The organism is Microbacterium sp. NPDC056057 (genome assembly GCF_042266945.1).
Lineage (GTDB): Bacteria > Actinomycetota > Actinomycetes > Actinomycetales > Microbacteriaceae > Microbacterium > Microbacterium trichothecenolyticum_C.
On the sequence record NZ_JBHJWS010000001.1, the window covers coordinates 1,694,034 to 1,750,178 of the forward strand.

Sequence of the window (56,145 nt, forward strand, 5' to 3'; positions counted from 1 at the left end):
GAACTGATTCCGGATGCCGAGATCGACCGCGTGGTGCGGGAGGACTGGGACCGGCTGCTCGGCGCGGACCTGCCGAGCTCGGGACGCAACCCGGCGCCCAGCAACCGCCCCCACGTCACGCTCGCGGTGCGGGAGCATCTCGAGCCGTCGGCTTTCGCCGGCATCGCCGAGATGCTTCCCGTTCCCCTCGAGCTCGGAGGAGTGCTGCTCCTCGGCCACCGGGATCGGTACGTGCTCACGCGCCAGGTCGTCGCGACCTCCGCCCTGCTGGAGGTCCACCGCGTCGTGGCGGAACTCGCCGGCAGACCCGAGCCCCGCTATTCGACGACGCGCATCGACCACTGGACGCCGCACATCACCCTCGCGCGCGGGCTGACCGCGGTACGGCTGGCGACGGCGATGCGCACGATCAGGGCCCCGCACATCAGCGGGGAGGCCGTCGGCGCGCGGGTGTGGGATGCCGAGAACCGGCGCGTCATCACGATCCGGTGAGTGAGGTGCCCGCTGCGCGAGCGGTCAGTCCGCGAGGGCGAGCGCGCGGAACGGCTCGCGCGGCGTAGCGGGCGGCTGCGGGATCCGTGCCGGCTGCTGCCGTGCGCGCATGGTGCGCAGGTAGAGCTCGTCGATGAGGGAGGTCGCGAGGCGCACGAGCTTCGCGATCTCGGCGTCGTCGCGGTCGACCCACGCGCACCGAGGCTCGTCGTCGACGGGTACGAAGCCGTCGTGCTGCTCCCACGCGACCAGCGTGCGCTCCGCGCCCAGCACGTGCTGCTGCCACCACACCTGGCGGAGGTAGCCCCGCGGGATGCTGCGCCACGCCTTGTTCGTCGTCTTGATCTCGGCGAGCGTGATGCGACCCGCGCTGTCGACACCGATGCCGTCGGGGGTCGCGAGGTGGCGCTTCTCGACGACGGCGTGGAAGAGCGCGGACGACGGCTGGATGCCGTGCGTCGCCGCGACCCATGCCGCGATCTCGGGCTCGCGGGCGCGTCCGTGCGCGGTGTAGGCGTTCCCCGAGAAGCCCGAGCCGAGGAGCTTCGCATCGGCCGCGCGGGCGATCGCCCTGTCGGAGGTGAGGGTGGCGACGTCCGTCGCGGTGATGCCCCGGGACCGCGCGCGCACCCAGGCCACCCGGTCGCGGGAGTCCGCGACGATGCGGGCGGCGACCTCCGGTGCCTGCGCCGCGAGCCCCGACGGGTGCGCGACGGAGGGAACGGGATTCACCCTTCGAGGCTACGCCGCCGATGAGACATCCGCCGCCTGCGACGCACCGCGGTCGACGGGCCTGCGGCGCGCAAGGGGGTTGCGGTCGGCGGCCACGGTGGCATCCTCAGGGCATGGACACCATCACTTCAGGCGAGTTCCGCGCGTTCCCCGGTGTCGAGGACTGGCATCCGCGCGTGACCGGGGCGTTCGCGCTGTTCCGCACCGGCACGTTCGCCGCCGGGGCGCAGTTCTTCGGCGCGATCGCCGAACTGGCCGAGGCGGCCGACCACCATCCCGACGTCGACGTGCGGTACACGTCCGTGCGCGTGCGGCTCATGACGCACTCGGCCGGCGGGCTGACGGAGAAGGATGCCGCGCTGGCCGCGCAGATCTCGCAGGCCGCGCGCGAGCTCGACATCCCGGTCGACACCGGGCGCATGCTCGACGTGATGCTCGCTGTCGCCACACCCGACCCGAGCGCGGTCGTGCCGTTCTGGAAGGCGGCGACCGGCTTCTCGGAGGTGCGCGACGGCGTCCTGTTCGACAAGGACGGCCGCGGCCCGCTCATCTGGTTCCAGCCGGTCGACAAGCCGCTGCGGGGTCGATCGCACCTCGACGTCAACGGACCACGCGACATCATCGAGAAGCGGCTCGACGCCGCGCTCGCCGCGGGCGGCGTCATCGTCGACGACTCGCACGCGCCCGAATGGTGGACGCTCGCCGACGCCGACGGTCACAAGGTCGACCTCTGCCCCTGGCGCACCTGACGTCGCCGCCGCCTGGCGGCCGAGGTGTCAGAACGCCGCGGCGCCGGCCTCCGCGACGGTCTGGTCCTGCTCGCCCGAGCCTCCGCTGACGCCCACCGCACCGACGACCTTGCCGTCGCGGCTGAGCGGCACGCCGCCGGCGAAGATCGCGACGCCGCGGCCGTGCGCGTTGGTGGTGTGGATGCCGAAGAACTGCTGCGTCGGCTGCGAGTTGTCGCCGAGGTCCTTCGTCGAGATGTCGAACGCCTTCGACGTCCAGGCCTTGCTCATCGAGATCTCGATGCTGCCGATCCAGGCGCCGTCCTGGCGCACGTGCGCGACGAGGTTGCCGCCCGCATCGACGACGGCGATGTTCATGGGCTGGCCGATCTCGTCGGCGCGCTTCTCAGCGGCTTCGATCACACGACGGGCGTCTGCGAGGGTCACGGACATGGGGAGTTCCTTTCATAGCGGGACGGATGCCTCGGGCCGAGGCGCGGTCAAGCGGTCTGGATGTAGCCGTTGGGGTTGAGCACGTACTTCTTCGCGGCACCCTGGTCGAAGTCGGCATAGCCCTGCGGGGCGTCTTCGAGGCCGATCGGGGTCGCACCGACGGCATCGGCGATGTGGACCTTGTCGTGCAGGATCGCCATCATGAGCTGGCGGTTGTACTTCATGACCGGGCACTGGCCGGTGGTGAACGACAGCGACTTGGCCCAGCCGAGGCCGAGGCGCAGCGACAGCGAGCCGACCTTGGCGGCTTCGTCGATGCCGCCCGGGTCGCCGGTGACATAGAGCCCGGGGATGCCGAGCGCGCCGCCGGCCGCAGTCAGGTCCATGAGCGAGTTGAGCACCGTCGCGGGCGCCTCGTGCGAGGCATCCGTCCCGTGTCCACGGGCTTCGAAGCCGACCGCGTCGACGCCCGAGTCGACCTCGGGGACGCCGAGGATCTGCTCGATCTGCTCCTTGGGGTCGCCCTTCGACACGTCGACCGTCTCGCAGCCGAACGAGCGGGCACGGGCCAGGCGGTCGGCGTTGAGGTCGCCCACGATGACGACGGCAGCCCCCAGCAGCTGCGCCCCGACGGCGGCAGCCAGCCCGACCGGTCCGGCGCCGGCGATGTAGACCGTCGAACCCGGCCGGACGCCGGCGGTGTAGGCGCCGTGGAAGCCGGTGGGGAAGATGTCGGAGAGCATCGTGAGGTCGAGGATCTTCTCGAGCGCCTGGTCGCGGTCGGGGAAGACCAGGAGGTTCCAGTCGGCGTAGGGGACGAGGACGTACTCGGCCTGGCCGCCCACCCAGCCGCCCATGTCGACGTAGCCGTAGGCGGAGCCGGGGCGGTCGGGGTTGACGTTGAGGCAGATGCCGGTCTTGCCTTCCTTGCAGTTGCGGCAGCGGCCGCAGGCGATGTTGAAGGGGACGGAGACGATGTCGCCGACCTTGATGAACTCGACGTCGGGTCCGACTTCGACGACCTCGCCGGTGATCTCGTGACCGAGCACGAGCCCCGCGGGTGCGGTCGTGCGGCCGCGGACCATGTGCTGATCCGAGCCGCAGATGTTCGTCGACACGGTCTTGAGGATCGCGCCGTGAGGCACCTTCCTGCCGACGTTCGCGGGGTTGACGCCCGGTCCGTCCTTCAGTTCGAACTCGGGGTAGTCGGTGTCGATCACCTCGACCTCGCCTGGCCCCTTGTAGGCCACCGCTCGGTTGGCAGACATCGTCGTCCTCTCCGTCGCTCGACAGGCATGGTCGTGCGACTCTGTCGTGCTGGGCTCGCGTCCGAGCATCGTCCTCCCGCGAGGTCCGCGCAATGGGGTCCGATGAGGCGGCGCAGACGAAGACGGGGGTGCCCGCACCGGCACCCCCGTCCCGCTCAGCTCATCGATCAGCCGACATCGCCGTGAGCGTGGTCGTGGTCCGGAGCGAGGCCGCCGCCACCAGGAAGGTTGACGGTGCCCTGCGGACCGGCGGGAGCCGGGAACACGAAGTTCCCGGGGACCTTCTTGCCGGGCACGCCGTTGACCGTCTCGGTGGAGTAGGCGTAGGTCATCACGGCCGCGGCGATGGCATCGGAGTTGACATCCAGCGCGTCCAGCGCGAGGTTGTCGATGTCGTCGCATGCGAGGTGGTAGCACGGGTCGTACTGCTGGCCCGCCACGCCGCCCCAGATCTCAGCCTGCTGCGCGGTCTTCGGCACCTCGGCGCCGGTGAACAGGCCGCCGGCCGGGACACCGTTCTGGATGAACGCCTGGTAGTCGCTCCGCCCGCTGAACTGCGCGTCGTCGTAAGGCACGCCCGCCCACGTGTAGTAGCTCTCGAAGAGATCCTCGATCTGGATGGAGCCCTCCGGGATCGGCACGCCGGCAGGTGCGTCCCAACCCGACTCGTCGCCGTCGTACACCATGAAGATGTAGTTCGGCGACGCCACCATATCGAAGTTCAGGTAAAGCGCGACGTCACCGAGCGTGTCCTCCGCGACCTGCTGGTCGACCCAGGCGCGCGAACCGAGCAGCCCGCTCTCCTCGGCGCCCCACCAGGCGAAACGGACGGTGTTCTGAGGCTTGAGCTTGGAGATCTGCTGGGCGATTTCGAGCAGCGCCGATGAGCCGCTGCCGTTGTCGTTGATGCCAGGACCGGCCAGCACCGAGTCGAGGTGGGCGCCGGCCATCACGACGTTGGCGTCGTTCGCGCCAGGCAGCTCCGCGATCACGTTGACCTGCGGACGCGACTCGGGCTGGTCGACGACGATGTGCGCGGTCGAACCCGCCTGGGCCAGTGCGGCGCCGTCGGCGAAGCTCGCACCCACGACCGGGATGTTCAGCGGCGTCTGGTTGATGCCGAACAGGGTGCCCGTCACCAGGCCGGACCGCAGATCGGTGTTCCCCTGGTTGAAGATGATCACCGCCTCGGCACCCGCAGTCTGCGCGTTGACCGCCTTGACGCCGAACTCGCACGTGCCGCGCTGGATGAGGGCGATGTCGTTCGGCCCCGAGAAGTCGAGGCCGACGAAGTCCGCCGCGTCGCACCCGCTCGTCACCGGGTCTCGCGGCGGGGTGAGGACGATGTCGACCGGGATCACGTTGCCTGTGACTTCGCCGTAGCCCGTTCCGGTGAAGTTGCCCGACGCGTACTCGGCGGCGACCGGCGTCAGCTGCTCGAGGAGAGGGGGTGGCACGAAGGTGAATGGGAATTCGTCGAGCTCGACGTTCCAGCCCGCGGCCTCGAGAGTGTCGACCACGTACTCGACGCTCGCGGTGTAGCCCGCAGTGCCCGCCGCACGAGTCCCGCCGTTCGCACTCGCGATAGCCTGCAGTGCTTGTTCGTGTTCGAGGACCCCGTCGACGGTCACGCACGAGAGGAGTTTCTCGTACGTGTTGTTCGTGCGCGTCTCGCATGCCTGGGTAGGTGCTGCGACGGCGCCGCCTGCGGGAACCAGCGCCATGGCAGCGACCGCCGTCGTCGCGATCACCGCCACCTTGGCGCGCTTGGAAAGTGCTCTAGATGGGTACATCGTCTTCCCCTCCAATGCGGGCGTCACCTTTGACACCCGTCGCGAGGGAGCATATGCAAAGCCCTCGCGAGGGGGAAGTGAAGAAAGTGTGAGAATCCGGACGAAGGTCTGAGCACAACGCTCGCGGACGCCTCCCGGTCTCGATTTGGCGGCGGGCGCGGCATCCCTTACCCTGGATGAAGCCGAAGACCGCCGGTCATCGACGTGCGTGCGAACGCATCGAGATCGAAGCACTGCTTACGCAGAGGCCCGCGCAGGTGTCACGAACGATTCTCCTGGATCAGGAATCCCGCTCCGTGCGCTTGCGCCGGAGCTTTTTTGTTGCCGTGACGAGAAGATGAGCGGATGCCTCCGGCCGGCGCCCCGCCACCGCGGAGCGTCTCACACACACAAGGAGTGACCATGGCGCAGAAGGACGCATCGGTTGCCGAGCTCACGAAGAACTTCGAGGACTCGAACGCCGTTCTGCTGACCGAGTACCGCGGTCTGACGGTTGCCCAGCTCAAGCAGCTGCGCAACAGCATCCGTCAGGACGCGGAATACGCCGTGGTGAAGAACACGCTGACCAAGATCGCCGCGAACAACGCGGGGATCACGTCGCTGGACGAGGACCTCAAGGGTCCGTCGGCCATCGCGTTCGTGCACGGCGACTTCGTCGCCACCGCGAAGGCTCTGCGTGACTTCGCCAAGGCCAACCCGCTTCTCGTGATCAAGGGCGGCGTTTTCGAGGGCAACTCCCTCAGCGCCGACGAGGTCAACAAGTACGCCTCGCTCGAGAGCCGTGAGGTTCTGCTGGCGAAGGCTGCGGGCATGATGAAGGCGACGATGGGCAAGGCTGCCGCGACCATCGACGCGCTTCGCGAAAAGCTGGAGACCGCCGAGTCCGCGTGAGCGACCGGCGATCTTTTCTCACAACCCCATCTATCTAGGAGATACATCATGGCGAAGCTCACCACTGAGGAACTGCTTCAGCAGTTCGCCGACCTCACCCTCGTCGAGCTCAGCGAGTTCGTGAAGGCGTTCGAGGAGAAGTTCGACGTCACCGCTGCTGCTCCCGTCGCCGTTGCCGGCGCTGCGGGCGCGGGTGGCGCGGCCGAAGAGGTCGAGGAGAAGGACTCGTTCGACGTCATTCTCGAGGCTGCCGGCGACAAGAAGATCCAGGTCATCAAGACGGTCCGCGAGCTCACCTCGCTGGGCCTCGGCGAGGCCAAGGCCGTCGTCGACGGTGCTCCGAAGGCTGTCCTCGAGGGCGCCAACAAGGAGACCGCCGACAAGGCGAAGGCCGCTCTCGAAGAGGCCGGCGCGACGGTTACCCTCAAGTAATCCCGCGCTGCTTCTGCAGCGATTCCACGAAGGCCCCGGATGCTCGGCATCCGGGGCCTTCGTCGTGTCGCCGGCGTGTCCTCGCTCCTGAGACTGCGCATTCTGTGAAACCCCTTTCTCGAGGTTATGGCGCAACATCCGGTTGATTTCACGGAAGCTCTTGCGCTTCCGCATCCGTTCTGACAAGAATGAGAAAGCGCATTCCAGAATGCGCATTCTCACCCTCGAAGACGAGACCGGAGGATACGGTGACGACGACGCACCGCCCTAGAACGCTGCCGCCGGGCCGCGCACGCGGAGGCACCGCATGAGCGCGATCGGTGAGCTCGGCAAGCTCAAGTCCGCGAAGAGCGACGGCAAGAAGCAGAACAAGGCCGCGTACCTCTTCCTCGCCCCCTGGTTCGTCGGGCTGATCCTCATCACGATGGGGCCGATGGTCGCCTCGTTCGGCCTCTCGTTCACCCGCTACAACCTGCTCAGCGCGCCGAAGTGGATCGGGCTCCAGAACTACGCCCGCATGTGGGAGGACGAGCGGCTCCACTCGGCGCTCCAGGTCACCTTCACTTATGTGTTCGTGTCGCTGCCGCTGCAGCTCGCCGTCGCGCTGTTCCTGGCGATCGTGCTCGACCGTGGCCTGCGCGGGCTGGCGTTCTACCGCTCCGCGTTCTACCTGCCGTCCCTGCTCGGAGCGAGCGTCGCGATCGCGATCCTGTGGCGCCAGATCTTCGGTGTCGACGGCCTCGTCAATCAGGTGCTCGCGGTCTTCGGCATCCAGGGGCAGGGGTGGATCTCGAACCCCGACACCGCGCTCGGCACGCTCATGATCCTGAACGTGTGGACCTTCGGCTCGCCGATGGTGATCTTCCTCGCGGGCCTCCGTCAGATCCCGACGATGTACTACGAGGCGGCAGACGTCGACGGCGCCAGCCGGCGGCAGCAGCTGTTCCGCATCACGATCCCGCTGCTCACCCCGATCATCTTCTTCAACGCCGTGCTGCAGCTCATCGGCACGTTCCAGTCGTTCACGCAGGCGTACATCGTCTCGGGCGGCACCGGCGGGCCGGTCGACTCCACGCTCTTCTACACGCTGTACCTGTACCAGCAGGGCTTCACGAACTACAACATGGGCTACGCGTCGGCCATGGCGTGGCTGCTGCTGGTCATCATCGGCATTCTGACCGTCCTGATGTTCTGGACCTCGAGATTCTGGGTTTTCTACGATGACCAAGATTGACGACGCCGCCGCCACGACGGCCCCGCTCGCGACCGAGACGATCGTCACCGGCCGCCCTCCGCTCGCCCGCCGGCGCAGTCCGTTCCGCAAGCCCATGGCGAGCGTCGTACGACACGTCCTGCTCATCGCCCTGGCGCTCGCGATGCTCTACCCCGTGATCTGGATGGTCGTCAGCTCGCTGCGGCCGAACGACGAGATCTTCCGCGATCCCAGCATCATCCCCGACAGCTTCGAGGTCTCGAACTACACCGACGGGTGGAACGCGCTCGCGTATCCGTTCAACGTCTACATGTGGAACTCGGCGCTGATCGTGATCGGCTGCATCGTCGGCAACCTGGTGTCGTGCTCGATGGCGGCCTACGCGTTCGCCCGCCTGTCGTTCAGCGGCAAGCGGTTCTGGTTCGCGGTGATGCTCCTGAGCATCATGCTCCCGATCCACGTCATCATCGTTCCGCAGTACGTGCTGTTCTCCCAGCTGGGCTGGGTCAACACGTTCCTGCCGCTCATCGTGCCGAAGCTGCTGGCCACGGATGCGTTCTTCATCTTCCTGATGGTCCAGTTCATCCGGGGCATCCCGAAGGAGCTCGATGAGGCGGCGCGGATCGACGGGGCGGGCCACCCCCGGATCTTCCTGCAGATCATCCTCCCGCTCATGGTGCCCGCACTGGCGACGACCGCGATCTTCACCTTCATCTGGACCTGGAACGACTTCTTCTCCCAGCTGATCTTCCTGACCAAGCCCGAGCTGTACACCGTGCCCCTGGCGCTGCGGTCCTTCGAGGACGCGCAGAGCTCCACCAACTACGCCCAGATGTTCGCGATGAGCGTCGTATCGCTCATCCCGATCTTCCTGATCTTCCTGTTCGGTCAGAAGTTCCTCATCAAGGGGATCGCGACCACCGGGATCAAGTGACGCTCGCGTCACGCACCTCTTCGCGGGCCGCGGGCCCGCCCTCATCACACCGCACCGACACCACTCACCGACTTCGGTCGAAAGGATGCAAGACATGCGACGCACCACAACCGCACCGCGCTGGTTGCTGCTGACCTCCGTCGGCGCAGCGACGATGCTGACGCTGACCGCGTGCGCGGGTTCGACGGAGACCCCCGCCACCGGGCCGACCCTGTCCGACGAGCCTGTGACGCTCAGCTTCACCTGGTGGGGCAACGACGTCCGCCACGGCATCACGGAGGAGCTCATCGCGGCCTTCGAGGCCGAGCACGAGAACATCACCATCGAACCGCAGTACACGGACTGGGCCGGCTACTGGGACAAGCTCGCCACCACGGTGGCCGCCGGCGATGCTCCCGACATCATCCAGATGGACGAGAAGCAGCTGTCGACGTACGCCGCCAATGGCGTGCTGCTCGATCTCGGCACCCTCGGCGACCAGCTGCCGACGGACGACTTCCCGGATTCCGTGCTCGGCACCGGCGCGCTCGACGGCACGCAGTACGGCGTTCCGGTGGGCATCAACACCTACACCTACATGGCCAACGTGGATGTGCTGGACAGCCTCGGCATCGAGCTGCCCGACGACGAGACGTGGTCGTGGGACGACCTCAACGAGGTCGCCGAGGAGGTGACCGCCGCCAGCGGCGGCGCGGTCGTCGGTTCGCAGTCATGGGGCTTCGAGGACGGCGGCCTCAACAACTGGCTGCGTCAGCACGGCGAGTCGCTGTACGCCGACGACGGATCACCCGAGGTGACCGCGAGCGAGAAGACGCTCGCCGCCTGGTGGCAGAACCTGCTCGACGTGACCGAGGCCGGCGGCACGCCCGTGCCCTCCGCGACGATCGAGCGCGAGTCGGCCGGACTCGCGGAGTCGTTCACAGCGACCAACCAGTCCGCCTTCGGACCGTGGTGGTCGAACCAGGTCGCCGCCCTCCGCGACGCGAGCGGCCAGAACCTCGTGCCGCTCATGGTGCCGACGCCGGACGAGGGCGAAGACGCCGCCGCTTACTACAAGCCCTCGATGTTCTGGTCGGCGTCGGCCAAGACCGAGCACCCTGCCGAGGTCGCACTGTTCCTCGACTTCCTCGCCAACAGCGAGGACGCGGCGGACCTGCTGCTCGCCGAGCGCGGCGTGCCCGCCAACGACAAGATCCGCGCGTACATCACCCCGAAGCTCGACGAGGTCAACCAGGAGGTCGTCGACTTCCTCGACAAGATCGCGCCGCGCGTCGGCGACGCGCCGCCGGCGACCCCGCCGGGCGGCGGTGCGATCGAGACGATCATCGACCAGCACACGCAGCGCGTGCTGTTCGGTGAAGTGACGCCCGAGGACGCGGCCGCGAGCTTCATCGCGGAGCTCCAGCAGGCGCTCGACGACGCGGCCATCTAGCCGACGCGGGGTCGCGACGCCGAGCGCGCGAACCCCGTCGTCCCCAGGACTGTCCGGGGCCGGACCGAAGTGATGAGGGGTCCGGTCCCGGGCGGGCGCGCCGCGATGACGGAAGTCGTGCGGTCGAATGCGCCCCACCGCGCCCGTCGGCGCCCAAGATTGAGAGAGGAGGGGGATTCCTTGAGCGAGGTCACGTCGCGCCCGATCACGATGGCGCAGGTCGCACAGTATGCGGGTGTGTCGCAGGCATCCGTGTCGCGCGTCCTCAACGGCGTCGCCACCGTCGATCCCGCCATCGTCGCGAAGGTCAACCGCGCGGTGGCCGCGCTGAACTATTCGCCGAGCGAGGCGGCGCGCAGTCTCGTGCGGGGGAGCAGTCACACCATCGCGCTGCTGGTTCCCGACCTCGAGAATCCGATGTTCCAGGGCGTGCTGAAGGGACTCACCGTCGCCGCGGCGCGCGACGGCTACCGCGTGCTGGTCGCCGACAGTGCCGAGGCGGTCGGCGTCGAGGCCGACATCGCGAGCGAGGCGCGGAGCAAGTGCGATGCGCTGGTGCTGGTGTCGCCACGGATGCCGGATGCCGAGCTCCGCGACCTCATCCAGCGCACCACGCCGGTCGTGGTGGTGAACCGCCGCGTCGACGACACCGCGGCGGCGCAGCTGTCGGTCGACTACGCCACGGCCGTCAAGGAGCTGGGGATGCACCTGCGCGGCTTCGGCCACCGCCGCATCGCCTACGTCGCGGGTCCGGCCCTCAGCTACGCGAACGAGCAGCGGGCCCTGGGACTGGGGGAGCTGGCGCGGGACCACCCCGACCTCGAGTTCCTCACCATTGCGGCGGGATCGAGCATGGAAGCGGGCTACGACGCCGCCGACGCCGTCCTCGAGACCGGTGCCACCGCCGCCATCGCCTTCAACGACCTCGTCGCGCTCGGGCTCATGTCCCGCCTGCGCGAGGTCGGCGTGGAGGTGCCCGAACAACTCTCCATCGTCGGGATCGACGACATCCCGCAGTCTCGTTTCGCCGCCCCTCCGCTGACGACCATGTCGGTCCCGCGGATCGAGATCGGGCGGCAGGCTTGGAATCGCATGCGTCAAGCACTGGACGGCGAGAGCGCCGACCACCCCCTGTTCTACCGCCCTGTCCTCGTGGCGCGCCGGAGCTCCGGCCCGGCGTCCCACGCCAGCGGCTGGGTGGGTCCGGCCCGTCCTGTCCTGCGGCTCGGATCCACCGTCGTCGCCCAGTACGAGGAGGGCGTGAACGTCGACTCGGTGCTGTCGCCGCGCCCGTACCTCGACGCGGTGATCTCCCGTACCGGGACGCCGCTCACGGTGACCGAGCCGACCGACCACCCTCACCACCTCGGTGTGAGCCTCGCCATCGCCGACGTCAACGGCACCTCGTACTGGGGCGGGCGCACGTACGTGCGTGGCGAGGGGTCGGTCATGGTCCCCAACCACGGACGCCAGCGCCGGGACCGCCTGCACATCGAGGGGCACGCGCTCGACGAGCGGCTGAGCTGGGTGGACGAGCATGGCACGACGCAGCTCGTCGAGGTGCGGGAGCTCCGCTCCGCGGAGCTGGCGAAGGGCTGGGCGCTCCGGTGGCGCAGCCACCTCAAGGCGACGCTCGACGCGATCACCTTCGGGTCCCCGGCGACGAACGGGCGCGACGGCGCCGGGTATGGCGGCATCTTCTGGCGGTTCGCCCCCGAGATCGCGCGGGTCTTCAGCCCTGCCGGCGACAGCGAACGCGACGTGCACGGGGCGGCGACGCCGTGGATCGCCTTCACCTTCCCCGAGCGGGGTACCACCGTCGTGCTGACGCAGGGCGACGAGCGGCTGCCGTGGTTCGTCCGATTCGCCGAGTATCTCGGCGCCGGCCCCTCGGTGGCCTGGGACGAGCCGCGGACGATCCCCGAGGGCGGCGAGCTCGACCTCGAGCTGACGGCATACGTGCTCGACGAAGAGCTCGCCGACGCCGCGGCCGTCGAAGCCGCGCTTCCCGCGCTGCGTGCCGAGGCCGGCCTGTGACGGAGCGCCTTCGCGTGGGCGTCGCCGGCGTCCACGGCCACGGGCGCGGCCACGTCGACGCGGTGCTGGGCGCTGCGGACCTCGAACTCGTCGCCGTCGCCGACCCCCGGGGCGGCGGCGACGTCCCCTCCTCGACACGGGCGTTCACCGACGCCGTCGCGATGATCGACGCCGTCGATCTCGACGTCGTCGTGCTCAGCACCCCGATCCCCACCCATGCGGGCCTCGCGCGCCTCGCGCTCGCGCGCGGCGCCCACGTGCTGCTCGAGAAGCCGCCGGTGGCATCGGTCGCCGACCACCACGCGCTGGTCCGTGCGACGGATGCCGCCTCCCGCGCCGTGCAGGTGGGATTCCAGTCGCTCGGCAGCGCCGGAGTGGCGGCGACGGCGGACGCGGCGGCGTCCGGGGTCATCGGCGAGGTGCTCCACCACGGCGCGGTCGGGCTCTGGTCGCGGTCGGAGGAGTACTGGCGACGCGCGCCGTGGGCGGGGCACCGCGTCATCGACGGGCGACCGGTCGCCGACGGCGTCGCGACCAACCCGCTGGCCCACGCTCTCGCGACGGCGTTCGCGATCGCCGGCGCCGCGGCCCCCGAGGACGTCGTCGGGATCGACGCCGACCTCCGGCGCGCGAACGACATCGCCACCGACGACACGTCTTCGCTCGTCGTCGGACTGCGCGGGGGAGCCCGGGTGGCTGCCGGTCTCGCGGTGACCGCCGCGACACGTCACGAGCCGTACGTGCTCGTCAGGGGCACGCGCGGCTTCCTCGTGTACGTCTACACGCTCGACACGCTCCACGTCCACCGTGACGGAGCGGCACTGCCGCGCACGTACGCGTTCGAGCGCACCGGCCTGCTCGAAAACCTCGTCCGCCACGTCCGCGACGGGGACGCCCTGCTCGCCCCGCTCGGACGCACGGGTGCTTTCACCCGCGTGCTCGAGGAGATCGTCACCGGCCCGCCGGCAACCCCGATCGCTCCGCAGCTGGTACGGGTCGGGGCATCCGCCGGCGAGACGTTCCGCACCGTGATCGGCGTCGAAGAAGCGGTCGAGCGTGTGGCGTGGGAGGCGCGCACCTTCCGCGACCTCGACCTGCTCTGACGCGCTGTCGGCTTCAGCCGGTGCCGAGCGGACCCACGCCGATGATCGCGGACGCGTCGTCGTCGACCGGGGCGGTGGAATTGCGCACCACGAGCGGTGACGACTCGTACATGCGGTGGGTGGGGGCGTCGGGGTCGTCGAGCTGCCACATGAGCAGTTGCACGGCGGCGCGCCCCTGCTGGTGCGGCCGCTGCTGCAGCGTGGTGAGCGAGAACATGTCTGCGTAGGCGTGGTCGTCGATGCCGACCACGCTGAGCCGCTCCGGAACCCGGATCCCCAGCCGTCGCGCGGCGATGATCGCGCCGACCGCGACCTCGTCGCACACCCCGACGATGGCGGAAGGCCGGGTGCGACGATCGCCGAGCAGTTCGACGGCCGCGCCGTACCCGCCGGGCATCGTCACCTCGGACTGGACATGGCGAGCGGATGCCTCGAACCCGGCCTCGCGCATCGCGGAGAGATAGCCGTCCAGGCGCCGGCCGTCGCCGAAGCTGGTGCGGCGTCCGTCGGGGTCGCCACCGAGGAAGACGATCTCGTGGTGCCCCAGGCCGATGAGGTGGTCGGTGGCGATCCGGGCGGCCGCCTCGTCGTCGATCGAGACGGCATTGGTGCCGACGTCGTAGCCGCCGACGGCGACGACCGGCTTGCCGAAGGCGACGAGCCGCTCGAGCTCGCGCGCGCTGGGTTCGATGCCGACCGCGATCAGCCCGTCGAACCTCTTGCGGGCGAGGAAATGCTCGAACATCTCGCGGCGTGCGGCCGACTCTGGCGGCGCGCCGTAGAGGGCGAGGTCGTACCGCCGTTCGAGCAGCGCATCCTGGATGCCTTCGAGAACCTGGGCGAAGAACCACCGGTCCAGCGACGGCATGACGACGCCGACGGTCTGGGTGCGTCCTGTCACCAGGCTCACCGCGCTCGTCGTGGGAACGTAGCCCAGGGCGGTCGCGGCATCCCTCACCCGCTGGCGAGTGGCGGCGGAGACGTACCCCGAGCCGGTGAGAGCACGTGAGGCCGTCGACTTCGAGACGCCTGCCGCCCGCGCAACATCGGCGATGCCCGCCATCGGGTCCTCCTCGCGCCCCCGGGGACGCCGCCGTCACCCGGGATTCTGGAACCGGTTCCAGAGGTCATCATGCCGTGATCGTGTACCTCGCACCAGTCCCGGTAGCGGTGTTTACCGAGTTGTGACCCCGGGTCATTGTGCGCTCTGGCGGCATCCCCTATTTTGAGCATGGAATCGGTTCCCGATCTCACATCTGTGGAGCCCGAGAGGCGTGGCTCCGCGAACTCAAAGAGGAGGCAGACACATGACTGCACTGCGATCACGTCGTCGACACGGCTACATCGCGCTGGGACTGACGGCCGTCGCGGCACTCGCACTCGCCGGATGCGCCGAGGGCGGCGGCGACAGCGGCGACAGCGGCTCGGTCGAAGGAGAGACTGTCGAGATCGCCGGCGGCATCACCGGCTCGGAGGCGGAGAACCTCCAGAAGACCTTCGAGCAGTTCGAGAAAGACACCGGCATCACCGTCAACTACACCGGTGACAAGGGATTCGAGGGCAACATCGTCACCAAGGTGGCGGGCGGCTCCGCTCCCGACATCGCCATCGTTCCCCAGCCGGGCCTCTTCCGCTCGCTGGTCGACACCGGGGAGGTGAAGAAGGCCCCCGCCGACGTCGAGGCCAACGTCGACCAGTACTGGTCCGAGACGTGGAAGAAGATCGGCACGGTCGACGACACGTTCTACGCGGCGCCCATGCTCGCGAACCTGAAGGGCTACGTCTACTACTCGCCCAAGAGCTTCGCGGAGTGGGGTGTCGAGATCCCGACGACCTGGGACGAGCTCATCACGCTGACCGACACGATCCGCGAGAAGACGGGTACCACGCCGTGGTGCGCGGGATTCTCTTCGGAGGCTGCCTCGGGCTGGCCGGGCACGGACTGGGTCGAGGACCTCGTCCTGCGGCAGGCCGGACCGGACGTCTATGACAGCTGGGCAGACGGCGACACACCGTTCACCGACCCCGACATCGAGGCGGCGTTCGACTCCGTCGGCGAGATCCTGCTCAACCCCGACTACGTCAACGCCGGATTCGGCGACGTCAAGAGCATCAACTCGACGGCGTTCGGCGACCCGATCGCCGCGGCCGTGGCCAACGGCACGTGTGCGCTGACCCACCAGGCGTCGTTCCTGACGGCGAACTTCCTCACCGCGCAGACGGCGGACGGGCAGACCCCGACGGTCGCGCCTGACGGCGACGTCTACGCGTTCATCCTTCCTGGCCCGGAGGCGGGCGAGCTCGCGGTCGAAGGTGGCGGCGAGCTGGTGACGGCGTTCTCGGATGACGCGGCCACCCAGGCGGTGCTCGAGTTCATGTCGACGCCGGAGTTCGCCGACGCCCGCGTGAAGCTCGGCGGTGCGATCTCGGCCAACACGGGCGCCGACCCGACGCTGGCATCGAGCGAGTTCCTCACCGAGGCGATGAAGATCGTGCAGGACCCGAACACCGTGTTCCGGTTCGACGCCTCCGACCTGATGCCGGCGACCGTCGGTTCGGGTTCGTTCTGGCGCGGCATGGTCGACTGGATCGACGGCAAGCCGACGCCGCAGGTGCTGGAAGACATCCAGGCGGGGTATCAGGACTGATCCACCGCATCCTGGTGCCGGGTCTGCGCGTTCGCGGCGCGGACCCGGCACCGGGGTGATTCATCCGTCGACGTCGACGGGGGAAGGCAGAACATGTCTCAGACCACAACATCGGCGGCCGATGAGGCGCAGGGGACGCCGCCGCCGGAACGCGGAGGAAGGAAGCCTCCGTCACGGACAACGACGAGGCTCGGGGTCACGATCGGGCTCATCCTGATCGCGGCTCTGATCGTATTCCTCCTGCTCAGCCCCCCGAACCCGGACGCACGGCCGGTCTCGCTCGGGTTCTCGTACAACTCGTTCTTCCAGTGGATCGGCAACATGGGGCCGATCGTCCAGATCCCCATCATCCTGGTGATCTTCGCTGCGGTGGTCGGCATCCTCCTCGTCCTGATCGAGTACGCGCCGCGCGCCGGAAGGGGCTACTTCTGGCTGCGGCTCATCTCGTGCTTCGCGATCCCGTTCCTCGCGTTCATGCTGCTGCGGCCCTACCAGGGCGCCGTGATCTACGTGATCGCCATCGCCCTCGTCGCGGGCGGCCTGCTCTTCTGGGCCGACTACCGAGCGAGTCAGGGCGCCGGCTACATGTACCAGCTGACGTTGTTCATGGCGCCGGCGGCCATCGCGATTCTCGTGGGGCTCGTCTACCCGAGCATCGCGACGATCGTCCAGTCGTTCTACGACAAGACCGGCGAGAACTTCGTCGGCATGGAGAACTACGTGTGGGCGTTCACGAATCCGCAGGGATTCTGGTCGATCATCAACACGCTGATCTGGGCGATCTTCGCTCCGATCTTCGCGACGATCGTCGGGCTGGCCTATGCGGCGTTCATGGAGCGGGCGCGCGGTGAGCGGCTTCTGAAGGTGCTGGTGTTCATGCCGTTCGCGATCGCTCCGGTGAGCATCAGCCTGATCTGGAAGTTCGTGTACGACTACCGTCAGGGCGAGCAGATCGGCATCCTCAACGCGATCGTGGTGGCCTTCGGCGGCGAGCCGGTGCGGTGGCTCGACACCTGGCCGCTGGTGAACACGTTCTGCCTGCTGTTCGCGTTCGTGTGGGCGCAGACCGGGTTCGCGATGGTCGTCCTCTCGGCGGCGATGAAGGCCGTCCCGGTCGAGCAGCTCGAAGCGGCCCAGCTCGACGGCACGTCGGCATGGCAGCGCTTCATCAACGTCACCGTGCCCGGCATCCGCACGTCGATCATCGTCGTCCTCACCACGGTGACCATCGCAGCGCTCAAGCTGTACGACATCGTCGCGGTGATGACGGGTGGCCGATCGAATTCGACGGTGCTGGGCTTCGAGATGGTGAATCAACAGCAGCGGTTCCAGAGCTATGGGCACGCGGCCGCGCTCGCCGTCCTGATCTTCGTGTTCGTGACGCCGCTCATCATTTACAACGTCATGCAGCTCCGCAAGCAGAGAGAGGTGCGGTGATGACCGCCGTCGACTCGAAGACGCCGCCGCAGATCAGCAAGGCCGATGCGCGCAAGGTCGCGCGCGAGACACGTCGCAACGAGGCGCTCGCCCACAAGCGGCTGACCTCGCCCTTGGCCACTGTGCTCGCGATCGCGATCGCGTTCCTGTGGACGATCCCGACGCTGGGTCTGCTCATCACGTCGTTCCGCCCTGGCGCCGACTCCGCGACGACGGGCTGGTGGACGGTGTTCACCAATCCCGATTTCGTCCTGGGCAATTACCAAGCCGCGCTGACGTCGGGTGGGACCGCGCTGACTCTCGGCGAGTCCTTCCTCAACTCGCTCGCGATCACCATCCCCGTCACGATCTTCGCGCTGGCGGTCGCATCGCTGGCCGCGTACGCGTTCGCGTGGATGGACTTCAAGGGTCGGGGGTTCCTGTTCGTCGCAGTGTTCGCGCTCCAGATCGTCCCGATCCAGATGGCGCTCGTGCCGTTGCTGAGCCTGTTCTCGCGTGGACTCCAGATCGGCGAGGTCCAGATCTTCCCCGGCCTGGAGATGCGGGACGTGGACCACAGCTTCGCGACGGTGTGGATCGCGCATGTCATCTTCGCGATGCCGCTGGCGATCTTCCTGCTGCACAACTTCATCTCCGAGATCCCGTCGGATGTCATCGAGGCGGCTCGTGTCGACGGGGCGGGGCATGGGCAGATCTTCTTCCGGATCATCCTGCCGCTCGCGACGCCGGCGCTCGCGTCGTTCGCGATCCTCGAGTTCATCTGGGTGTGGAACGACCTGCTCGTCGCCACGATCTTCGCCCCCACGACATCTCTGCCGATGACCCAGACACTGAACTCCCTGTCAGGCACGTGGGGCAATCAGTGGTTCTTGGTGTCGGCGGGTGCGTTCCTCGTGCTGCTCGTGCCGATCATCGTGTTCCTCGCGCTGCAGCGGTTCTTCGTGCGCGGACTCATGGCCGGCGCGACGAAGGGCTGATCGACCACAGATAACGGATGCCGCGGGCCTGCGTCTCACGCAGGTTCGCGGCATCCGTTTCTGGTGCTGTTCTCGCTTTTTACGTCAGCCGGTGCAGCCGAGGCGGGTCTGGATCGATTCCATCGCGTCGATCTCGGCGGTCTGGCCGTTCTTGATCGCGGTGGCGACCTCCAGGGCGCGCGGGTCGGTGCCGAGCTCGAGGAGAGCCTCCGCCATCGGGATCGCGCCCTCGTGGTGGCGGATCATGAGCGTGAGGAACTGGCAGTCCGCCGCAACACCCGTCGCCGCCCGCAGCGCGGCGATCTCGTCGGCCGACGCCATCCCCATCGCCGCGTGGGCCTCGTCGTCGGTCATGGGCTCTGCGGACGAGCCGCCGTGCGCGTGGCCCGCGTCCGAGGCATCCATCCACTGCATCATCGGCCCGCCGGACTGGGGGAGCCCCCACTGCACGAGCCAGTCGAACATCTCGCCGCGCTGGCCGGCCTGACCGGTGGCGATGTCGTATGACAGCACGCGGAGCTCGTCGTCGTCGGTCTTGCGATAGATCTCCATCGCCATCTCGATCGCCTGTGCGTGATGCACCTGCATGTCTCGCGAGAACCCGGCCTCAGGCGAGTCGGTTCCGGGACTGGACGCAGCCGCCTGCGAGCCGAACGTGGAGAAGCGCCCCACCGCGAACGCGAGGCCCGCGATGAGGATGAGCGCGACGGCGACGACGAACCATCGCCGGGAGCTTCCCGCCGAGGGCTCGTCCGACACGCCGCGACCTACTTCTTGCCGGGAGCGTCGTACGCGCCGGTGCAGGCGGCGTTCGGCTCGGGGGCGTTGGTGCTCTTCCAGTACGCCTTGATGAACTCCTCGATGCGCTCGTCGTCCGCCGAGTCGACCTTGAGCTGGGCGTTCCAGGCGCTCAGGGCGATGGGGGTGTCCATGTCGTTGTACGGCGAGAGCACCGTGTATGTCGAGGGCAGTTCGCCCTCGAGCTTCGCGATGTCGTCGTCGGACACCTGCGCGGGGTCGTACGTGACCCACACCGCACCGTGCTCGAGCGCGTGAACGGCGTTCTCGTTCGGGACGGGCTCCGTGTACACGCCGCAGTTGAGCCACATGGCGTTGTGGTCGCCGCCGGCCGGGGGAGTCTGCGGGTACTCGACCGCGCCCTCGACGTGGTTCGCCGTGTTCGTGAAGGTCTCGACGCCCTCGATGCCGATGCCGTCGCTGTCGCCGCGGGCGTACGACGGGGCGGGGGCCGGCGCGAAGACGATCGAGGCGACGATCGCTGCGACGACGAGCACGGCGGCGGTCGAGCCGACGATCCACCACACGAGCTTGCCGCGCTTGCGCTTCGCAAGCTGCTTCTGGTACTCGGCGAGCTTCTCCTGGCGCTTCTGCTCGCGCTGCTGCTTGACCGTGAGGTCGATCTTGGCCTGGGTCGCGGGATTGCCGCTCTGGCGCTTGTCGTCGGGGGTCGGGGTCATGCTCGTGATCTCTGCCAATCGATGAACAGGGGTCTGGGCGCCCGGCGCGAACCGCTCGGAGGCGGCTGACGGGTTGTCCTCATCCTATGCGAGTGCATGAGTCGGCCCCCTGGGAAGGAGCCGACAGCGGTGCTGCCGGCCGAGGGCCGGCGCAGCCGCGGGATACCGCTTGCGGGCGGGGCGGAGGCATCCGTTATCATGGGTACTCGAATCGATTCGACCTTCAGAGTCGATCGTGCGGGCCCCGGTGCCGATCGGCAGTGCCGGACGACCCGCGTCATCTCGGTCCGTTCCTCCCTGCGCGCCCAGACCGGCTCAGCCGGTGTCGACGCCGTTCCGCCTCGTCCGCCGCCCCGTCGAACCCCTTGCCACGAAACGAAGTCCACTGTTGCTCGACACCGCCTCCATCCCCACGCAGAAGCCCGAAGCCCACCTCCCCGCCGCGCCGAAGCCCCAGCCGACGTCCACGGGTGCCATCCGCACGCTCGGCAGCAACCCGGCCACCGCGCCGATCGTCCTCCACCCGGGCGACTCGATCCCGCACCGCCGCCGCGTCCTGTACATCGTGCTGCTGGGCGCGCTCACCGCGCTCGGCCCGTTCACGATCGACCTCTACCTGCCGGCGTTCCCGGTGCTCGAGGCGGACTTCCAGACCACGGCCGCCATGATCCAGCTGACCCTCACGGGCACGATGATCGGCTTCGCCCTGGGACAGCTCATCGTCGGCCCGCTGAGCGACAAGGTCGGCCGGCGCATCCCGCTGCTGTCGGTGACCGCGCTGCACGTGGTGGCCAGTGTCGGGGCAGCGCTCGCGCCCACGCTCGAGCTGCTGTCGGTGGCCCGCGTGCTCCAGGGCGCCGGCGCCGCGGCCGGCGGTGTCGTCGCCGCCGCGATCGTCCGCGACCTGTTCGGTGGGCGCCGCCTGGTGGTCATGCTCTCGCGACTCGCGCTCGTGTCGGGTGTCGCGCCGGTGCTCGCGCCGCTCGTCGGCTCGGCGCTCCTCGCGGTCATGCCGTGGCGTGGCATCTTCGTCGTGCTCGCGGTATACGGCGCGGTCATGCTCGTCGCCTCGATCTTCCTGCTTCCCGAGACGCTGCCGCCCGCGCGTCGCCACGACAAGGGCGCGACGACCGTCTGGCAGCGCTACCGGAGCGTCTTCAGTGACCGAGTCTTCATCGGCGTGCTCATCATCGGCGGCATGACCTTCTCGGGCCTGTTCTCGTACCTGTCGAGCTCGTCGTTCCTCTTCCAGCTGAGCTACGGCCTCTCCGCGCAGCAGTACGGGCTCATGTTCGCCGTCAACTCGCTGGGCGTCGTCGTGGGTGTGCAGGCGGCGTCGCGGCTGGCAGCGCGGTTCGGCCCGCAGTGGGTCATGGCCTGGTCGACCGCGGTGCTCGTGGTCGCAGCATCCGCCATCATCGTCACCGACCAGCTCGGCCTGGGCCTGTGGGGCACGATCGTTCCGCTCTTCGTCTTCATGACCGCGTGCGGATTCACGTTCCCCTGCGTGCAGGTGCTCGCGCTCGACCGCCACGGCAAGGCCGCGGGCACCGCGCAGTCGATCATCGGCGCGACGAACTTCGGCGTCGCCGGCCTCATCTCGCCGCTGGTGGGCTGGATCGCGAAGGACGCCGGCATCACCGCCACGACGATGGCCGCGGTCATGGTCGGGTGCGCCGTCATCGGCGTACTGGCGCTGTGGTTCATCGTGCGCCCGCGCACCGTGGAGCGCCTCGCGCCCTGAGTCTGCGTCAGGCCGGCGGCCGCACAGGCTGCAGGCGGAAGAGGCGGACGGTGCGCCCGGACTCCCGCTCGTAGTTGCGGTAGCCGGGCCACTGGGCCTCGATACGCGCCCACACCGCGTCGCGCTCGGCGTCCGGCACCGGCGTGGCGCGGACCGGCATGCGCCGCCCGCGCACCGTGATCGCGGCGTCGGGATGGGCGATCAGGTTGGCGGTCCACGCCGGGTGGTGGGCTCCGGCGAAGTTGGTGCCGGCCACGATCGCGCGGCCGCCCCCGTCGGGCGTGTACATGAGGGGTACGTCCCGCGGCTCGCCGGACTTCGCGCCGACGGTGTGCAGCACGAGCGACGGCACCAGCAGCGCGCTCACCTGCACGCGTCCGTGCGACACCCAGGCGACGAAGCGCTCGACCGGCGGCAGGAATGTCGGCCCGATCACGCGGCGGAACACCCTCGTGCGGGTGAGCGGCGCGATGAGCCTGCGCACCACGTCGACGACCGATGCCACCCGGACCTCCTCGCGCTCGCCGATGAGACCGCACGATAGCACCGGGCTGCGTTCGAACCCCGTGCGTTCGTGCGGTCCCGCGTGAATCGGCGGCTCCGTTGGACCGGTCCCGGCGGCGCGCTGGGGGTGGTGCCATACGGCGCGCCGGGTCCGCAAGGGGGTGGCGGGGACGAGCCCTCCGGGCAGAATGGGGCGATGACGACAGTCCAGCGGCGCGTGGCCACGCCGGTCATCGCCTACCTCGCGGTGGGATCGACCCTGGTCGTGCTCTCGTGTCTGCTGGGCTGGTGGATCTTGGCGCGCGGCGACGAGCCCTTCGCCATCGACACGGCGTGGAATCTGTTCGTGGCCGAGCTGTGGCATCCGGCCCTGACCGGGTTCTCACACGTCATGGACTTCCTGGGCGGAGGGTGGGTCGGCGTCCTCGCGGTGCCGATCGGCGGGGCGATCGCGCTCGTCGTGCTGCGGCGGCCGTGGGCGGCCGCGTACTTCCTCGCCGCCGAGGCGGTGTCGGCGGCGGGGGTGCAGGTGCTGAAGCACCTCTTCGGCCGCGTGCGCCCCGAAGACATCCTCGTCATCTCGGACTACGGTTCATACCCGTCGGGGCATGTGGCCAACGCCGCCACGATCGCGGTCGCTGCGGTGGTCATCTTCCCGCGCGTCTGGGTGGGCGTCGTCGGTGCCGCGTGGGTCGTGCTCATGGCCTTCAGCCGCACCTATCTGCATGCGCACTGGCTGAGCGACACCGTCGGCGGAGCGCTCCTCGGCGCGGGCGCGGCGCTGCTCGTGGCGGCGGCGTTCGCCGTTCCGATGGCGCGGGAGGGGATGGATGCCTCGGCGAAACGCCCGTCGCTAGGCTGAGCGCATGACCTCCGCCGTGCCCGATTCGCCCGCGTCCGATCCGGCCGTCGCCGCCGCCGAGGCGGAGCTCGCGCGACTTCGCGCCGAGGCCGAGGCCGCCGAGGCCCAGCTGAAGGCTGCCCAGGCCAAGGCCGCGCTCGCCGCCGCCGAGGCCGCCGCCGCGAAGGCCAAGGCCACCGCCGCACCCGCGCCCACGGCATCCTCATCTGAGGACGAGAGCCGAATTGCGGAGGCTTCGGGCGGAACTGCTCCTCAACTCGGCGCAGATCCTCAATCGAGGACGCAGGGGGCGGCGGGTTCGCAGGCCCAGGGGCCCGCGGGAGCGCCCGCCTCGGACTCGACCAAGCGGGAACAGAATCCGAGCGAACCAGCCACGCAGCCGACGCAAGACGGCCCTCTCGCCGCACCGGAGGTCGAGAAGGTCACCGCCGGGTACACCTTCGACGCCGGCACCGCGACGCTCGATCTGGGCGCCCTTCTCAACGGGGACCCTGTTCCCTCGGCGCAGATCCGCATCCCGCTGCCGATGATGAATCGCCACGGGCTCGTCGCGGGTGCGACCGGCACGGGCAAGACGCGCACCCTGCAGGGGCTCGCCGAACAGCTCGCGGCGAAGGGCGTGCCCGTGTTCGCCGCCGACATCAAGGGCGACCTGTCGGGGGTCGCGACGCCGGGGGAGCCGAGTGAGAAGCTGCTCGCACGCACCCGGGCGATCGGTCAGGACTGGAAGCCCGAGGCATCCGTCACCGAGTACTTCGCACTGGGCGGTGTGGGCAAGGGCGTGCCGGTGCGGGCGACGGTGTCGGGCTTCGGTCCGCTGCTTCTCAGCAAGGTGCTCGGACTCAACGACACGCAGGAGTCGAGCCTCGGGCTCGTCTTCCACTACGCCGACGCGAACGGCCTGGCGCTCGTCGACCTGTCGGACCTCCGCGCCGTGCTCACGCACCTCACCGGCGACGAGGGGAAGGCCGAGCTCAAGGAGCTCGGCGGACTGTCGGCGGCGACCGCCGGTGTGATCCTGCGCGAGCTCATCACCTTCGCGGATGCTGGAGCCGACGTGTTCTTCGGCGAGCCCGAGTTCGACGTGGCCGATTTCATCCGCACGGCGCCCGACGGCCGCGGCGTCATCAGCCTGCTCGAGGTGCCGGGCGTCATCGACAAGCCGGCGCTGTTCTCGACCTTCCTGATGTACCTGCTGGCGGAGCTGTTCGAGATCCTTCCCGAGGTGGGGGATGCCGACAAGCCGAAGCTCGTCTTCTTCTTCGACGAGGCGCACCTGCTGTTCAAGGACGCCTCGAAGGACTTCCTCGCGGCGATCGTGCAGACGGTGCGCCTCATCCGCTCGAAGGGCGTCGGCGTCTTCTTCGTGACGCAGACCCCGAAGGACGTGCCTTCCGACGTGCTCGGTCAGCTCGGCTCGCGCGTGCAGCACGCGCTGCGTGCCTTCACCCCCGACGATGCCAAGGCGCTGCGCGCGACGGTCGGCACCTATCCGAAGTCGGGCTACGACCTCGAGCGCGTGCTGCAGGAGCTCGGCACGGGCGAGGCCATCGTCACCGTGATGAGCGAGAAGGGCGCGCCGACCCCGGTGGCCTGGACGCGGCTGCGCGCGCCGCAGGGCCTCATGTCGCCGACGCCGGAGCCGGCGATCGTCGCGGCTGTGAACGCGTCGCCGCTGCTGGCCAAATACGGCACGGCGATCGACCGAGAGTCGGCGCGCGAGATCCTCGCGAAGAAGATGCAGGCCGCCGACGACGCGGCCGCCGCCGAGGACGCGGCACTCGCGAAGGCGAAGGCCGACGCCGAGTACGCGAAGCAGAAAGCGGCGATCGACAAGCAGCAGGCCGCGGCCGACAAGGCGAGCGCCGCGGCCGAGAAGAAGGCGCAGCAGGAGTACGAGCGCCTGCTCAAGAAGACCGCCGGCACCACGCGCACGTCGCGGTCCTCGCAGAAGTCGCCGATCGAGCAGATTCTCAACTCGAAGTCGACCCAGACGATACTGGGTGGGGTGATCCGCGGGATCTTCGGCACCGGCAAGCGCTGACGCATCCCGACCCCGGCGGGTCGCTCCCGATCCGGAGGTCTCGCGTGCGCCGCAGAGTGGTTCTCGTCGCCCTGCTGACCCTCGCCCTGGCGACGGCAGCGGTCGGTGTGTGGCTCGCGATCGCCGCGACGGCCGGGAACACGTCTGCCGCACCCTCGGCGTCCGCGTCGCCTTCGGCGTCGCCCGCGGCCCCGGTGACGGCCGACGACTACTGCTACGTCGAGGCGATGATCTACTACCGCGTCAAGGAGCAGGAACTCGCGGACACGTTGCTGCGCAAGCAAGGCATCGACGCCGGGGCGCTGGGGTTCGCGACCGGGATCACCGAACGCAACGAGGACGAGCTCGACGACCTGCGCGCGTGGTACCTCTCCTGGGCGGACGCGCGTCCGGCCGAGCCGCCGACGGACGGCCCGTGCGGCGGCCACGGTGCCGACCACGCGCAGATGCCCGGCATGCCGTCGTGGAGCACGCTCCAGGGGTTCGTCGACGCGCAGCACCCCGATGCAGAGCGGCGGTTCGCCGAGATCCTCCAGGCGCAGAACGCGGGCATGATCGCGCTGGTCACGCTCATCCTCGAGGGCGATCCGAATCCGGCGGTGGCGGAATCGGCCGAAGAGGTGCTGAAGCAGGCCGAAGCCGACCAGGAGACGCTGCAGGGGATCCTCGACGCCCTGCCCTGACCCGCGACCTCGCCGGCGTTGACGGATGCCGCGGTCGCAGCATCCACATCCCCCTCCTTCGACAGGTCAACCGGGCTTCCGCCGGATCGGGAAGCGCGCTCCGGTCCGGCGGAAGCCCGGTTGACCTGTTGAAGAGGAGGAGGGGACGGAGTTCCAGGCGCTGAGAGCGGCGAGGGATGTGATGCGGGCGGAGCGTCACCAGCCGCTCAGCGAGCCGAGGGGAGCCAGCGCACGCGCGGCGTCACGCAGCGCGCCGACGTGGCGGGCCGCCACGGAGAGGCGCGAGATCGAGGTCGAGAGCGTCACCGCCCCGACCGGGCGGGCCGCGTCGTCGTGGATCGGCACCGCGAGGCAGCCCCGATCGGAGGTCAGCAGGGCGACCTGCTCGGTGTACCCGCGCACGGCGTACGCCTCGTGGATCGCGCGCACCTCGTCCGCCGGCGGGGCGACGCGCCAGTTCGGCGCCTGCGGCAGCCGGCGGTCCGGGTGCGAGACGAGCCAGAGATGACCGATCGCCGAGCGCGTGGGGTCGGCGAGGAGGGCTTCGAGGTCCGACAGCGGCTGGGACTCGTCCTCGTCGAGGACCATCAGTCCTGAACGGTGGAAGGCGAACAGGTGCACGGCCTCGCCGGTGTCGTCCCGCAGCCGCGCCACCACGGCGGCGTGCTCCGGCCGGGTGCGCGCGCCCACGATCGCGGCGAGTTCCAGCACGCGCGTGCCGAGGAGGAACCCCGAGAAGTCGCCGCGGCGCACGAGGTACTCGTCGCGCACGAGGGAGTTGACCACGCGGTAGACCGTCGCGCGGGGCGCGCCGACGGCACGGGCGATCTCGGCCGCCGAGGCGCCGCGGTCGTCACGCGCGACCTGCTCGAGGATCTCGAGGGCCAGGCCCAGACCCTTCTCCGGCAGGCGGGTGTCGTCCGCGAGGCCCGCGCCGCTCACGTCCGCGCCGGCCCGTCGATGCAGTCGGCGTCGGTGGGCCAGTCGTGCACGCCGACTCTCGCGGCGACACGGGGATGCCGCGCCAGTCGGACCGACCCGGCGACCACGACCGCGGCGAGGATTCCCACGGACCACAACAGGCCCGCCGGATTGTCGCGCAGGGTCGCGGCGAGGTAGAAGCCCAGCACACACAGCAGACCCGCGAGCGGCACGACGCTGAGCAGGACCGCCCGAACGGTCAGCTCGCCGATCCGCGCGAGGAACGCCGGAGCCGCCGCGCACACGAGCGCGTATGCGAGCACGAAGCCGAGGATCGACGCCGGTGAGGTGACGATGCGCATGTCCTGCCTGCTGCCGCCCCACGCGAGGATGGCAACGGGCACCAGCGTGACCACAGCGGCGAGAAGCACACCGCCGATCGCCGGCACCCCGCGCCGCGACACACGTCCGAACACCGCGGGCATCAGCCCCTCGCGGCTCATCGCGAAGACCAAGCGCGTCGCGGCGTTGGTCATCGCGAGCGCGCACGCGAGGAACGAGATCGCCACGATCACGTCGATGAGGGTCGCGAGTCCCGTGACGGAGGCGAGGGATGCTGCACCCGGCCGCTCCGCGACGATCGACAGCTGAGCCGCGGTGCCGACGAGCATCACGAGCCCCGTGGCTCCGACGCTCACCATGATCGCGCGGGGGACGGCGGCGAACGGGCGACGGGTCTCGGGGCCGAGCGCGGCACCGCTCTCGAATCCCACGAAGCCGATGAGGGCGAAGGCGACGCCGGTGATGATCGCCTCGAGCGACACGTCCGGGGCGCGGGGGATGAGCAGACCGACGTCCCAGCGGGTGAGGCTGAGCGCGGCGATGGAGAGGCCGAGCACCGTCACGACCGCGATCGACTCGAGCGCCAGCAGCACGCGTGTCGACATGCGCAGCCCTCGCGCGACGATGAAGGCGATGACCGCCCCGAAGCCGGCGATGAGGGCGATCACAAGCCACGGGGGAGCGTCGCCTCCACTCAGGATGTTCGCCAGTCGCGTCGACCCGGAGGCCAGCGTGTTCATCGCCACGGCGACGTAGCCGATGCCCAGCGCGGCGCCGGCGATGAGACCGGCGTGCGATCCGAGCCCCCGCACCGCGAACGTGTAGAGGGACCCCGTACTCGCGATGCGTCGCGCGAACATGCCGATCACGAGCCCCACGCCCACCACGAGGGTGATCGTGATCGCGATGTCGAGGAAGGCGAAGGAGCCGCTGCGTGCGAAGGCGGCGGCGGGATGGATCAGGAGCACGCCGGCGGGAGCGGTGGCGGCCACGGACTGCGCGACCACATCGATCGTGTGGGCATGGCGTCGGCGGAGACCGGCGAACGGCGAGCTGGCGCCGAGGTCGTTGCGCGGGCGAGCCCGCTCGATCGCGTCCGCGAGTGCACTGCTCACGCGACCTCCTCGCTTCCGACGCTCGCCGCCGTGCGGCTGGCCGTGACGCTACCGGCTGCGCGTTGCCGGGAACGACGGGGCATGTTTCGGCCTCGTGACGAGCCGTGGGAACGAAGGACGTCGATCGCGCGGCCTCGTCTCACGAAGTTTTCGCCCGGCGTTCGCGGCCCCGAATCATCGGGAAACGGCGGCGTCCAAGAATCGGCCTCGATGCGGGTGCGAGCCGCGTCATCGCCGTCGAAAGGACTCTTGTGACCGAACAACAGCTCTCCACCGAGGGGGACTCGCCGCCCTCGGACCCGCGGCCCTCGAGGCGGGGCCGCTTCCTCACTCCCCGCACGCTGGGCATCGGCTCGGCGCTCGCCGCGACCGCCGCGGCTGTCGCGCTGGTGTTCGCGACGCAGACCGCCGTGCAGGCGACCTCGTCTCCTGAATCGCCGGCGTCCACCCCCATCGCCGCAGACAGCACCGACGAGGACGCCCCCGAGAAGGCGACGGAGGTTCCGAAGCCGACCACCGTCGCCGCCGCGTACGACGGGCTCACCGGCGCCGAGGTCGAGTACGTGCGCTTCCTCGGCGCCCAGGACGCCGCGTTCGCCGCGGGCAAGGACCTGTTCGGCGAGCCCGGCCTGCAGTTCCTCTCGACCGACGTCGCCGACCCGCAGGCGTACTCGGACGGGCACCGCCGGCTGCTCTCGCTGTACTACGACTACGCCACCAACGAGTTGGTCAGCATGATCGTCAACGTCACCAACGGCGCGATCGAATCGGTCGACCGTGCGTCGGGCACGCAGCCCGCGCCGACCGACGCCGAGACCTCGTTCGCGTGGGAGCTGCTGCTCGACGACGACTCGGCGCAGCCCGTGGTCGACGAGTTCGCCGCCCTCACCGGCGGCTCCGTCCTGACCCCGGCATCCGCCGAGGTGCTCCTCACCGCCCACTCGTTCGTGACGGATGCCGGATCCTTCGGCGCCGAATCGTGCGGCATCGACCGGTGCGTGCAGGTGCTCGCCCAGGTCGACGGCGGTGCCTTCCTCACCACCAGCACGTACGTCGTCAACCTGTCGACGCGCGCCGTCCTGTCCATCTCATGACCATGGAGACACTCCCGATGAAACGAACGTCCCTCCGCCGGCTTCTCGGCGCGGGCACCGCGATGGCCCTCCTCGCGGGCGGCCTCGTGCTGTCGGCGCCGGCCGCGGCATCCGCGCAGACCGTCACCGAGGCATCCTGCTCCGGCGAATCCCTCGTCTCGGAGACACTGGAGTCCGGCTCGAGCTGGCAGATGTGCTGGCGCCTCGACACCTACCGCGGCCTCGTGCTCGACAAGATCGCGTACCAGCCGCGCGACGACGCGGCGCCGATCCTCGTGCTCGACTCGATCGCGCTCGCCCAGCTCAACGTGCCCTACGACACCGGAGCCACCGAGTACAACGACGTCACCACCTACCAGGTGGGTGGCCGTCGCCTGCAGGCGATCGAGGCGGTCGACTGCCCGGTCGGCGAGGTCTTCAACGCCTGGGTCGACGCGACCCGCGGCGCGATCCCCGCGCTCTGCATCGGCGAGGAGGACTCGGGCCTCGCGTACCGCTCGAACATCGCGCGCGACGCGCTCTACGCGGCGCAGGGAACCGACCTCGTGCTGCACACGGTGTCGCGCATCGGCTGGTACGAGTACCAGACCGAGTACCGGTTCCACGATGACGGCGAGATCTCGGTGCGCCTCGGCGCGACCGGCGACCTGTCGCCCAACGACTACGTGAACGTCGTCAACCAGGGCTGGCCGATCGCGCCGGGCCAGGAGGACTTCGCCGTCAACCACTACCACTCGGCCTTCTGGCGCGTGGACTTCGGCATCGACTCGGGCGCGAACCAGGTCGTCGAGAAGTTCGCCACCACCCCGACGGGCGAGTACGGCACGACGGGCGACACCGGCCACACCGCGATCCTCGAGACGCAGCTCACCCAGGTCACGAACGAGACCAAGACGATGGGCGCGAACCGCGAGGCGTACCGGGTCGTGAACCCGGAGAGCCTCAACGCGGACGGCCACGCGCGCTCGTACGAGATCATCGTGCCGCGCGACCAGGCCTACAACCTCAACCCCGAGACCGACTTCGACATCGCGTTCACGTCGGCGAAGTCGGACGAGGTGCACGCGAGCCACAACCTCATCCCGTCGAAGGCGGGCCAGATGGTCACCGACTACATCGCCGACGGCGAGTCGCTCGAGGACCCGGTGGCGTGGGTGAACGTCGGCTTCCACCACATCAACCGCGACGAGGACCAGAGCCCCATGCCGATCCACTGGCAGGGCTTCACCCTCTACCCGCGTGACTTCGCCGCGCAGAACCCCAACATCCCCGAGGGCCGCAAGTGGGTCAACGGCGACATGCGGGGCGTTCCGAACCCCAACATCACCCCGACGCCGACGGCGTCGCCCACGCCCACGCCGACGACCGAGCCGACGGGTGAGCCCACCCCGACCGCGACGCCGACGACGCCGGGCAACGGCAACGGCAACGGCAACGGGAACGGCAACGGGAACGGGAACGGGAACGGCAACGGGAACGGGAACGGGAACGGGAACGGGAACGGGGCTACGCCGGCCGCCGCCCCCGTGACGTTCGGCTCGGGCGAGGTCGCTCCGGGGGCCGCGCAGACGGCCACGGCGAGCGGATTCACCCCTGGCGAGACGGTGAGCGCCGTGCTGCACTCCGACCCCGTCAACGTCGGCACGTTCGTCGCCGACAGTGAGGGTGTCGTGACCGCGCAGTTCGTCGTCCCGTCGGCCACGCCGGCCGGGGAGCACACCCTCGTGCTGACCGGGCAGACCTCGTCGGCGGTGGCGCAGGGCACGTTCACGGTGGCGTCCGCGTCGCCCGCGGCGGTGTTCGGCGCTCTCGCCGCCACAGGCACCGATGCGAACCGCTGGGCGCTCTCGGGGCTCATGCTCCTGGTCGCCGGCGCGGGCCTCGCCGGCACCTCGTGGTACCTGCGGCGTCAGCAGAGCCTGAAGGCTCACGCCTGACCCGCTCCCGCGGGGCGGCGCCCGGCGCCGTCCCGCGGGACCCTTCCTCGGCGCAGCTCGCCGGGGACGAGGCATCCGACAGAAAAGGACAACTGATGCGCAACCGCATCGCCGCACTCGGCGTCGTGCTGGCCTTGTCGACCGTGATCGTCGGCGGCACCGCGGTCGCGCTCGGGCTGACGACGCCGAAGGACTCGGCTCCGCAGGCGGCAGCCTCGGGAGCGATGACGGATGCCGCGACCTCCGCCTACCCGACGCTCGAGGATCACTGCTACATCGAGGGGATGATTCCCCACCACGAGCAGGCGCTCGAGTTGAGCGGCCTGGTGCTCGAGGCCGCCGGCGTGCGCGAGCGCACACGCGCGCTCGCCGAGTTCATCGTCGCGGACCAGACCGCTGAGATCGACACGATGCGTGCGTGGCAGACCGCGTGGCGCGGCGCCATCCCCGCCGAGGGCGCGGCCGTCGGCCACCAGGGTCACGGCGGTGCCCCGGCCACCGCCGGTGCGATCCCGACCGGCTGCGGTGACCACGCGCACGCGGAGATGAAGGGCATGGCGACCGCCGAGCAGCTGGCCGCGCTGGCCGCGGCCGACGGGGCCGCCGCCGACCGGATGTTCCTCGAGCTGATGATCGCGCACCACGTCGGCGCGCTCGAGATGGCCGAGAGCGCCGTCCGCGAGGGGTCGAACGCGTTCGTCCGGAACTCCGGCAAGCACGTGCTCGTCGAACAGGAACGCGAGATCGCCGCGATGACGGCGCTGCTCGCCGAGGTGCCGTGATCTCGGTCGCTCAACAGGTCAACCGGGCTTCGACAGGCGATTCGCGCCGGGTCGGATCCTGCGAGACCGCGGTTGACCTGTCGAAGCGTGGCGGCGGCGCGCGGGGCGGCCGCAGGCGGGGCATGCTCGTGGCCATCGGAGCGGTTGCGGCTCCCGTCGTCTCCGCGCTCGTGGTCGCCGCCGCCTTCGGGGTCGCGACCGTCCGCAACGACTCGATGAGCCCGACCCTGCACAGCGGCGCCACCGTCGTGTTCGATCGGTGGAGCGCGCCCGCCCGCGGCGACGTCGTCCTCCTCGTCGACCGCGAGGCCTGGTCGGGCACGCCCGACACGCTCATCGTGAAGCGGATCGTCGGCGTCGGCGGGGACGTCGTGGTCTGCTGCGAAGCGGGCAGCGGTCGGCTGCTCGTCAACGATGACCCCCTCGACGAGCCGTACGCCGGCGAGGTGCGCCCGGGTGGCGGCATCCCGTTCCGCGTCACCGTGCCCGAGGGGGCCGTCTGGGTCATGGGCGACAACCGCGCCGGCTCGGCGGACTCGCGCCTCTCGGTGTCCGAGCCCGGCCAGGGCGCCGTGCCGCTCGGCGACCTCCGGGGGACGGTGGGTCTCTGGTGGGGTGGCTGATCCCGCACGGCCCTCGAGAGCCGCGCGAGGCATAGCCTGGAGACATGGCGACGAAGCCTCCGACAGCGGACATCGACGAGACCCGCGTGCGCGCGAAGCGACCCAAGAAGGTCGCGGTGGGCGTGCCGGCCGTGCTGCACGCGCTCGAGATCGCGAACGAGCAGATGGGCGTCGCGCGCTCGGTTCAGACGCTGATGCGCGTCAACCAGAAGGACGGCTTCGACTGTCCCGGCTGCGCGTGGCCGGAGGAGGACAAGCGCCACATCGCGGAGTTCTGCGAGAACGGCGCGAAGGCGGTCGCCGAGGAGGCGACGCTGCGCCGCGTCGGTCCGGAGTTCTTCGCGGCGCACTCGCTCGACGAGCTGCGCGCCCACGACGATTGGTGGCTCGGGCAGCAGGGGCGCCTGACGCACCCGATGGTGCTCGAGGAGGACGCGACGCACTACCGCCCGATCTCGTGGGACGACGCGCTCGCCCTCGTCGCCGACGAGCTCAGGGCCCTCGACGACCCCGACGAGGCTGTCTTCTACACCTCGGGTCGCACCTCGAACGAGGCGGCGTTCCTCTACCAGCTGTTCGTGCGCGGGCTCGGCACGAACAACCTCCCTGACTGCTCGAACATGTGCCACGAGTCGTCGGGCTCGGCGCTCACCGAGACGATCGGCATCGGCAAGGGAACCGTGTCGATCGAGGACGTCCACGAGGCCGACCTGCTGATCGTCGCCGGCCAGAACCCCGGCACGAACCACCCCCGCATGCTGTCGGCCCTCGAGAAGGCCAAGCAGCGCGGCGCGACGATCATCGCGGTGAATCCGCTCCCTGAAGCGGGCCTCATGCGGTTCGAGAACCCGCAGACGGTGCGGGGCGTCGCCTTCGGCGGCACGAAGCTCGCCGACGAGTTCGTGCAGATCCGGCTCGGCGGCGACCAGGCGCTGTTCCAGGCCATCGGCAAGCACCTCCTCGAAGCCGAGGCGGAGCGGGGGAGTGTGCTCGACCACGAGTTCATCGCGGAGCACACGAGCGGTTTCGACGCCTACCGTCAGGCGATGGCGGATGCTGCGTGGCGCGACCTCGTCGCCGCCACGGGCCTCCCCGAGAAGGCGCTGCGCCGGGTCGGCGAGGCCGTGCGCACGTCGAAGGCCACGATCGTCTGCTGGGCGATGGGACTGACCCAGCACAAGCATTCGGTGGCCACGCTGCGCGACATCGTCAACGTGCTGCTGCTGCAGGGCAACATCGGGCGACCCGGCGCGGGCGTCTGCCCGGTGCGAGGGCACTCGAACGTGCAGGGTGATCGCACCGTGGGCATCTACGAGAAGCCGTCGACGACGTTCCTCGACGCGCTCGACGCCGAGTTCGGCTTCGCCGCTCCGCGCGAGCACGGCTTCGACACGGTCCAGGCGATCCGGGCGATGCGCGACGGCCGCGTGCGGTTCTTCATGAGCATGGGCGGCAACTTCGTCTCCGCCACCCCCGACACCGCCGTCGTCGAGGCCGGGATGGCGCGGGTGGGGCTCACCGTCCACGTGTCGACGAAGCTCAACCGTTCGCACGTGGTCACCGGCCACCGCGCGCTCATCCTCCCGACGCTCGGGCGCACCGACCGCGACCGTCGCGGCGGTCGCGAGCAGCGGGTCACGGTGGAGGACTCGATGGGCGCGGTCCACTCCTCGCGCGGCCGTCTCGTTCCGCCCTCGGAAGAGCTCCTCAGCGAGGTGGCGATCGTGGCGCGGCTGAGCGGCCTGGTCTTCGCCCCCCGTTCGTTGAGCGAGCGAGGAACGAGCGAGACGAAACGCCCCGAACGCGGCGCACACCCTGACCCCGCCTCCGACCACGGGCTTCCCGAGCACGGCGCGGCGGAGGCCGAGCGTCCGGATCCGGCCGGGGTGCAGCATCCGTCCAACGTCCCGCAGGCGGACTGGGCGGCGCTCGAGGCCGACTACGCGCTCATCCGCTCGCACATCGAGCGGGTCGTGCCGGGCTTCGACGACTACGAGGAGCGCATCGACAAGGGGCGTACGCTGCACCTGCCGAACGGCCCGCGCGACGCGCGCCGTTTCGCGACTGTCGACGGCAAGGCGCGGTTCACGGTGAACCGGCTGGAGTATCCGGTGATCCCGCGCGGTCGGGTTCTGCTGCAGACCCTGCGCTCGCACGACCAGTACAACACCACGATCTACGGCAAGGACGACCGGTACCGCGGCATCCACGGCGGCCGGCGCGTGGTGCTCGTGAACGCTAAGGACATCGTGTCGCTCGGGTTCGCGGAGAACGACGTCGTCGATCTCGTTTCGGAGTGGACGCGCCCGGACGGCACGATCGAGGAGCGCCGGGCGGAGGAGTTCCGCATCGTCGCCTACCGCACGCCGCGGGGGAACGCCGCCGCGTACTATCCCGAGACGAACGTGCTGGTACCCCTCGACTCGGTCGCCGACGTCTCGGGCACACCCACGTCGAAGTCGGTGATCGTGCGGCTCGAGCGCCGCGCGTGATCTGCGCGCCCGCGCCTAGGCTGGACGCATGACCCGAGCCGCTGTCGTCACTGTGTCGGACCGCTCGGCCGCGGGCTCGCGGGCGGATGAGAGCGGACCGCTCGCCGTCGCCGCGCTCCGCGAGGCAGGCTTCGACTGTGCAGATGCCGTCGTCGTTCCCGACGGCGCCGACAGCGTCGAGCGCGCCCTCACTGCGGAGGTGGTCGCGGGCGTCAAGCTCATCATCACGACCGGCGGGACGGGGGTTTCGCCGCGCGATCAGACGCCCGAGGGCACCGCGCGCGTGGTGACCCGCCAGATCCCCGGTATCTCCGAGGAACTGCGTCGCCGCGGTGCCGCCGAGAAGCCCGTGGGCATGCTCACGCGCGGAGTGGCCGGCGTCGTCGACCCCCACGGGGTACTCGTGGTGAACCTTCCGGGATCGCCCGGGGGCGTGGCATCCGGCATGCCCGTCGTGGTCTCGGTCGCCCGCCACGTGCTCGACCAGCTCGGCGGGAGCGACCACTGATGGCCGTGTCGACCGATGCCGTCCGCATGGCGGCGATCAGCGCCGAGCCGCTCGACCTCGACGCTCACCTTCGCGCCGTCGACGACGCGCACATGGGCGCCGTTACGACGTTCGTGGGGCGCGTGCGCGATCACGATCCGGATGCCGCCACCGCCGTCGTCGCCCTCGAGTACTCCGCTCACCCCGACGCCGCGGCGACGCTCTCGCGGCTGGCGGCGGCCGCCATCGGCTCGACCGGAGCGCTGGTCGCGGTGTCGCACCGGATCGGAACCCTGCAGGTCGGCGATGCCGCCGTCGTGATCGCGGTCGCCTCGGCGCACCGGGCGGAGGCCTTCGAGGTCTGCCGCACCCTCATCGAGGCGATCAAGACCGACCTCCCGGTGTGGAAGCGCCAGGTCGAGTCCGACGGCACCGCGACCTGGCTCGGCCTCGGCGGCTGAGCGGGGGTCAGCCGCCGGCGAAGGGCGGCAGGACGTCGACGAGCTCGTCGGCGCTGAGAGGGGTGTCGTCGTCGACGCGCGAACCGCCGACGAGCACGGCGCAGCGGGGGAGGATCCCGCCGAGGCCCGGGTACGCCGCCGACACGGCGTCGCGCAGCGCGCCCAGCGTGGTCTCGGAGCGGCGTTCGGTGTCGAGGCCGGTCGCCTCCTGTGCGGCGGCGAAGTATCGGACGACGGCCACTAGACCTCCCACTCGTTCGCCATGGCCGTGATCGCGGCGACGGCGGCCGCCGTGTCTTCGGGCGAGCCGCCCGCGCGACCCGCGACGAGTCCGGCGGCGAACGCGCTGAAGGGGGCGGCCGGGCGTGCGACTCCGAGCGCGACGTCGCGTGCCAGATCGAGGATCAACGCCACGGGAAGCTCTTCCGGCGCGAGGTCGAACCGCTCGCGCAGCGCGTCGGCCCACGCGTCGAGGGCCTCGGGCGGAAGGGTGCGGGACTGCTCGCTCATGACGGCTCCTCCGGTCCGTGCTCGGCCCGCCTTCGGGCCTCCTTCAGATCCTCCCACGTGTCGACGTCGCGGGTCAGGTCGTCGGGCGCGGCGACGACCGTGATCGCGAGATCGTCGAGCAGCGCGCGGACGGGGGCGTCTCGACCGGCATCGGGAAGGACGGATGCTGCGGCCCGCAGCGCGCCCGTGCGGTAGGCGCCGATCAGCCACTGCGGCCGGCTCGTCGCGTCGGCGAGGCAGACGCCGTCGCTGTCGGAGGGGAGAAGTGGGATGTCGCCGACGAGCCTGGGCACGGCGGCGCCGATGCCGGGAAGGTCGCAGGCGAGCAGCAGCGTCCACGCCGGGTCGTCCTGCTCCGGCCAGGAGGCGAGGGCGGCGACGACGGCAGCTGCCGGTCCGGTGAACGGCGGGTCCTCGCGCACCCAGTCGACCGGCAGCGTCTCGTCGAGGACCGGGGCCACCACGGTGAGCGGCCGGGCGGCAGCATCCGTCGCCGCCGTCACCGCCGCCGCCAAGAGAGTGCGCCCGCCCACATCGAACAGCGGCTTCGCCGCGCCGTCGACGCGGGACGCGCGGCCGCCGGCCAGCAAGATCGCGCCAAGGCCGCCACGAGTCGGAGTCATGCCTCGCCCGGGCGGTGCCAGTCGCCGCTCTTGCCACCGGTCTTCGTCACGATGCGCACGTTCTCGATCGAGGTGCCCTTGTCGAGGCCCTTCACCATGTCGACGACCGCGAGCGCGGCGACCGAGACAGCGGTGAGCGCCTCCATCTCGACGCCCGTGCGGTCGGCGGTGCGTACGGTCGCCTCGATGTCCACCCCGTCGTCGACGATCGCGAGGTCGACCGTGGCGCCGTGCACGCCGATGACGTGCGCGAGGGGCAGGAGCTCGGGGGTGCGCTTGGCGGCCTGGATCCCCGAGATGCGCGCGACGGCGAGCACGTCGCCCTTCGGCACCGCGCCGTCACGCAGCGCGGCGACGACGTCGGCGGCGCACCGGACGAACCCGCGCGCAGTGGCGGAGCGCACCGTCGGCTGCTTGAGCGTCACGTCAACCATGCGGGCGTGTCCCGCTTCGTCGAGGTGCGTGAACGTCGGCTGCTCGGTGCTCATGAGATCAGCATGACATCGACGAGGTCGCCTGCTGCGACGGCGTCGACCTCCGCCGGCACGATGGCGTACGCCTCGGCGCGACCGAGTCCGCCGGCGAGGTGGGATCCGCCGGAGGTCGCGGGGGTCACGCGCCACGCGCGGGGATCGGTGCGGTCGATGGTGACGGGAAGGTACTGCCGCCGCCCGGGCGGCGTTCGCCAACCGGCGGCCGCGGGCAGCGTGAGAACGCGGTCGTCCCGCACGAGCCGACCCTGCATGAGCAGCAGGGCGGGCCGCACGAAGACCTCGAACGACACGGCGGCGCTGACCGGGTTGCCGGGCAGACCGAACAGCAGCGCGCCCGAGGGCAGGCGGCCGAAGCCCTGCGGCTTGCCGGGCTGCATCGCGACCTTCGAGAACGTCATCGTGCTCGCGAGCGTCGTCTTGACGACCTCGTACGCGCCCGCGCTCACGCCGCCGGAGAAGACGACGACGTCGGCCGGCCGCGGTGACCGCGGATCGGTCACCTCGGCCAGCACCGCATCGAGGTCGCCCGGCTCGTCGGGAACGCTCGCGCGCCGCACGACGTCGGCGCCCGCGTCGGTGGCGAGGGCGGCGAGCAGCACGCTGTTCGACTCGGGGATCTGCCCGCGGCGCAGCGGCGCCCCGGGCTCGACGAGCTCGCTGCCGGTCGAGATGACAGCCACACGCGGTCGCCGCGAGACCGCCACCTCCGCCACGCCGCACGCCGCGACGGCCGCGACCTGCAGCGCGCCGAGTACGACCCCCGCGGGGAGCACCTCGTCGCCGGTCAGGGCGTCTTCTCCCGCGCGGCGGATATGTGCACCGACGGCGCGCGGCGCTCGCAGCACCGAGATCGACCCGAGCGAGTCGGCGAGTCCGCCGGCCGTGTCCTCGAAGGGCACGATCGCATCGGCGTCGGAAGGGACGGGCGATCCCGTCATGATGCGGGCGGCCTCACCGGGCGCGAGCGACGGGTCGGCGGCGGTCCCGGCAGGCAGGTCGGCGACGACCTGGAGCGTCACCGGAGCGTCGGGGGCGGCATCCATGACATCCGTGAAGCGCACGGCGAAGCCGTCCATCGCGGAGTTGTCGAAGACGGGGATGTCGACGGCCGCCCGCACCGGTTCGCTGAGCGTGCGGCCGTGGGCGTCCGTGAGAGGAATGCGTTCAGCGGGCAGCGGCTGGGCGGCGGCCAGCACGTCGGCGAGCTGCTCCTCGACGGCGCGGAGCCCGCTCACGCGTGCACCGCGCTGATGTCACGGCTGTACGCGTCGATGCCGCCGGCGAGGACGGATGCCTCGACCCCGGCGTCACGCAGGGCCGCCGCTGCGCGCTGCGCGCGCATGCCCACCTGGCAGACGACGACCACCGCCGGCGCCCCGACCCGCGACGGGTCGGCGAGCACGTCGCCGAGGGGCAGCAGCACCGAACCCGGGATGACCCCCCGCTCGGTCTCGAAGGGCTCGCGCACGTCGAGCAGCACCGAGCCGGCGCGCTGGGCGGCCATCGCCTCCGCGGGGGAGAGCTGCGGGATCGCGGGACGCGGTGCCGCATTGCCTCGGATCGATGAGGGGACCGCGGTTGCAGCCGAGGTCCCACCCGACGCCGGCCGCAGCGGCACCTCGTCGGTGCGACCGCGGAGCGCGTCGATCACGAGCACGCGGCCCAAGAGCGGGTCGCCGACCCCGGTGATCAGCTTCACGGTCTCGGTCGCAAGGAGTGAGCCGACCTGCAGACACAGGGAGCCGAGCACGCCGACCTGTGCGCACGACGGGGCTTCGCGCCCGGCGTCCGGCGGGTACAGATCCGCGAGTCTGACCGGTCGCTCTCCCGCGGGCGGAGCCGACCAGAAGACGGTGACCTGCGCGTGGAACTCCTGCACGACGCCCCAGACGAGCGGCACGCCGAGCTGCTCGCACGCCACGGCGACAGCCTCGCGCGTCTCGAACGTGTCGGTGCCGTCGACGACGACGTGAGCGCCCGACAGGAGCTCCGCGGCGTTGTCGGGCGTGAGCAGCGCACGCACCGGACGCACCACGGTGGTGGGTGAGAGGTCTGCGGCGATGCGCACCGCCGAGTCGACCTTCGGCGCCCCCACATCGCCCACCCGATGCATGACCTGGCGCTGGAGATTGGATGCCTCGACCAGGTCGTCGTCGATCACGGTGATGGTGCCGACCCCCGCGGCCGCGAGGGCGAGCACGACGGGAGAGCCGAGGCCACCGGCCCCGACGACGGCGACGTGCGCCGCGGCGAGCCGACGCTGGGCGATCTCGCCGAAGCCGGATAGCACACGGTGACGTGCGGTGCGCGTGCGTTCGGCGTCGGTCAGCTCGGCGACCGGCTCGACGAGCGGGGGAAATGCCATGCCCTCAGGCTAGCCGCGCCCGTGCCGCCGAAGGCCGGTCGTTCGGCGGCTCCGATCTGCCGTTCGCCGGTCGCCTCGACGACCTTGCACGTCGGCCAGGTGGTCTCCGCGACGGATGCGCAGTCCAACTTCACGATCCTCAGCTCGTCCGGGCGCACTACGACATCTGCGGCCAGCTGTCGTAGCGGGCGCTGAGACAAGCACGTCATGGGGCGACGCACGAGGCCGCAGGACGTCATGTTCCGGCGCAGGGGATGGGCGTCCGGCCTAGCCTGCGTGCATGGGTGACGTGGTGGGTCTCGTAGCGCGGACAGGCCGGGCGGTTACGCCCGACGACCCGCGAGAGCCGCCCGTGCTGGAACGAGTCTGGGCCGAGGCTCTTCCGGAGCTCTCCCGCCCGGTCGCCCCCGTCCGGACGCCGCAGCCGCGGGTGCTCGTCCTGAACGATGACGTCGCCCTCGAGCTCGGCCTCGATCTCGACTACCTGCGGTCGTCCGAAGGGGTCCGCTTCCTGACCGGTGAGTCGCTCGCGTCGGGGTCCACCCCCGTGGCCCAGGTATACGCGGGCCATCAGTGGGGCGTCTACAAACCGATCCTCGGCGACGGTCGCGCGGCGCTCCTCGGTGAGCGGCGTGACCGCGGCGGACGCCTACGCGACGTGCACGTGAAGGGGATCGGCCCCACGTCGATGTCGCGCGTCGACGGGTTCGCCGTCGTCGGGCCGATGCTTCGCGAGTTCCTCATGACCGAGGCGATGCACGCGCTGCGGGTTCCCACCACACGGGCGCTCGCCGTGGTCGCCACCGGTGCTCCTCGCGACCATGATGATCGCGTGCTGCCCGGCGCCGTCCTCACGCGCACCGCGGCCAGCCATGTGCGGTTCGGCTCGTTCGAATACGTGCGAGCGCAGGGGGACCTCGCGCTGCTGCGCCGGCTCGCGGATCACGTCATCGCGCGCCACCACCCGGCGGCGGCCGAGGCCGATCATCCCTATCGTGCACTGCTCGACGGGATCGTGGACGCGGTCGCGGCCCTCACCGCCGACTGGATGCGCACCGGCTTCGTGCACGGCGTGCTCAGCACCGACAACGTGCTGGTGTCCGCGGAGACCATCGACTACGGACCCTGCGCCTTCCTCGACGCGTACGAACCCGGTGCGTACTTCAGCTCCATCGACGAATTCGGCCGCTACGCCTACGACAGGCAGCCCTCGATCATGCGGTGGAACCTCGAGCGGCTGGGTGAGGCCCTCGCGCCGCTGCTTGCGGACGATCCCGCTGCCGGGACTCTCGTCGCCGCGGAGATCGTCGACGCGTTCGACGCGCGCTATCGGTCGCACTGGACCGCAGCGTTCCGGCAGAAGCTCGGCCTCGACGATCGGATCGACGCGCAATTCGCCGCCGAGCTCGCCCAGGGCGCCCTCGACCTGCTCGCCGACCACGGGGTGGACTTCACCGGGTTCTGGCGCGATCTCGCGGCGGCCGCGGAGCACGATCAACAGCCGCTGCGTGATCGCTTCCTCGGCCCGGTCGCCGCGCTGGACGCGTGGCTCGTCCGATGGTCGGCGCTGGCGCCGGACGCCGCCCTCATCCGGGCGACGAACCCGCTGTACATCGCCCGCAACCACATCGTCGAGGAGGCGCTGCAGGCAGCGACGGACGGGGATCTCGCGCCCTTCGAGCGGCTGCGCGACCTGGTGCGCGACCCCTACACCGAGCGATCTGGGAGCGAGTACCGCCGCTTCGCGCGGCCGGCGCCCGACGGCACGGCCCGGCACCGCACCTTCTGCGGCACGTGACCTCGGGCTCGACCCTGCTGGGGACTACTCGGCGTCCGGACCGCGGTACTTCTTCGGCAGTCCGGCGACCACGAGTTCGTAGGATCGGTCGATCGCCTCGCGAAGCTCGTCATCGGGAATGCCGCCGCCGGTCCTGAGCCGGTTCCAGCCGGAGCGACCGATATAGGCCGCGACGCTCGCGTCGTCCGGATAGCGCGTCAGCCAGTCGTCTGCCTCGTCACGGGTCGTCGCCGCCTTGACGCCGATCGAGCTGCCATCGCCGAGGAAGACGAAGATCTTGCCGCGTTCGCCCGGACCCACCTTGAAGACCGGGTCGTCCTCCCAGGGCACGTCCTCCCACGCTCCCCACTTCGCGGCGCAGTAGGCGCGGATCTCCTCGGGCGTCACGCCCTCAGTATCCTCGCTCGCTCCTCCGCAGGCGAGCCTCCGGCTGAACGCCGGTCGGGACCCTTTCCGCGCCAACCCCGTGACAGGGGTGTCCGCATGTGCGGCGATGCCGAACAGATATGCACGCATCTGCGGTGCTAGCGTGAGGGTGTGAGCAGCTACAAGATCGCCGAAGCAGCGCGCCTTCTCGGCGTGAGCGACGACACCGTGCGGCGGTGGGTCGACGCGGGGACGCTGCCGACGACCGGGGCATCGCCGATCGAGATCCCCGGCGACGCACTCGCGGCGCACGCGGTCGGGCTGGCCGCGGCGCCTAAGGATCCGGCCGACGTGCTCTCCAGCGCCCGCAATCGGTTCGTCGGGCTCGTCACGCGTGTGCAGATCGACGGCGTCATGGCGCAGGTCGACATCCAGTCCGGACCGCACCGCGTGGTCTCGCTCATGTCGTCCGAGGCCGTGCGCGAGCTCGCTCTCGAACCTGGCTCCCTGGCCGTCGCCGTGGTCAAAGCCACGAACGTCATCGTCGAAACCCCGAAAGGCTGACATGCCGCGCTCCGCGCTTCTGCTTACCTCCGTCGTCCTCGCCTCGCTCGCACTGGTGCTCACCGGCTGCGCCACCGGCGCCGATCAGGATCCGGCGGCGACGTCCGCGCCGACGACTTCGGCCGAGCCCGAGCTCGCCGGCGACCTCACGGTGTACGCGGCGGCATCGCTGAAGGCGGCGTTCGATGAACTGGCGACGGAGTTCGAGGCGCAGCATCCGTCCGTCGATGTCCAGCCGATCACGTACGACGGCTCGTCGACCCTCGCGACCCAGATCATCGAGGGCGCTCCGGTCGACGTGTTCGCGTCGGCGGACGAGAAGAACATGCAGAAGGTCGTCGACGAAGGCCTCGCGTCGGGTCCGCAGCTGTTCGCGACCAATACGCTCGTGCTCGTGGTCCCCGCCGACAACCCCGGCGGCGTGGAGAGCCTGGACGACCTCGCGAACCCCGATCTCACCGTCGTGCTGTGCGCCATCGAGGTGCCGTGCGGGGCGGCGTCTGCGACGCTGCTCTCGAACGCCGGCGTCACGGCGAGCGTCGACAGTTACGAGCAGAACGTGACGGCGGTGCTCACCAAGGTCGCCACCGGTGAAGCCGATGCGGGACTCGTCTACGTGACGGATGCGGCGACCACCGACGACGTCGACGCGATCGAGGTCGACGGCGCCGACGACGTCGTGAACCGCTACCCGATCGTGGCTCTCTCCGCCGCGGCGGACCCCGACGTCGCCGACGCGTTCGTCGCGTTCCTGCTGGGCGACAAGGGGCAGGAGGTGCTCGCGGCCCTCGGCTTCGGGGCGCCGTGACCACCACCGAAGCGGCGCACGCGCCCGCGCGCGAGGAGCGCGCGGGGTTCGTGCCGCGGGTGCTCGCCGTGCCCGCGGTGATCGGGCTCGCACTGCTCATCCTGCCGCTGGGCGCACTCGTGCTGCGGGTCGAGTGGGGGACGCTGTGGAGCGACGTCACCTCGCCCGAGGCGCTCTCGGCCCTGGGACTCTCGCTCGCGACCGGCGCGGCGGCCACCGTGGTGTGCGTCGTGCTGGGGGTTCCGCTCGCGCTCCTCATCGCCCGGAGCACCGTGCGCACGGCAGCCGTGCTGCGCGCCCTGGTGACGGTGCCGCTCGTGCTGCCGCCCATGGTCGGCGGTGTGGCGATGCTGTTCCTCTTCGGCCGCACCAGCTGGCTCGGCGGCATCCTCGCGGAGTGGGGCATCCGCATCCCGTTCACGACCACCGCCGTCGTGATGGCGCAGACCTTCGTCGCGCTGCCCTTCCTGGTGCTCGCACTCGAGGGCGCGCTGCGGTCTACCGGCGTCGGCTTCGAGCAGGCGGCGGCCGGCCTCGGGGCGGGGCGCTGGACGATCCTCGCCCGCGTGACGCTCCCGCTCGCCGCCCCGGGCCTGGTCGCCGGCATCGTGCTGTGCTTCGCGCGCGCGATCGGCGAGTTCGGTGCGACGGCGCTGTTCGCCGGCAACGCGCCCGGCGTGACTCAGACCATGCCGCTCGCGATCTACACCGCCTTCAACGGCGCGGGCGTCTCACAGGGCACAGCCGTCGCGCTGTCACTGCTGCTGCTCGTGACCGCCGTCGGCGTGCTGCTCCTCGTGCGCGCCTGGCGAGCGGAGGCGCCGCGATGAGCGCGGTCGTATCGGAGCGAGGACGGGATGCCGGGCCCGGCGCCGCAGCGGGGCTCGACGCCCGCGTGCTCGTGCGTCGCGGCGGGTTCGCCCTCGATGCCGTCCTGCAGGTGCCGGGCGGATCGGTGGTCGCCCTCATGGGTCCGAGCGGCGCCGGCAAGTCGACGCTGCTCGGGGTGCTCGCGGGGCTGACGGGTTTCGACGAAGGTCACGTACGTCTCGGGGGTCGCACGCTCGACGAGTCACCCGCACGCCGGACACCCCCCGCGTCGCGCGGGGTGGTGCTGCTCGGCCAGGATCCGCGTCTGTTCCCGCACCTCAGCGCGCGCGACAACGTCGCGTTCGGGCTGCGCGTGCACGGCGCGACCAAAGCCGCCGCCGCGGACGGAGCCGTCGACTGGCTCCGGCGCGTCGGCCTCGAGGATCTCGGCGGGCGGCGTCCCGCGCAGCTGTCGGGGGGCCAGCAGCAGCGCGTCGCACTCGCCCGTGCGCTCGCGACGGCGCCCGCCGCGATCCTCCTCGACGAGCCGCTGACGTCGCTCGACACCGAAACTGCCGGCGACGTGCGCGCCCTCCTGCATCAGCAGCTCGCGGCGACCGGAACCACCGCAGTCGTCGCGACCCATGACGCGGTCGACGCCGTGGCGCTCGCGAGCCGCCTCGTCGTGCTCGAGGACGGCCGCGTCACGCAGGCCGGTCCCGTGCGTGAGGTGCTCGCGTCGCCGGCGACCCGGTTCGCCGCGGCGGTGGCGGGGCTGAACCGGGTGGTCGGAACGGTGGATGCTGCGGCCTGGCGTGCGGGAAACCTCGTGCTGCCGGCACCGGCGGGGGCGCAGCATCCTGCCGCTGCCGTGTTCCGTCCGAGCGATGTCCGGGTCATCGACGGGGCGCCGAGCGGTGCGGGGGAGTGGACCGCGCACATCGTGCGGCTCGAGCAGACGCCCGCGGGGGTGCGGGTGCGCACCGCCGAACCCGACGTCGCGGTGGACGTGACCGCCGACCGTGCGGCGGGGCTGGCACCCGGGGATCCGATCACGCTGCGGGTGGACCCGGCCGACGTGCGCTTCGTCGTCGAGGCCTGAGCCATAGACTCGGCCGGTGATGCGAATCCGCCCCTTCCGGCCGGGTGACGAGCCCGCCCTCGCCGAGATCTGCCTCAAGACCGCGGACGCCGGCGCCGACGCCACCGGTCTGCTCGACGACGACGACCTCTGGGCCGAGATCTTCGTGCTCCCGTACGCGGCGCGTCACCCCGAGTTCGCGTTCGTCGTCGAGACGGACGATGAGCGCGTCGTGGGCTACGTCGTCGGTGCGCCGGACTCCGCCGCTTTCGAGCACTGGTTCGAGACCGAGTGGTGGCCGCGGTTCGCCGAGCGGTGGCCGAAGCCGCAGGGGGACCCGCTGCCGATGAGCGTCTCCCGGCAGGACGGCATCGTCCGCTACGCGTACGCGCGCCGCGGCGGCGCGCAGCCGTTCGGGGACGCGTACCCTGCGCACCTCCACATCGATCTGCTGCCCGAGACCCAGGGGCAGGGGCTCGGCCGCCGCCTCATCGAGACGCTCGAGGAGGCGCTCCGCGAGGCCGGCGCGCCCGGCCTCCACCTCGTTGCATCGTCCGACAACACCGGCGCCATCGCGTTCTATCCGCGCGTGGGGTTCGAGCCGCTGCCCTCGCCGGAGGGCACGCGGGTCTTCGCGACGCGCCTCTGACGGCGACGAGGCGGCCGTGCCGCCGGGTCGCTGGTGAAAGCTCCGGGCCGGATCGCGCAGCGACGCCCGAAATCGGGGCGGTACAGCCGTTTGAGCCCGGCGCTGTGACACGGACGCGAGCGCGTTCGCGCTCGGGCGTCAAGCCCGTGCCTCCCTTCGGTCACTCCCGTAGTCTGCGGGCGTGGACGATGTCTCGGCGCCGACCGGCCGCGAGCCGGAACTGACCGCTGTGCCGCGTGCGGACGGCTCCGCGCCGCGCGCGCTCGTGCTCGGGGCCACCGGCTACATCGGCGGACGCCTGGTGCCACGTCTGCTGAACGCCGGGTACGAGGTCCGCGTGCTGGCGCGCGACCCTGCCCGCGCCGCGGCCTTCCCCTGGGGCGACCGCGTCGAGATCGTCCGCGGAGACGCCACCGACGCGGCATCCGTCGGCGAATCGGTTCGGGACGTCGACGTGCTGTACTACCTCGTCCACTCGATGTCGGGCGGCGCGACGTTCGCTGACGCCGATCGTCGTGCTGCCCAGACGGTGTCGCGGGCGGCTGCTGAGGCGTCGGTGCGCCGGATCGTCTATCTCGGGGGCCTGCACCCGGACGGCGTGACGCTGTCGCCGCACCTCGAGTCGCGCGTCGAGGTGGGGGAGACCTTGATGGAAAGTGGCGTGCCGACGATCGTGCTGCAGGCGGGCGTCGTGATCGGGTCGGGGTCGGCGTCGTTCGAGATGGTGCGCCACCTGACCGAGGTGCTCCCGTACATGCCGGCACCGAAGTGGGTGCGCAATCGCATCCAGCCGATCGCGGTGCGCGACGTGCTGCACTACCTGCTCGGCGCCGCGCGTCTGCCCGCCGACGTGAACCGGGCGGTCGACATCGGCGGCCCGGATGTGCTGCGGTACGGCCAGATGATGAACGGCTACGCGGTCGAGGCGGGGCTGCCGCAGCGGCCGATCGCGGCGCTGCCGGTGCTGACGCCCCGGCTCGCCTCGCACTGGGTGAACCTCGTCACGCCGATTCCGCGTTCGATCGCGCGTCCGCTCGTCGAGTCCCTGCAGAACGAGTGCATCGTCAAGGACCGCGCGATCGACGCCCTGATCCCGCCACCCGAAGGCGGACTCACGCCGTACCGGACGGCGGTGCGGCTCGCGCTCGGCCGGGTCGAAGCGGACGCGATCGAGACGAGCTGGCAGGACGCCGAGGTGCTGGGCGCGCCGAGCGACCCGCTGCCGAACGACCCCGACTGGGCGGGACGCGTCGTGTTCACCGACGTGCGCACCGCGCACACACCCGCATCGCCCGCTGCGCTGTGGGCGGTGATCGTGGGGATCGGCGGCGAGAACGGCTGGTACTCGTCGCCCTTGCTGTGGGCGGTCCGCGGATGGATGGACCGGCTCGTCGGCGGCATCGGACTCGCGCGCGGACGACGCAGCAAGGGGCGGCTCGCCGTCGGCGACGCCCTCGACTTCTGGCGCGTGGAGGCTCTCGACCCGGGACGGATGCTGCGCCTCCGCGCCGAGATGAAGGTGCCGGGGCTCGCGTGGCTCGAACTGAAGGCGTCGCCCGATGGCGACCGCGGCGGCTCACGCTACGATCAGCGCGCCGTGTTCTTCCCGCGCGGGCTGGCGGGGCGCCTGTACTGGCTCGCGGTGGTGCCGTTCCACGGGTTCATCTTCGCCGGGATGGCGCGGCGCATCACCGCGACGGCGGAGGCCGCGGCGGAGTCCGCCCAGCCGTGACCCTGTCGGTTCAGCCGACGAGGAGCGGTTCGCCCGACACCAGCCGCTCCAGCACCGAACCCGGTGGCACGTCGTCGTACTTGTAGCTGAGCTTCTGCACGATCGAGGCTCCGGCGACGAAGCGGAGCGGATCGGGGTCCCAGGGCTGCATCATCCCGAGCTGCAGAAGGTGGCTCGCGGCGCTCGACAGGGTGGGTGCAGCATCCCACTGGCCGTGGAACTCGGGGACGAGGTCGAGGAGCACCTCGAAGATGCGGTGGTACAGGAAGTAGTCGGGGATCCCGCCGTCCTGCTCCCACCACGCCTCGAGCGCGAGCCGCTGCAGCCGGATCAGCGGCGTGGCGGGCACGGCGGCGATGAACCAGTTGCCGATCTGCCGGTGCGTCCAGCGCGGGTAGAGCGCGCCCGCGGTGAGGAGAGGAGCCACGGCCTCAGGCAGGGGCTCCGGCGCCCAGCATGTCGCGTCCACCCAGATGCCGCCGAGCCGGTCGAGCACGCTGATGCGGACGAAGTCGGAGAAGTGCGCAGGGTGGTCGTCCTCGAGGGCGTCGGCGACCGCGTCGGGGATCTCCACGAGCTCCCGCGCGGAGCGGCCGTCCAGTACCGTCAGCGGCGTCGGGAGCTCGGCGTGCAGGCGCGTCATCTCGCCGACGCACGCCTGCACCAGCGGTGGGGCGGTGTCGAGGGGTGTGTTCCAGAACGTGTACAGATTGAGCGCGGACGGGTCGACGCGCTCGCCGTCGCTCTGGGCGATGAGGCGGCCGTCCCGGCGGGTGCCGGGCTGTTCGGGGAGCCCCGCCGCCACGCGCAGCTCGGGCAGTCGCGGCCGCAGGAAGTCGGTGAACGTGCGGTAGGCCGCGATCGCGGCGACGGGGTCGACCGAGTCGCGGAACCTGTCCGCGCGTCGCAGCTGCGCCTCGAGCCCCTGCAGCGGGTTCGGGATGCCGTCGCTCACGGTGCGAGCCTATGCGCTGGTGCCGACGGGAACCGGGATCACGCGACCAGGCGTCCGTCTTCGATCCGCACGACGCGGTCGACCTGGCCGTCGGGTACCGCCACATGTGAGATCAGCACCACGGCCTGGTCATCACGGACGGCGCCGAGCAGATCGGTGAGCAGGCGATCGGAGGCCTCCGGGTCGACGCCCGCCGTCGGCTCGTCGAGCACCAGCACGGGGAAGCCTCGCAGGAGCGCCCGCGCGAGCGCGATCCGCTGCGCCTGCCCTCCTGACACGAGCGCGCCGCGCTCGCCGACGCGCGCTCCGAGACCCCCACGCTCGCGCAGCCACGGCGCGAGGCCGACGCCATCGAGCGCGGCCTCGAGCTCGGCGTCCGTCGCGGTGTCGCGCGCGAACAGCAGGTTCTGACGGATGTCCTCGTCGAAGAGCATCGGATGCTGCTCGCACAGGCCGACGGTGAGCCGCACGTCGTCGGGGGAGAGGTCGTGCACCGAGCGGGCGCCGACGTCGTAGCCGCCTTCGGTCTCGAGGAACCGCACGAGCGCGTGCGCGAGGGTGCTCTTGCCGGCGCCGCTCGATCCCATGACGAGGACGCGCTCGCCGGGCCGGATGGTGAGCTCGACCTCGTGCAGCGCGGGCTCGGCGGCGTCGGGCCACCGCACGCTCGCGGCCTGCAGGCGGATGCCGTCGCCGAGCGCCGGGGCGTCGCCGGTGGGCTCGACGGTCTCGGGAGCGAGCTCGGCGGGCGGGGCCTCCGGCAGCGAGTCGGCGATGCGCTCGGCCGACGCGCCCACCTGCCGCCACGCCGACGCCGCCATCGGCACGGACGCGAACACCTCGAACACCGCCATCGGCACGAGCACGGCGACCGCGAGCGACGGGCCGGTCAGGGAACCCGACGCGGCACCCGGCGCGGTGACCACCACCGCGGCGATCGACGCGGCACCGGCGAGCAGCGACACCAGGGCGGCGGTGCCGGCCTGCGCTCCCGAGCGGCGGACGACGGCGCGCCGCAGGTCGGCGTCGGCCCGGGCGATGCGCGCCCGGCTCTGCGCCTCGGCACCGAACGCCGTGAGCACGTCGAGGCTGCCGATGTGGTCGAGCACCGCGTCGGCGAGGCGGGCGCGCAGCGGCGCGATGGCGCGCTCGGCGCGGGCGCCCGACATCCATCCCCACAGCGTCGAGATGGCGGCGGCGACCACGAGGCACGCGAGGAGGGTCAGTGCCGCCGGCCACCACACGAACGCCACCAGCACGACGGCGCCGAGCGCGACGAACGCCGACGAGACGAGCGGCTGCACCACCCGCAGCGGGAGGTTCTGCAGCTCGTCGACGTCGTCGACGAGGGCTCCGAGCACCGAGCCACGGCGGGTGCGGGCAAGCCCGTCGGGGGCCAGGGGGACGAGTCGGCGTACGAGGTCGGCGCGCGTCGCGGCGAGCTGCCGCAGGGCGGCGTCGTGGCCGGTGAGTCGCTCGAGGTAGCGGAACGAGGCCCGCGAGATCGCGAAGAAGCGCACGCCCACGACTGCGGCGGACAGGTACAGCACCGGCGGCTGCTCGCTCGCACGCACGATGAGCCAGGCGCTCACCGCGAGGAGGGCGACGGCCGAGGCCTCCGACGCGAAGCCGGCGGCGAGAGCCCACCAGAACCGCCGCGCGGGAGGCATCGCGCCCCTCAGCACCGCCCCTGACGTCGAGGCCTGCGCGGTCATGCGAGCACCTCGCTCGACGCGAGCCGTACGACGTGGTCGGCGATGGCGCGCGCCGACGTGCGGTGCGAGATCAGCAGGACCGTCGCGCCCTCGTCGGCGAGGAGACGGATGCCTCGCCACAGCCGGCCTTCCGTCTCGGGATCGAGCGCCGAGCTGGGTTCGTCGAGCGCGATCACCGGGGCGTTCCCGCGCAGGTGCCGGTAGAACGCACGGGCGACCGCGACGCGCTGGGCCTGGCCGCCGGACAGACCCGCGCCCTGCACGCCCAGCTCCTGCGCCGGGTCGAGCGCGCCGGCGCAGGCGAGGTCGAGGGCACGCCGGATCGCAGCGGGGTCGGGTGCCGCGTCGCCGAGCGTGACGTTGTCGGCGATGCTGCCGGTGAGGAGCCCCGGCCGCTGGCCCGCCCATGCGAGCCATGCGGACGGCGCGAGGGCGCGCACGTCGGTGCCGCCCCAGGAGGCATCCCCGTCGAACATCGCGGCCCCGCGCAGCGCGGCGAAGAGGCTGGACTTTCCGGCGCCGCTCGGCCCCTCGATGAGCGTGACGGTGCCCGGTCCCGCCGTCAGGTCGACGGGCGGCAGCATCCGTTCTCCGCGCGTGACGCGGACGCCGTCGAGTACGAGGTGTGCGCCGGGTGCAGGCGTTTCGTCTCGTTCGTTCCTCACTCGCTCGACGACCGGGGGGAGGGGCGCCGCAGAAACGGCCCGGGCCGCATCCAGCACGTCGAACACGTCGTCGGTCGCGGCGACGCCCTCGGACGCGGCGTGGAACTGCACGCCGACCTGGCGCAAGGGCAGGTACGCCTCGGGTGCGAGCAGCAGCACGAAGAGGCCCACGCTGAGCGTCAGTGCTCCGTCGATGAGCCGGAAGCCGATCGACACCGCGACGATCGCGACGGCGATCGACGCGAGGAACTCGAGCGCGAACCCCGACAGGAACGAGACCCGCAGCACCCGCATCGTCTCGCGGCGGTACTCGGCGGTGACCCGTTCGATGGATGCTGCGGCCCGGTGCTGCCGGCCGAACACCTTGAGCGTCGAGAGCCCCTGCACGGTGTCGGCGAACCGCGAGGCGAGGCGCTGGAGCGTGCGCCACTGCCGGTGCTGCACCGAGCGCGTGGCGAGGCCGATGAGAACCATGAAGATGGGGATCAGTGGGAGCGTGAGCAGTACGGTCAGCCCGGAGATCCAGTCCTGCCACCACATCACCGCGAGGATCAGCGGCGTCGCGACGACGGTCTGCACGAGCTGCGGCAGGTAGCGGCCGAAGTACGCCTCGAGCGCGTCGAGGCCACGGCCCGCGGTCACCGCGAGGGCGGCGGAGTTGCGGGCGCCGAGCCACTCGGGTCCGAGCACGCCGATCGCCTCGACGAGCCCCGAGCGCAGCTGGCCCTGCACCCGAGCGGCCGCGCGGGCGGCGACGGCCTCGCGCGCCCACAGCAGCACGGCGCGGAGAGCGACCGTGATCGCGAGCGCGCCGAGCGTCGCGGCGAGCTCGGCCGACGGCATCCCGTCGATGGCTCCGGTGATGGCGCGCGTCAGCAGCCACGCGAACGCGACGATCACCGCGGTCTGCGCCGCCGCGATCGCGGCGATGGCGACGAAGAAACCGCGAGAGGCGCTCGCGTACCTCAGCAGCCGCGGGTCGACGGGCTTGCCGTTCACGCGAGGCGGGGCATCCGTCTCACTCATTCCTCTTCGACCCTACCTATGTCGTGGCCTGTCGCCGTCCGCGTGGCGACCGCTACTGTGTGTCGCACCGCGCGAAGGGGCAGAGGCGCATGTGGAGCATTCCGATCATCGACGGTCCGGTGCCGTGGATCGTCTACACCGTGGCGCTCGCGTTCTTCCTGGTGCTGCTCATCCGCAGGCCGACGACGCGATGGGTGCTCACTGCGCTCCTGGCGCTCCTGGTGGGCGCGCTCGTGGGCCTCGGGATCGGGCTCCTGATCGACGCGACCGACCTGTTCGGCGCCGACCCGTTGCCGATGCCGGTGCTGTGGTGGGCGGCCGCGACGTTCGCCGCGATCGGCCTCGCGGTCGCGAACCTGTGGCGCTCGCCGCTGTGGCGCAAGATCGTCGCGATCGTCGGCATCGTGGTGTTCGCGATCGCCGGCGGGATCGGCATCAACGCGGTCTACGGGCTCAACCCGACGCTGGGGAGCGTGTTCGGCATCGTCGACGACAACCCGATCGTCGTGCCGACCAACACCGCGACAGCCGATCCCGATGCCGGACCGCTCTACGAGACCTTCACACCCCCGGCCGACATGCCCGCGAAGGGACAGCAGGGCACCCAGGTGATCCCCGCGACCGCGTCGGGCTTCAACGCCCGGGCCGCGGGCATCTACCTGCCGCCGGCGGCGCTGGTGCCGAACGCGCCCGCCCTGCCGCTGGTCATCATGATGATGGGTCACCCCGGCAACCCCGACCCGAGCGCCATCGCCGGCGTGCTCGACGACTTCGCGGCGAAGAACAAGGGACTCGCCCCGATCGTCGTCGTGCCCGACCAGCTCGGACCCGACGGCAACGACCCCGCATGCGCCGACTCGAAGGCCTACGGCAATGCCGAGACCTACGTCACGAAGGACGTGGTCGCCTGGGCCACGCAGAATCTCCACATCATCCAGGACCCGAAGTACTGGGTCATCGCCGGCTACTCCAACGGCGGCGGATGCGCCGTGAAATACCTCGCGAAGTACCCCGACAAGTGGAAGAACCTCATCGACATCTCTGGGGAGCCGTTCCCGGGCTCGGAAGACCCCGGCAGCGTCACCTCGACGATCTACGGCGGCGACACGGCGGCGTTCGAGGCGGCCAAGCCCATCGCCATCATGCAGGCGGCGCCGGCGGGCACCTACGACGGCATGACCGCCGTCTTCACCGCCGGTTCGCAGGACCCGACCTACATCCAGGCGGCCAAGGACGTCTCCGGCGAGGCGCAGGCCGTGGGGATGACGGTGACGTACTACGAGGTTCCGGGGGCCGGTCATGTCGGCGACGCGCTGACGGGTGGACTGCAGGAGGGGTTCACCGTGATGTATCCGGTTCTGGGGCTGTCGGCGAAATGAGTGACGGAACCGGATGCTGCGGCCCGCAGCTGGGCCCACGCGGCCAGAGGCTCCGCGCGACGCGCCAGCGGCGCGTGGAGAGGCCGTGGGGACCGGTTCCCATCTGCCTCAGTGCGCGGGCGCCGTGGCCGCCTTCTCGATACGGGAGCGGGTGACGCGCTTGCGGAAGATCCAGTACGTCCAGCCCTGGTAGGCGAGCACCAGCGGCAGGAAGACGAGGGCCGCCCACGACATGATCGTCAGCGTGTAGTCGGTGCTCGAGGCGTTCTCGATCGTGAGCGAGCCCGCCGGGTCGCCGGTCGAGGGCATCACGTAGGGGAACAGAGCGAACCACACCGCGAGCACGGCCGTCACGATCGTGAAGGCGCCGAACCCGAAGGCCCATCCCTCGCGGCCGCGGGCGTTCGAGATCCACGAGGCGATGAGGAGCACCGCCGCCACGGCCGACAGGATCGCCGTGATCATCGCGAAGTCGCGGCCTTCGGAGAACGCCATGACGACGGTCCACACCAGGAACGCGGCGGCGACGACGATCGTGAGGAGGCCGGCGCGCCCGGCCAGGCGGCGTGCGTCGGCCGCGACCTGGCCGTCGGTCTTCAGCGCGACGAAGTAGACGCCGTGCGTGAAGAAGAGCAGCAGTGTCGTCAGGCCGCCCAGGAGGCCGTACGGGTTGAGGAGGGTCAGCAGCGAACCGGTGAACTCGTGGTCCGCGTCGAGCGGCACACCCTGCACGATGTTCGCGACGGCGACGCCCCAGAGGAACGCCGGCACCGCGGAGCCGACCACGATCATCGTGTCGAAGCCCCGCTTCCAGCGGAGCGAATCGCGCTGGTGCCGGTACTCGAACGAGACGCCGCGCAGGATCAGCGCGAGCAGGATCAGCAGCAGCGCCAGGTAGAAGCCGCTGAAGAGCGTCGCGTACCACTCGGGGAACGCGGCGAACAGACAGGCGCCGGCGACGATGACCCAGGTCTCGTTGAGGTCCCACACGGGGCCGATCGTGTTGATGACCTGGCGGCGGCTGATGTCGTTCTTGCCGAGGAACGGCAGCGACATGCCGACGCCGAAGTCGAACCCGTCGAGCACGAAGTAGCCGACGAAGAGGAAGCCGACGATCCAGAACCAGAGGTAGGCGAGATCCATGATGTGCTCCTGAAGCTCTTAGTAGACCGTCGTCGGGGTGTCTTCGACCGCCAGGTCGCGCGCATCGGGCGCTCCCGGCTCGGGAAGGGGCTCGGGGCCCTTCTTGGTCGTCTTCAGGATGAGGCCGAACTCGACCACCGCCAGCGCCGCATAGATGAGGGTGAACGCCGTCAGCGAGATGAGCACGGTCCATCCGGGCACCGAGGGCGAGACGCCGTCCTCGGTGAGCATGAGGCTGAACACGATCCAGGGCTGGCGGCCCATCTCGGTGAACACCCATCCCACGAGGATCGCGAGGAGGGAGGCGGGCCACGCCCAGATCGCCAGTCTCCAGGCCCACGCGGGGACCTCGCGCTTGGCCTTCTTGCGGGTGAGCCAGAGGCCCACGACCGCGACGAGCGCCGCGACGCCGCCGAGGCCGATCATCCAGCGGAACGCCCAGTACGTGACCCACAGGATCGGCGCGAAGTTGCCGTCGACCTGGTCGGCGAACTGCGGGAACAGCTCGGTCGTGTAGAGATTGTTCAGGTCGTTGATGCCCTCGACGCAGCCGTCGAGCGAGTGCGTCGACAGCAGCGCCAGCAGGTACGGAACGCGGATCGAGAAGAGCTCGCTCGTGCCGTCGGGCGTGCCGAGCGTGAAGATCGAGAACGAGGCATCGGCCCCGCAGGCGCTGTCGAACATCGCCTCGGCAGCTGCCATCTTCATCGGCTGCGTCGCCACCATCACAAGACTGAGCTGGTCGCCCGAGATCGCGACGCCGGCGAAGGCCGCGATGAGGCCCCAGAGGCCGAATTTGAGCGACGAGCGCATCATCTCGACGTTCTGCTTGCGCAGCAGGTGCCAGGCCGAGATCGAGACGATCACGCCCGCGGTCATCATGAACGCCGCGAACAGGGTGTGGGGGAGTGCGGCCAGCGCCACGGGGTTCGTCAGCACGGCCCAGAAGTCCGTCATCTCGGCGCGTGAGCCGTCCTCGGCCATCTTGAAGCCGACCGGGTTCTGCATGAACGCGTTCGCGGCGAGGATGAAGTACGCCGAGAACCACGCGCCGATCGTCGCGATCCAGATGCTCGCGAGGTGCAGCGCCTTGGGCAGTTTGTCCCACCCGAAGATCCACAGTCCGATGAAGGTCGCCTCGAAGAAGAACGCCATCAGGCCCTCGAAGGCGAGCGGGGCGCCGAACACGTCGCCGACGAACCGCGAGTAGGACGACCAGTTCATGCCGAACTGGAACTCCTGCACGATGCCCGTGACGACGCCCATGGCGAAGTTGATCAGGAAGATCTTCCCGAAGAACCTCGTCAGGTGCAGCCACTTCAC

General features: G+C 70.7%; 53 protein-coding genes (2 of these 53 running past the window's edge). 31 read left to right on the forward strand and 22 right to left on the reverse strand.

Translation table 11 applies throughout. The features are described 5' to 3' along the window. Positions 1 to 492, forward strand: the 3' portion of a protein-coding gene (locus ACFC1K_RS07145) for a 2'-5' RNA ligase family protein (RefSeq protein ID WP_375871025.1). 12 nt of this gene lie to the left of the window's left edge; only the last 492 of its 504 coding nucleotides appear in the window; the start codon falls outside the window, past its left edge; the stop codon is at positions 490 to 492. 24 nt (positions 493 to 516) lie between these two features. On the opposite strand, the gene ACFC1K_RS07150 is transcribed toward ACFC1K_RS07145, so the two are convergent. Continuing rightward, positions 517 to 1,224 carry a YqaJ viral recombinase family protein gene (locus ACFC1K_RS07150; RefSeq protein WP_375871026.1) on the reverse strand — a complete coding sequence of 236 codons (708 nt, stop codon included), beginning with the start codon at positions 1,222 to 1,224 and terminating at the stop codon, positions 517 to 519. Positions 1,225 to 1,337: 113 nt separating this feature from the next. Here ACFC1K_RS07150 and ACFC1K_RS07155 point away from each other — a divergent pair, with 113 nt between their 5' ends. After that, the gene (locus ACFC1K_RS07155) at positions 1,338 to 1,973 is read left to right on the forward strand and encodes a 4a-hydroxytetrahydrobiopterin dehydratase (protein WP_375871027.1); all 636 of its coding nucleotides are present in this window, start codon (positions 1,338 to 1,340) and stop codon (positions 1,971 to 1,973) included. 27 nt (positions 1,974 to 2,000) lie between these two features. Here the strand turns inward: ACFC1K_RS07155 and ACFC1K_RS07160 are convergent, their stop codons facing one another. The 3 genes from ACFC1K_RS07160 to ACFC1K_RS07170 form a co-directional block, all read right to left on the reverse strand. After that, positions 2,001 to 2,405 carry a heme-binding protein gene (locus ACFC1K_RS07160; RefSeq protein ID WP_310245123.1) on the reverse strand — a complete coding sequence of 135 codons (405 nt, stop codon included), beginning with the start codon at positions 2,403 to 2,405 and terminating at the stop codon, positions 2,001 to 2,003. A gap of 47 nt (positions 2,406 to 2,452) precedes the next feature. Beyond that, the gene (gene fdhA / locus ACFC1K_RS07165) at positions 2,453 to 3,673 is read right to left on the reverse strand and encodes a formaldehyde dehydrogenase, glutathione-independent (protein ID WP_375871028.1); all 1,221 of its coding nucleotides are present in this window, start codon (positions 3,671 to 3,673) and stop codon (positions 2,453 to 2,455) included. A gap of 167 nt (positions 3,674 to 3,840) precedes the next feature. Then, positions 3,841 to 5,466: a M28 family peptidase gene (locus tag ACFC1K_RS07170; protein WP_375871029.1), complete on the reverse strand. Its 1,626-nt coding sequence runs from the start codon at positions 5,464 to 5,466 to the stop codon at positions 3,841 to 3,843. A gap of 402 nt (positions 5,467 to 5,868) precedes the next feature. Between ACFC1K_RS07170 and rplJ the strand changes: the two genes are divergently transcribed. From rplJ to ACFC1K_RS07205, 7 genes are all read left to right on the forward strand, one after another. Next, the gene (gene rplJ, locus ACFC1K_RS07175; RefSeq protein WP_375871030.1) at positions 5,869 to 6,357 is read left to right on the forward strand and encodes a 50S ribosomal protein L10; all 489 of its coding nucleotides are present in this window, start codon (positions 5,869 to 5,871) and stop codon (positions 6,355 to 6,357) included. 48 nt (positions 6,358 to 6,405) lie between these two features. Further along, positions 6,406 to 6,789, forward strand: coding sequence for a 50S ribosomal protein L7/L12 (gene rplL, locus ACFC1K_RS07180; RefSeq protein ID WP_310285089.1), 384 nt, complete (start codon positions 6,406 to 6,408; stop codon positions 6,787 to 6,789). A gap of 307 nt (positions 6,790 to 7,096) precedes the next feature. Next, positions 7,097 to 8,023, forward strand: coding sequence for a sugar ABC transporter permease (locus ACFC1K_RS07185; protein WP_310285087.1), 927 nt, complete (start codon positions 7,097 to 7,099; stop codon positions 8,021 to 8,023). Further along, positions 8,010 to 8,936: a carbohydrate ABC transporter permease gene (locus ACFC1K_RS07190; RefSeq protein ID WP_375871031.1), complete on the forward strand. Its 927-nt coding sequence runs from the start codon at positions 8,010 to 8,012 to the stop codon at positions 8,934 to 8,936. Before ACFC1K_RS07185 ends, ACFC1K_RS07190 begins: the two co-directional genes overlap by 14 nt. Before the next feature lie 94 nt (positions 8,937 to 9,030). Then, the gene (locus ACFC1K_RS07195) at positions 9,031 to 10,368 is read left to right on the forward strand and encodes an extracellular solute-binding protein (RefSeq protein ID WP_310285084.1); all 1,338 of its coding nucleotides are present in this window, start codon (positions 9,031 to 9,033) and stop codon (positions 10,366 to 10,368) included. A 180-nt stretch (positions 10,369 to 10,548) separates the two neighbouring features. Further along, positions 10,549 to 12,405 (forward strand): DUF6807 family protein, encoded by a 1,857-nt coding sequence (locus ACFC1K_RS07200; protein WP_310285082.1) that lies wholly within the window; start codon positions 10,549 to 10,551, stop codon positions 12,403 to 12,405. Beyond that, complete coding sequence (locus ACFC1K_RS07205) at positions 12,402 to 13,508, forward strand: Gfo/Idh/MocA family protein (protein WP_375871032.1); 1,107 nt, start codon at positions 12,402 to 12,404, stop codon at positions 13,506 to 13,508. The genes ACFC1K_RS07200 and ACFC1K_RS07205 overlap by 4 nt, the downstream gene beginning before the upstream one ends. Positions 13,509 to 13,521: 13 nt before the next feature. On the opposite strand, the gene ACFC1K_RS07210 is transcribed toward ACFC1K_RS07205, so the two are convergent. After that, on the reverse strand, positions 13,522 to 14,571 hold the full coding sequence (locus ACFC1K_RS07210) for a LacI family DNA-binding transcriptional regulator (RefSeq protein ID WP_310285078.1): 1,050 nt from the start codon (positions 14,569 to 14,571) through the stop codon (positions 13,522 to 13,524). Between the two features lie 244 nt (positions 14,572 to 14,815). Between ACFC1K_RS07210 and ACFC1K_RS07215 the strand changes: the two genes are divergently transcribed. From ACFC1K_RS07215 to ACFC1K_RS07225, 3 genes are all read left to right on the forward strand, one after another. Next, entirely contained in the window at positions 14,816 to 16,156 is a 1,341-nt protein-coding gene (locus ACFC1K_RS07215; RefSeq protein ID WP_375871033.1) for an ABC transporter substrate-binding protein, read from the forward strand. 93 nt (positions 16,157 to 16,249) lie between these two features. Then, on the forward strand, positions 16,250 to 17,593 hold the full coding sequence (locus ACFC1K_RS07220; protein WP_375871034.1) for a carbohydrate ABC transporter permease: 1,344 nt from the start codon (positions 16,250 to 16,252) through the stop codon (positions 17,591 to 17,593). Beyond that, positions 17,593 to 18,570 carry a carbohydrate ABC transporter permease gene (locus ACFC1K_RS07225; RefSeq protein WP_375871035.1) on the forward strand — a complete coding sequence of 326 codons (978 nt, stop codon included), beginning with the start codon at positions 17,593 to 17,595 and terminating at the stop codon, positions 18,568 to 18,570. Before ACFC1K_RS07220 ends, ACFC1K_RS07225 begins: the two co-directional genes overlap by 1 nt. A gap of 84 nt (positions 18,571 to 18,654) precedes the next feature. On the opposite strand, the gene ACFC1K_RS07230 is transcribed toward ACFC1K_RS07225, so the two are convergent. Next, positions 18,655 to 19,329 carry a DUF305 domain-containing protein gene (locus tag ACFC1K_RS07230; protein WP_375871036.1) on the reverse strand — a complete coding sequence of 225 codons (675 nt, stop codon included), beginning with the start codon at positions 19,327 to 19,329 and terminating at the stop codon, positions 18,655 to 18,657. 8 nt (positions 19,330 to 19,337) lie between these two features. After that, positions 19,338 to 20,048 carry a DUF3105 domain-containing protein gene (locus ACFC1K_RS07235; RefSeq protein WP_375871037.1) on the reverse strand — a complete coding sequence of 237 codons (711 nt, stop codon included), beginning with the start codon at positions 20,046 to 20,048 and terminating at the stop codon, positions 19,338 to 19,340. Between the two features lie 388 nt (positions 20,049 to 20,436). Here ACFC1K_RS07235 and ACFC1K_RS07240 point away from each other — a divergent pair, with 388 nt between their 5' ends. Further along, entirely contained in the window at positions 20,437 to 21,792 is a 1,356-nt protein-coding gene (locus tag ACFC1K_RS07240; protein WP_375871038.1) for a multidrug effflux MFS transporter, read from the forward strand. Between the two features lie 7 nt (positions 21,793 to 21,799). Here ACFC1K_RS07240 and ACFC1K_RS07245 read toward each other — a convergent pair whose 3' ends face one another. After that, the gene (locus tag ACFC1K_RS07245; protein ID WP_375871039.1) at positions 21,800 to 22,297 is read right to left on the reverse strand and encodes a nitroreductase family deazaflavin-dependent oxidoreductase; all 498 of its coding nucleotides are present in this window, start codon (positions 22,295 to 22,297) and stop codon (positions 21,800 to 21,802) included. A gap of 195 nt (positions 22,298 to 22,492) precedes the next feature. Here ACFC1K_RS07245 and ACFC1K_RS07250 point away from each other — a divergent pair, with 195 nt between their 5' ends. Genes ACFC1K_RS07250 through ACFC1K_RS07260 form a run of 3 tightly spaced genes read left to right on the forward strand, consistent with a single transcriptional unit; the run spans position 22,493 to position 25,885 of the window. Further along, positions 22,493 to 23,158, forward strand: a complete 666-nt coding sequence (locus ACFC1K_RS07250; protein ID WP_375871040.1) for a phosphatase PAP2 family protein — start codon at positions 22,493 to 22,495, stop codon at positions 23,156 to 23,158. A 4-nt stretch (positions 23,159 to 23,162) separates the two neighbouring features. Then, the gene (locus ACFC1K_RS07255) at positions 23,163 to 25,202 is read left to right on the forward strand and encodes a helicase HerA-like domain-containing protein (protein WP_375871041.1); all 2,040 of its coding nucleotides are present in this window, start codon (positions 23,163 to 23,165) and stop codon (positions 25,200 to 25,202) included. Positions 25,203 to 25,246: 44 nt separating this feature from the next. Next, positions 25,247 to 25,885: a DUF305 domain-containing protein gene (locus ACFC1K_RS07260; protein WP_375871042.1), complete on the forward strand. Its 639-nt coding sequence runs from the start codon at positions 25,247 to 25,249 to the stop codon at positions 25,883 to 25,885. Between the two features lie 195 nt (positions 25,886 to 26,080). On the opposite strand, the gene ACFC1K_RS07265 is transcribed toward ACFC1K_RS07260, so the two are convergent. Continuing rightward, complete coding sequence (locus ACFC1K_RS07265; protein WP_375871043.1) at positions 26,081 to 26,827, reverse strand: IclR family transcriptional regulator; 747 nt, start codon at positions 26,825 to 26,827, stop codon at positions 26,081 to 26,083. Then, on the reverse strand, positions 26,824 to 28,263 hold the full coding sequence (locus ACFC1K_RS07270; protein ID WP_375871044.1) for an APC family permease: 1,440 nt from the start codon (positions 28,261 to 28,263) through the stop codon (positions 26,824 to 26,826). Before ACFC1K_RS07270 ends, ACFC1K_RS07265 begins: the two co-directional genes overlap by 4 nt. A gap of 251 nt (positions 28,264 to 28,514) precedes the next feature. On the opposite strand from ACFC1K_RS07270, the gene ACFC1K_RS07275 reads away from it, so the two are divergent. The 7 genes from ACFC1K_RS07275 (at position 28,515) to ACFC1K_RS07305 (ending at position 36,139) form a co-directional block, all read left to right on the forward strand. After that, positions 28,515 to 29,357, forward strand: a complete 843-nt coding sequence (locus ACFC1K_RS07275; RefSeq protein ID WP_375871045.1) for a hypothetical protein — start codon at positions 28,515 to 28,517, stop codon at positions 29,355 to 29,357. Positions 29,358 to 29,374: 17 nt separating this feature from the next. Further along, positions 29,375 to 31,294: a hypothetical protein gene (locus ACFC1K_RS07280; RefSeq protein WP_375871046.1), complete on the forward strand. Its 1,920-nt coding sequence runs from the start codon at positions 29,375 to 29,377 to the stop codon at positions 31,292 to 31,294. 95 nt (positions 31,295 to 31,389) lie between these two features. Continuing rightward, the gene (locus ACFC1K_RS07285; protein ID WP_375871047.1) at positions 31,390 to 32,076 is read left to right on the forward strand and encodes a DUF305 domain-containing protein; all 687 of its coding nucleotides are present in this window, start codon (positions 31,390 to 31,392) and stop codon (positions 32,074 to 32,076) included. A 122-nt stretch (positions 32,077 to 32,198) separates the two neighbouring features. After that, positions 32,199 to 32,699, forward strand: coding sequence for a signal peptidase I (lepB, locus tag ACFC1K_RS07290; RefSeq protein ID WP_375871048.1), 501 nt, complete (start codon positions 32,199 to 32,201; stop codon positions 32,697 to 32,699). 44 nt (positions 32,700 to 32,743) lie between these two features. Next, positions 32,744 to 35,191: an FdhF/YdeP family oxidoreductase gene (locus ACFC1K_RS07295; protein WP_375871049.1), complete on the forward strand. Its 2,448-nt coding sequence runs from the start codon at positions 32,744 to 32,746 to the stop codon at positions 35,189 to 35,191. Positions 35,192 to 35,219: 28 nt separating this feature from the next. Further along, complete coding sequence (locus ACFC1K_RS07300; RefSeq protein WP_375871050.1) at positions 35,220 to 35,699, forward strand: molybdenum cofactor biosynthesis protein B; 480 nt, start codon at positions 35,220 to 35,222, stop codon at positions 35,697 to 35,699. Beyond that, positions 35,699 to 36,139, forward strand: coding sequence for a molybdenum cofactor biosynthesis protein MoaE (locus ACFC1K_RS07305; protein ID WP_375871051.1), 441 nt, complete (start codon positions 35,699 to 35,701; stop codon positions 36,137 to 36,139). Before ACFC1K_RS07300 ends, ACFC1K_RS07305 begins: the two co-directional genes overlap by 1 nt. Before the next feature lie 7 nt (positions 36,140 to 36,146). Here the strand turns inward: ACFC1K_RS07305 and ACFC1K_RS07310 are convergent, their stop codons facing one another. Genes ACFC1K_RS07310 through ACFC1K_RS07335 form a run of 6 tightly spaced genes read right to left on the reverse strand, consistent with a single transcriptional unit; the run spans position 36,147 to position 40,131 of the window. Next, positions 36,147 to 36,380 (reverse strand): MoaD/ThiS family protein, encoded by a 234-nt coding sequence (locus ACFC1K_RS07310; RefSeq protein WP_310285044.1) that lies wholly within the window; start codon positions 36,378 to 36,380, stop codon positions 36,147 to 36,149. After that, positions 36,380 to 36,649 (reverse strand): DUF6457 domain-containing protein, encoded by a 270-nt coding sequence (locus ACFC1K_RS07315; protein ID WP_056369179.1) that lies wholly within the window; start codon positions 36,647 to 36,649, stop codon positions 36,380 to 36,382. Before ACFC1K_RS07315 ends, ACFC1K_RS07310 begins: the two co-directional genes overlap by 1 nt. Beyond that, on the reverse strand, positions 36,646 to 37,272 hold the full coding sequence (locus ACFC1K_RS07320) for a molybdenum cofactor guanylyltransferase (protein ID WP_375871052.1): 627 nt from the start codon (positions 37,270 to 37,272) through the stop codon (positions 36,646 to 36,648). Before ACFC1K_RS07320 ends, ACFC1K_RS07315 begins: the two co-directional genes overlap by 4 nt. Beyond that, positions 37,269 to 37,760 (reverse strand): cyclic pyranopterin monophosphate synthase MoaC, encoded by a 492-nt coding sequence (moaC, locus tag ACFC1K_RS07325; protein ID WP_310285042.1) that lies wholly within the window; start codon positions 37,758 to 37,760, stop codon positions 37,269 to 37,271. Before moaC ends, ACFC1K_RS07320 begins: the two co-directional genes overlap by 4 nt. Further along, entirely contained in the window at positions 37,757 to 39,001 is a 1,245-nt protein-coding gene (gene glp / locus ACFC1K_RS07330; RefSeq protein WP_375871053.1) for a gephyrin-like molybdotransferase Glp, read from the reverse strand. The genes moaC and glp overlap by 4 nt, the downstream gene beginning before the upstream one ends. After that, a complete protein-coding gene (locus ACFC1K_RS07335; RefSeq protein WP_375871054.1) occupies positions 38,998 to 40,131 on the reverse strand; it encodes a ThiF family adenylyltransferase in 1,134 nt (377 codons plus the stop codon). Before ACFC1K_RS07335 ends, glp begins: the two co-directional genes overlap by 4 nt. A 280-nt stretch (positions 40,132 to 40,411) precedes the next feature. Between ACFC1K_RS07335 and ACFC1K_RS07340 the strand changes: the two genes are divergently transcribed. Next, positions 40,412 to 41,929: a YdiU family protein gene (locus ACFC1K_RS07340; protein ID WP_375871055.1), complete on the forward strand. Its 1,518-nt coding sequence runs from the start codon at positions 40,412 to 40,414 to the stop codon at positions 41,927 to 41,929. Positions 41,930 to 41,953: 24 nt separating this feature from the next. On the opposite strand, the gene ACFC1K_RS07345 is transcribed toward ACFC1K_RS07340, so the two are convergent. Continuing rightward, a complete protein-coding gene (locus ACFC1K_RS07345) occupies positions 41,954 to 42,316 on the reverse strand; it encodes an MmcQ/YjbR family DNA-binding protein (RefSeq protein ID WP_310285032.1) in 363 nt (120 codons plus the stop codon). A 150-nt stretch (positions 42,317 to 42,466) separates the two neighbouring features. Here ACFC1K_RS07345 and ACFC1K_RS07350 point away from each other — a divergent pair, with 150 nt between their 5' ends. The 6 genes from ACFC1K_RS07350 (at position 42,467) to ACFC1K_RS07375 (ending at position 47,939) form a co-directional block, all read left to right on the forward strand. Further along, positions 42,467 to 42,859, forward strand: coding sequence for a molybdopterin-binding protein (locus tag ACFC1K_RS07350; protein ID WP_375871056.1), 393 nt, complete (start codon positions 42,467 to 42,469; stop codon positions 42,857 to 42,859). A 1-nt stretch (position 42,860) separates the two neighbouring features. Beyond that, complete coding sequence (modA, locus tag ACFC1K_RS07355; RefSeq protein ID WP_375871057.1) at positions 42,861 to 43,667, forward strand: molybdate ABC transporter substrate-binding protein; 807 nt, start codon at positions 42,861 to 42,863, stop codon at positions 43,665 to 43,667. Beyond that, complete coding sequence (locus tag ACFC1K_RS07360) at positions 43,664 to 44,497, forward strand: ABC transporter permease (RefSeq protein ID WP_310245172.1); 834 nt, start codon at positions 43,664 to 43,666, stop codon at positions 44,495 to 44,497. The genes modA and ACFC1K_RS07360 overlap by 4 nt, the downstream gene beginning before the upstream one ends. Beyond that, positions 44,494 to 45,579 carry a sulfate/molybdate ABC transporter ATP-binding protein gene (locus ACFC1K_RS07365; protein ID WP_375871058.1) on the forward strand — a complete coding sequence of 362 codons (1,086 nt, stop codon included), beginning with the start codon at positions 44,494 to 44,496 and terminating at the stop codon, positions 45,577 to 45,579. Before ACFC1K_RS07360 ends, ACFC1K_RS07365 begins: the two co-directional genes overlap by 4 nt. Before the next feature lie 16 nt (positions 45,580 to 45,595). Then, complete coding sequence (locus ACFC1K_RS07370; protein WP_375871059.1) at positions 45,596 to 46,207, forward strand: GNAT family N-acetyltransferase; 612 nt, start codon at positions 45,596 to 45,598, stop codon at positions 46,205 to 46,207. Positions 46,208 to 46,388: 181 nt separating this feature from the next. Continuing rightward, positions 46,389 to 47,939 (forward strand): SDR family oxidoreductase, encoded by a 1,551-nt coding sequence (locus ACFC1K_RS07375; protein ID WP_375871060.1) that lies wholly within the window; start codon positions 46,389 to 46,391, stop codon positions 47,937 to 47,939. Between the two features lie 10 nt (positions 47,940 to 47,949). Here ACFC1K_RS07375 and ACFC1K_RS07380 read toward each other — a convergent pair whose 3' ends face one another. The 3 genes from ACFC1K_RS07380 to cydD are packed head-to-tail and all read right to left on the reverse strand — an operon-like array spanning position 47,950 to position 52,300. Beyond that, complete coding sequence (locus ACFC1K_RS07380) at positions 47,950 to 48,894, reverse strand: capsular polysaccharide synthesis protein (protein ID WP_375871061.1); 945 nt, start codon at positions 48,892 to 48,894, stop codon at positions 47,950 to 47,952. Positions 48,895 to 48,932: 38 nt separating this feature from the next. After that, positions 48,933 to 50,609, reverse strand: a complete 1,677-nt coding sequence (gene cydC / locus ACFC1K_RS07385; RefSeq protein ID WP_375871062.1) for a thiol reductant ABC exporter subunit CydC — start codon at positions 50,607 to 50,609, stop codon at positions 48,933 to 48,935. Further along, positions 50,606 to 52,300 carry a thiol reductant ABC exporter subunit CydD gene (gene cydD / locus ACFC1K_RS07390; RefSeq protein WP_375871063.1) on the reverse strand — a complete coding sequence of 565 codons (1,695 nt, stop codon included), beginning with the start codon at positions 52,298 to 52,300 and terminating at the stop codon, positions 50,606 to 50,608. The genes cydC and cydD overlap by 4 nt, the downstream gene beginning before the upstream one ends. A gap of 89 nt (positions 52,301 to 52,389) precedes the next feature. Here cydD and ACFC1K_RS07395 point away from each other — a divergent pair, with 89 nt between their 5' ends. Then, entirely contained in the window at positions 52,390 to 53,679 is a 1,290-nt protein-coding gene (locus ACFC1K_RS07395; RefSeq protein ID WP_375871064.1) for an alpha/beta hydrolase, read from the forward strand. Positions 53,680 to 53,787: 108 nt separating this feature from the next. Here the strand turns inward: ACFC1K_RS07395 and cydB are convergent, their stop codons facing one another. Then, the gene (cydB, locus tag ACFC1K_RS07400) at positions 53,788 to 54,822 is read right to left on the reverse strand and encodes a cytochrome d ubiquinol oxidase subunit II (protein WP_375871065.1); all 1,035 of its coding nucleotides are present in this window, start codon (positions 54,820 to 54,822) and stop codon (positions 53,788 to 53,790) included. Between the two features lie 18 nt (positions 54,823 to 54,840). After that, positions 54,841 to 56,145 carry the 3' portion of a cytochrome ubiquinol oxidase subunit I gene (locus tag ACFC1K_RS07405; RefSeq protein WP_375871066.1) on the reverse strand. The gene runs 141 nt beyond the window's last position, so 1,305 of the gene's 1,446 nt are visible here — the last part of the coding sequence; its start codon lies off the right edge, out of view; it ends in the stop codon at positions 54,841 to 54,843.

Bases quoted from the DNA above. Each gene is read 5' to 3' on its own strand.
- ACFC1K_RS07155 (WP_375871027.1), top strand. From the start codon at position 1,338: ATGGACACCATCACTTCAGGCGAGTTCCGCGCGTTCCCCGGTGTCGAG.
- ACFC1K_RS07160 (WP_310245123.1), bottom strand. From the start codon at position 2,405: ATGTCCGTGACCCTCGCAGACGCCCGTCGTGTGATCGAAGCCGCTGAG.
- fdhA (WP_375871028.1), bottom strand. From the start codon at position 3,673: ATGTCTGCCAACCGAGCGGTGGCCTACAAGGGGCCAGGCGAGGTCGAG.
- ACFC1K_RS07170 (WP_375871029.1), bottom strand. From the start codon at position 5,466: ATGTACCCATCTAGAGCACTTTCCAAGCGCGCCAAGGTGGCGGTGATC.
- rplJ (WP_375871030.1), top strand. From the start codon at position 5,869: ATGGCGCAGAAGGACGCATCGGTTGCCGAGCTCACGAAGAACTTCGAG.
- rplL (WP_310285089.1), top strand. From the start codon at position 6,406: ATGGCGAAGCTCACCACTGAGGAACTGCTTCAGCAGTTCGCCGACCTC.
- ACFC1K_RS07185 (WP_310285087.1), top strand. From the start codon at position 7,097: ATGAGCGCGATCGGTGAGCTCGGCAAGCTCAAGTCCGCGAAGAGCGAC.
- ACFC1K_RS07190 (WP_375871031.1), top strand. From the start codon at position 8,010: ATGACCAAGATTGACGACGCCGCCGCCACGACGGCCCCGCTCGCGACC.
- ACFC1K_RS07195 (WP_310285084.1), top strand. From the start codon at position 9,031: ATGCGACGCACCACAACCGCACCGCGCTGGTTGCTGCTGACCTCCGTC.
- ACFC1K_RS07210 (WP_310285078.1), bottom strand. From the start codon at position 14,571: ATGGCGGGCATCGCCGATGTTGCGCGGGCGGCAGGCGTCTCGAAGTCG.
- ACFC1K_RS07215 (WP_375871033.1), top strand. From the start codon at position 14,816: ATGACTGCACTGCGATCACGTCGTCGACACGGCTACATCGCGCTGGGA.
- ACFC1K_RS07220 (WP_375871034.1), top strand. From the start codon at position 16,250: ATGTCTCAGACCACAACATCGGCGGCCGATGAGGCGCAGGGGACGCCG.
- ACFC1K_RS07225 (WP_375871035.1), top strand. From the start codon at position 17,593: ATGACCGCCGTCGACTCGAAGACGCCGCCGCAGATCAGCAAGGCCGAT.
- ACFC1K_RS07235 (WP_375871037.1), bottom strand. From the start codon at position 20,048: ATGACCCCGACCCCCGACGACAAGCGCCAGAGCGGCAATCCCGCGACC.
- ACFC1K_RS07250 (WP_375871040.1), top strand. From the start codon at position 22,493: ATGACGACAGTCCAGCGGCGCGTGGCCACGCCGGTCATCGCCTACCTC.
- ACFC1K_RS07255 (WP_375871041.1), top strand. From the start codon at position 23,163: ATGACCTCCGCCGTGCCCGATTCGCCCGCGTCCGATCCGGCCGTCGCC.
- ACFC1K_RS07280 (WP_375871046.1), top strand. From the start codon at position 29,375: ATGAAACGAACGTCCCTCCGCCGGCTTCTCGGCGCGGGCACCGCGATG.
- ACFC1K_RS07285 (WP_375871047.1), top strand. From the start codon at position 31,390: ATGCGCAACCGCATCGCCGCACTCGGCGTCGTGCTGGCCTTGTCGACC.
- lepB (WP_375871048.1), top strand. From the start codon at position 32,199: ATGCTCGTGGCCATCGGAGCGGTTGCGGCTCCCGTCGTCTCCGCGCTC.
- ACFC1K_RS07295 (WP_375871049.1), top strand. From the start codon at position 32,744: ATGGCGACGAAGCCTCCGACAGCGGACATCGACGAGACCCGCGTGCGC.
- ACFC1K_RS07300 (WP_375871050.1), top strand. From the start codon at position 35,220: ATGACCCGAGCCGCTGTCGTCACTGTGTCGGACCGCTCGGCCGCGGGC.
- ACFC1K_RS07305 (WP_375871051.1), top strand. From the start codon at position 35,699: ATGGCCGTGTCGACCGATGCCGTCCGCATGGCGGCGATCAGCGCCGAG.
- ACFC1K_RS07315 (WP_056369179.1), bottom strand. From the start codon at position 36,649: ATGAGCGAGCAGTCCCGCACCCTTCCGCCCGAGGCCCTCGACGCGTGG.
- ACFC1K_RS07320 (WP_375871052.1), bottom strand. From the start codon at position 37,272: ATGACTCCGACTCGTGGCGGCCTTGGCGCGATCTTGCTGGCCGGCGGC.
- moaC (WP_310285042.1), bottom strand. From the start codon at position 37,760: ATGAGCACCGAGCAGCCGACGTTCACGCACCTCGACGAAGCGGGACAC.
- ACFC1K_RS07335 (WP_375871054.1), bottom strand. From the start codon at position 40,131: ATGGCATTTCCCCCGCTCGTCGAGCCGGTCGCCGAGCTGACCGACGCC.
- ACFC1K_RS07340 (WP_375871055.1), top strand. From the start codon at position 40,412: ATGGGTGACGTGGTGGGTCTCGTAGCGCGGACAGGCCGGGCGGTTACG.
- modA (WP_375871057.1), top strand. From the start codon at position 42,861: ATGCCGCGCTCCGCGCTTCTGCTTACCTCCGTCGTCCTCGCCTCGCTC.
- ACFC1K_RS07365 (WP_375871058.1), top strand. From the start codon at position 44,494: ATGAGCGCGGTCGTATCGGAGCGAGGACGGGATGCCGGGCCCGGCGCC.
- cydC (WP_375871062.1), bottom strand. From the start codon at position 50,609: ATGACCGCGCAGGCCTCGACGTCAGGGGCGGTGCTGAGGGGCGCGATG.
- cydD (WP_375871063.1), bottom strand. From the start codon at position 52,300: ATGAGTGAGACGGATGCCCCGCCTCGCGTGAACGGCAAGCCCGTCGAC.
- ACFC1K_RS07395 (WP_375871064.1), top strand. From the start codon at position 52,390: ATGTGGAGCATTCCGATCATCGACGGTCCGGTGCCGTGGATCGTCTAC.
- cydB (WP_375871065.1), bottom strand. From the start codon at position 54,822: ATGGATCTCGCCTACCTCTGGTTCTGGATCGTCGGCTTCCTCTTCGTC.